The following is a 44,823-nucleotide window of genomic DNA, read 5'->3' as shown; positions in this document are numbered from 1 at the left end:
CCAGCACGCCCTGGTTGCCGCCCAGGACCGAGCCGTTGCCCGAGGTGATCGGGCCCTCGTCCTGGCCCGCGCGGTCGTGGACCACGAACGCGCCGGTGTCCTTGGAGGCGGCGTGGGCCGCGCTCAGCCCGGCCGCGATGGCGTTGCCGGAGAAGTTCACGGGCACGTCGCCGTGGCCCACGATCTGGTTGCCGCCGCCGGCCGAGCCGTTGCCCGAGGTGACGGGGGCGCTGTGGCCGCTGCGGCCGCTCTCCAGCACCCAGGCGCCGCTGTCCTCGGAGGTCGCGGCGGCGCTGCTGAGCACCCCGGCGACCGCGTTGCCCGAGGCGTTGACCGGGACGTCCAGGTCCAGCACGCCCTGGTTGCCGCCCAGGACCGAGCCGTTGCCCGAGGTGATCGGGCCGTCGTCGCCGTTGTCGTCGATGACGCGGGCGCCGGTGTCCTTGGAGGTGGCGTTGGCGGTGCTGCCGCCCAGGGCGATCGCGTTGCCCGAGACGTTCACGGGCACGTCGGCGTTGCCCACGATCTGGTTGCCGCCGCCGATGGAGCCGTTGCCCGAGGTGACGGGCGCGGAGTCGGCGAAGGAGACACCGGCGCCCAGCGCGACGAACCCGGCGGTGAGCAGGGCCGTCTTGGCGGAGGTGCGAACCCACTTGCGCATGTGGGATTTCCTTTCAGAGTACAGCGTGGAAATGAGATGGAACCGTGCGTGACCGCTCGCGCCCCGGCGTCCGTGGATCGGGCGCCGGCACGTCCTGGGCCGGACGGGGGCGCGCTCCGGTCACACCCTGATGCGTGGGTGGTGCACGCCCTGTGTCAGCTCCGCTCTGGCCGAGCGGCGGCTGACGTGAACCCCGCGGGCGGGCCGTGCCCGCGGGACTCGCGTCAGCCCCCGGTCCTCGCGGACCGGGAAGCCTGGTCCTTCACGCCCTCCTGCGGCGCCGCCCGGCGACCAGCGCCGCCAGGCCCGCTCCGAGGGCCGCGGCCCCGGCGACGGCGGTCGCCACCGCGCCGGGCCCGGTCACCGGGAGGCCGCCCGCGGCCTCCTCGGCCGCCGCGGGCGGGGCCGCGGCGGAGGGGGACGCGGCGGGCGGGGCCGCCACGGGGGCGGACTCCCCGCTCTCCCGCTCCTCCTCGGGTCCGGCCTGCCCCTCCTCGCGCTCGTCCTCTTCGGGCGGGGCGTAGCCGCCGGGGGACTCCTCCTCCGGCGCGTAGCCGTCGGGGCTCTCCTCCGGGAACGGCTCGTCGTAGCCGTCCTCCCCGTCGGACCCGTCGCAGGACGCGGTGGCGCTCCCCCCGACCGCCACCGCGTTGCCACAGGCGTTGACCGGGGCGTCGGCGTCGGCGCCGGCCTGGTTGCCGCCGAGCAGCGACCCGTCGCCGCCGGTCGTCGGGGACTCCGAGCCGCCGGAGGTCCCCGCGCCGGAGTCCGAGCAGGTCGCCCCGGCCGTTCCGAGCACGGCCACCGCGTTTCCGCAGACGTTGACCGGGGCGTCGGCGTCGGCGCCGGCCTGGTTGCCGCCGAGCAGCGACCCGTCGCCGCCGGTCGTCGAGGCGGCGGCCGGGGCGGCCGCCGCGGCGATGACGCCTGCGGCCGCGAGGGCGGCGAGTGTGGTCCTGGACATGGGTCGGATCCTTTTCCGTGGAGCGGACGTGTCGCGGGAGGTCACCGGAGCGGGGCACGGCGACGGGGCGGGGGCGCGGGGCGGCCGCGGCGCGCACGCCGGGGCCGGGCGGCGCCCGCCGCCTGGAGTGGGAGTACTAGTCGGGCGAGTACGACGGGTCGTCCGCGGCGTCGCGGACGACCAGGGCCGGGTCGCCGGGAAGGAACGCGCGCTGGGCGGCGGGGCGCAGCACGGCGCCGCGCTGCTGCAGCCAGAATCCGGCCGCGGGCGCGGGGAAGGGCGACGAGGACACGCCGGTCGCGGCCGAGTCCGAGCCGTTCCAGGCGCCGTCGGTGTCGGGGGCGGGGGCGTGCTCGACGGCACGCCCGCCCTCGGAACCGGCGACGGCGGTACCGCCGGTGGCCGCGGGGCGCTCGGCGCCCGCGTGGTCGGCCAGGGCGGCCGCGGCGCGCTCCCGGGCGCCGCGTGCGCGGGCACCGGCGCGGTCGCGCTCGTGCGCGCCCTCATCGGTGCGGGAGGCCGGGTGCTCGGGGGCGGCGCCCAGACCGCCTCCGACGATCCGCCCGAGCCCGTCGCGGACCCGGTCGGAGGTGCCGGCGGCGTCGGCGCCGAGCCCCTCGGAGACGGCCGAGGCGAGTTCCCCCTCGCCGAGGGAGGTGCGCAGCGGCTCGCCGAGCGGTTCCCCGGCGATCTCGCGGACCCCCTCGCGGACGCCCTCGCGGCCGGAGCGGACGGTGTCGGCGACCACCCGGTCCCCGACGGCGCCCTCCGCGGAGTCGACCGTGGAGCCGACCGTGGTCCCGACCTCGGAGCCGACGGACCGGACGGCCGCGTCGGCGCTGCGCACGGTGGAATCAACGGTTCCGTCCACCGCACCCGACACACCGCGCGCGGGCCGCCGCTCGGCCTTCCCGTACTCCGTCCCCGACGGCTCCGCCTCCGAAGGCGCCGCCGCCTCCTGCCCCTGCCGCGTCTCCCGCTCCTCCTGGGCGGCCTGCGCCTCGTCGACCGCCCGGCCGGCGGCCCCGCTCACCACGGGGACCTCGGCCAAGGCGTCGTCGGCGGCGTGCGCCGCGGAGGCGCCGACCAGCCACCCGCCGGCCACCAGGCCGGTGACGACCGCGAGGCGGCGCAGGGCGCGGACGCCCGGCAGGCGCAGGGCACCGGCGGGGCGGACCCGCCTGCCGCTGCCGACCTGCACCATGGAAAGCCACCTCGGGTGAAGAAGACGCACGGGTGCGCCGACCGGAGAACCCGGTCGACGGCGGGAACGTGTCCCGCAGACTGAGAGTCACGCTAGCACCACGGTGCGCTATTGGCGCAGCGAAAACAGCGAAACGGGCCGGAAAAATTCTCCGGCCCGCCTCACCGCCTCCGGAACCGCCTCCGGGGCCCCGCCTCAGCTCATGTCGATGAACCGGTCCAGCACCCGCGCGCCGAACCGCAGGGCGTCCACGGGGACGCGCTCGTCCACGCCGTGGAACATGCCGGAGAAGTTCAGCTCCGGGGGCAGGCGCAGCGGGGCGAAGCCGTAGTTGCGGATGCCGAGCCGCTGGAAGCTCTTGGCGTCGGTGCCGCCGGACAGGCAGTAGGGCACCGCGCGGGAGCCGGGGTCCTCCTCCTCAAGGGCGCGCGCCATGGCCGAGACCAGGCCGCCCTCGAAGTCGGTCTCCACGGAGGGGAGGTGGTGGATGAACTCGCGCTCGACGTCGGGGCCGAGCAGCCGGTCCACCTCGGCGAAGAACTCCTCCTCCATCCCGGGCAGGAACCGCCCGTCGACCTGGGCCCCGGCCGAGCCGGGGATGACGTTGGCCTTGTAGCCGCCCTCGAGGACGGTGGGGTTGAGCGTGTTGCGGAGGGTGGCGCCGATCATCCCGGCGATGGGGCCGAGGCGGGAGAGCACCGCCTCGGGGTCCTCCTCGTCGAAGGGGATGCCGAAGGCGTCGCACACCTCCTCCAGGAAGGTGCGCACGGTCTTGGTGAGCCGGACGGGGAACTCGTGGCGGCCGAGCCGGGCGACGGCCTCGGCGAGCTCGGTCACCGCGTTGTCGTCGTTGACCATCGACCCGTGCCCGGCGGTGCCGCGCGCCTTGAGGCGCATCCAGGCGATGCCCTTCTCGGCGGTCTCGATGAGGTAGAGGCGCCGGTTCTCCTCCACGGTGAAGCTGAAGCCGCCGACCTCGCTGATGGCCTCGGAGCAGTCGGCGAACAGCTCGGGGTGGTTGGCGACCAGCCACTGGGCGCCGTAGGTGCCCCCGGCCTCCTCGTCGGCGAGGAAGGCGAGGACCACGTCGCGCGGCGGCCGGCGCCCGGAGCGCACCCGCTCGCGGAAGACGGCCAGGGCCATGGCGTCCATGTCCTTCATGTCGACGGCGCCGCGGCCCCAGACGCACCCGTCGGCGATCTCGCCGGAGAAGGGGTCGCGGGTCCAGTCGGCGGCGTCGGCGGGCACCACGTCCAGGTGCCCGTGCACGAGCAAGGGCGCACGCGAGGAGTCCTCGCCGGGGATGCGCGCGATGACGCTGGTCCGCCCGGGGGCCGACTCCAGCACCCGCGGCTCGATGCCGACCTCGTCCAGCTTCCCGGCGACGTACTCGGCGGCCTCCCGCTCCCCCGGACCCGACATGTCCCCGTAGTTGGAGGTGTCGATGGCGATGAGCTCCCGGCAGAGGTCGACGACCTCCGCCTCGGCCCCGCTCAGGGCACCGCTGCCTTCGGTCTCGGGCATGGTGTGCACCAGCTCCTCTCGGCGACGTGTGGATCCGACCTTCCCATGCTCCACCCCGGCGGAAAACGATGTACGCCCGGGCTCAGACCTTTGCTATGGTTGACCGTGTCCGCGCGACGACGCGGACCGAGTCCGGGTGGCGGAATAGGTAGACGCGCTAGCTTGAGGTGCTAGTGCCCGTTAAGGGCATGGGGGTTCAAGTCCCCCCTCGGACACGCCAGTTCGTACATGTTGTGCGGGTCGAGGCTTCCCTCGGCCCGCACTGTGTGTTTCGGGGGCGGGTGTACATCCCTGGCCACCGTCGCCGCCCTGCAGCCTTGGCGATGGGGTGGTTCTCCGGATCCGGGTCGTCTGGATACAGGCACGTCCGGCTCGATGCTCTCTGAGGCCTCGGCAATGACGTTCTGCCTAGCCCGGGACGGCCGACTCCTACACCGCTTCCATGGCGAACGCCCCGAGCCTCTACCTCGTGGCCTCCGGCGCTCCGGCCCCCGAGGGCACAGCCGACCTGGTTGAACTCCTGCTCAACGACGGCTACCGAGTGCTCGTGCTCTCCACCCCGCGTGGAGTACCGCATGCCAGGAACCGGCAAGAGCCTCCCGCCCGCGGCCGGTGGATCCATGGCGACTCTCCGCCGACCACGCCGTCGGCTCGGCGACGGCCATGGTCGCCGCGAGGGAGGCGAGGCTTCCGAGTATCAGTAGCGTCCATGGGAGCACTCCCCCGCGGCGGCCGGGGGCCGGTCAGCGTGCCAGCTGCCCGGCGACGACGTCCCGGGCCGCCCGGCCGTAGGCCTCCGCCGACAGGTGCGGGTTCCATGCCCGCTGCAGGATGAAGCCCTGGACGACCGCGAGCAGCACGTGGGCCACGGCATCGGCGTCCACCTCCTCGGCGACGTCGCCGTCGCGCCGGCCCATCTCCACCCGGTCGCGCAGCGCCGACTCCAGCCGGGCCAGCTCACCGGCCATCCTGTCGGCCAGGTCGCGGTTGCGCAGCACCTCCCCCCAGGCCTGGACGGCGAGCCGCATCCGGTCGTCGGCGTCGTCGAGCCCGGTGATGGCGGCCGGCAGCCCGACAACGAGGTCGGGCACCGACCGGTGCTCCCGGAGCGCCTCCTGCACGACCCGCTCCACCGAGCCGATCGCCTCCAGCGAGATGGCGATGATGATCTCGTCCTTGCTGCGGAAGTACCGGTACACCGCTCCGGGTGACAGTCCGGCCTCGTCGATGACGTCCTGCATCGAGGTGCGGTGGAAGCCGTCGCGGGCGAACCGCGCGGCGGCTGCGGACAGGATGTGGCCGCGGCGGGCGGCGAGATACTCGGCGGTGACGCGGGGCATGGCCCCATAATAAAGCGAATGCTCGCTCTTGACAGCGCACCGCCCGACCGCCAGCATCTAAAAAGAAGGAACATTCGCTTTTGTTTAATGAGTCACCACCCACAGAGGAGGCTCCCCACCATGCAACGAACCCAAGTGCTGGTCGTCGGGGCGGGTCCCACGGGACTCGTCCTCGCCCTCCAGCTGCACCGTCTAGGGGTCGCGGTCCGCATCATCGACAAGCACCCCGGAGTCCTGGAGCTCACCAAGTCCGCCGCTCTCCACGCCCGCACCCTGGAACACTTCCGTGACCTGGGCGTGGCCGCCCGGGTCCTCGCCGAAGGCCGACGCGTCGACATCCTCACCCTGCGCACCGGCCACCGGGACCGCGTCAGCGTGGACTTCCGGGAATTGGCCGACACCGCATACCCCCACATGGTCGACATTCCACAGGCCCGCACCGAGCACATCCTGATCGACCGCCTCACCGCGATGGGCGTGCCGGTGGAACGCGAGACCACCTGCACCGGCATCGAGCAGACCCCCGAGGGGGTGACCGCCACGGTCACCACCCCCGACGGTGGAACCGAGACCGTCGCGGCCGCGTGGCTGGTCGGCTGCGACGGTGCCCACAGCACGGTGCGCGACCTCCTCGGCGTGGAGTTCGCCGGCGCGGCCTACGCCGACGACTGGGTGCTGTGCGACGCCGTGGTGGACTGGCCGCTGCCCCGCAACGAGATGGCCTTCTCCGCCGACACCGACGGCATCTACGGTGTGTTCCCCCTGCCGGGCGACCGCCGGTACCGGCTGGCCTACACCCAGCACCACGACCGCAACGGTGACCCGGTCGAGCCGGACCTCGCCGACGCCCAGCAGGCGATGGCCCGCACCGGCATCGAGGGCACCATCGAGTCGGTGGACCAGTTCTGGACGTTCAACCTCGCCCATCGCCAGGCCACCGGCTACCGGCGGCGCCGGGTGTTCCTCGCCGGCGACGCCGCCCACGTCCACACCCCGTTCGGCGGCCAGGGGCTGAACCTCGGCGTGGGCGACGCGATGAACCTCGGCTGGAAACTCGCCACCGTCGCCTCCGGGCACGCCCCGGTGGGGCTGCTGGACAGCTACGAGGCCGAACGACACCGCGTGGCCAAGCAGGTCGTCTCCTTCACCCACCTGGGTGCGCGGGCCATGCTGCTGCGCGGCGACCCGCGGCGCCACCTGCGCGACGCGACCATGGCCATGCTGCAGGCCGCCCCACCGGCACGGCACACGATGGCGCGACGCCTGTCCCAGCTGAGCCACGGCTACCGGGGCACCCCGGCCGTACACGGCCACGCCGCCCACCTGCACGCTGGGGACCGGCTGCCCGACCTCGAGCTGTTCGACGGCGTCGCCGACCGCACGGTCCGCCTGCACGACCTGCTGCCCCACGACCGGCACAGCCTGCTGCTCGCCGGGCACGGCGACAGCACGGCCCTCCTCGGGCGTGCCCGGGAGCTGGTCACCATGCCGGGCCACCGTCCCGACACGGTGGCGGCGCTGGTACTGACCTCGAACTGGGACGTCTCGGAGACGGCCCCGCAGCCGGGGGTACGCGCCGTACTGGACCGGGGGCGGCAGGCCGAGGAGCTGTACGGCCGTGGTCCCACCGCCTACCTGGTGCGTCCCGACCGCCACATCGGCTATGCCGGACCGCCGGACTCCCGGCGTCTCGCGGGCCGCCTGGCCGTGGTGCTCTCCCCGACCGTCACCCCGATGCCGGGAGGGCGGCGATGATCGAGCACACCGGCCGACCGCACCGGCGCGCGGTCGTGGCCGTCGACCTGCTGCAGTCCACCGCCTACGCGGTGCGCGGACAACGCACCGTACTGGTGGACGCCGGCCCGGCCGGGCACGAGCCGCGGCTGCTGCGCGGCCTGGCCCGCGCCGGTGTCGACCCTGCGGAGGTGTCGCTGATCGTGCTGACCCACTGCCACCCCGACCACGCCGGCGGCGCCGCCGAGCTCCGCCGGCGGCTGGATGTGCCCGTGGCGGTGCACGCCGCCGAGGCCGACTGGGCCAGGAACGGCACCAGCGTCTTCTACGACGCGCTGCGCCCCTTCGGGCACGTGCTTCGCCGCACGATGCGTCCGACCTTCCCGGCCTTCACCCCGGACATCGTGCTGGACGGCCGCACCGACCTTGCCCACCACGGGGCGCCGGTGACGGCGCTGCACACCCCCGGCCACACCCCGGGGTCGCTCAGCCTGCTGCACCACGGCGAGGGCGACGCCCTGGTCGGGGACCTGCTGGCCGGAAGCATGCTGCGCGGTGACCGGCCGGACGCCCCCTTCTTCGCCCAGAGCCTCACCGAGATCGAAAGCAGTGTGCGCACCGTGCTCGCCGAGGGTCCGCGCCGTCTGCTGTTCGGCCACGGCCACCCCGCCTCCGCCCGGTCGGTCCGCGACCGGCTCGCCCGCATCACCCATCGCTGACCCGGCGGGGCGTGGACAGGTCGAAGGCATGTGCCAGAGGTTCGAGTCCCCCTCGGCCACTCACCGGACTCCCATGGGGGTGACCGGAACCACGGTGCGGGTCGCGTCTGATCTCGGCCCGCACGACGTGTTCAGGGGGGAGGTAGCGTAGGCGCATCCCCGCGCAGAGGGCGTCCTTCGTCTCGCGGCGCGCAGGATCGCGGGCACCTCCGGCCGCCGCTCGTGCAGGGCGAGGATCCACGAGACGGGGAGCAGCCCCCTGAACAGTAGGCGGTACAAGGGCCCGCTCAGGTGGAGGCACCGCGACGACGTCGGCGGGCCGCGCGCGGCCCCCGGAAACCTTTTCGCGGGTGTGCCCCGACCAGCGGACACGGAGCGTCCGGAACATTGTGCGGATAACACTGGTTGACGTTCGGCATGTTATCGCTCACATTCGACGGCGAGGCACCGGGCTCATTCACCCCGCGCCGGTGCGTCGCTGATTGTTAACGCTCACATCCCCTATGTGGGGCCCAGATCCCTCGGTGCACCCATTCGGGATCCGGCCGTGCGGATCTGGGCCCCGGAGGAAGCGGCATGCCCATTCCTGAAACATTTTCGTCCCTTCGGCCGCGCGGCCGGTTTCCGCGGGCCGCCGTCGCCGCCGCGGCCGCCCTGGCGGTCGGCGGCTCCCTGGCCGCCCCGGCGTCCGCCGAGGTGGAGGCGGTAGAGGCCGCCGACGACGCCGCGTGCGCCCTCCCCTCGTCGTACGACTGGTCGTCGACCGGCCCGCTCGCGCAGCCCTCGCCGCAGTGGGTCTCCCTCAAGGACTTCACCCACGCCCCTTACAACGGACAGAACCTCGTCTACGCGACCAACCACGACTGGGGATCGTCGTGGGGATCGCTGAACTTCGACCTGTTCGACGACTGGTCCGGAATGGCCTCGGCCGGTCAGAACGGGATGCCCTTCCCGGCCGTCGCCCCGTCGCTCTTCTATTTCGCGCCCAAGGACGTCTGGGTGCTCGCCTATCAGTGGGGCGGCCCCTCCTTCTCCTATCGGACATCGGACGACCCCGCCAACGTGTACGGCTGGTCGGCGCCGCGGACGCTGTTCGACGGCAGCATCGGCGACTCCGACACGGGCCCCATCGATCAGGCGCTCATCGGCGACGACACGGACATGTACCTGTTCTTCGCCGGTGACAACGGCAGGATCTACCGCGCCGGCATGCCCATCGGCGATTTCCCGGGCAGCTTCGGCTCGACCTCGACGGTCGTCATGTCCGACGACAGGAACGACCTGTTCGAAGGGGTCCAGGTCTACAGCCTCGAAGGCCAGGACGGGTACCTCATGATCGTCGAGGCCATCGGCGCGCAGGGCGACCGGTACTTCCGCTCGTTCACGGCGGACAGCCTGGACGGCGCGTGGACGCCGCAGGCCGCCGACGAGTGGAGCCCCTTCGCGGGCAAGGCCAACAGCGGCGCCTGGTGGACCGACGACATCAGCCACGGCGAGCTGATCCGCACCGACGCCGACCAGGACATGTCCATCGACCCCTGCAACCTGCGGTTCCTCTACCAGGGACGCTCCCCCGACTCCGACGGCACCGACTACGGCCTCCTGCCCTACCGGCCCGGCCTGCTGACCCTGCAGAACTGACCCGGCAGAACCGGGCGTGATCCGCCGACCGGCCGGCGCTTCGGCGTCGGCCGGTCCGGAACCGGCGCCGTTCACCCCGCCTCCGCGGTGAAGGACAGCAGGTGCGCGGCCGTTCGCGAGGGGGCCTCCAGCATGGGGGAATGGCCGACACCCGGGATCAGCTCGATCCTGGAGCCCGGAACGGTGCGGTACTCGGCTGCGGACGAGGGACGCCACCTCCGGTCCTCCTCACCGAAGACCACGAGCAGCGGCTTGTCGAGCGCACGCAGGCGGTCGGGGAGCGCGCGCTCCTCCAGGTACGCGTCGGTCGGCTGAACGCGGTGCTCATCCCTTGGCGGAGGATGCCGTCGGTCCTCAGCCTCCACAGCAGTTGCCCGGCCACCGGGACGAACAGGAGCCGCCCGACGCCCCCGTCCGAGGCGAAGGCGTCCAACCGGGGCCCTGAGCCGATGAGCACGAGCCCGCCCACCAGGTCGCCCCGCCGCTCGGCGAGGGCCGTGGCCACCGAGCCGCCGGTGGAGTGCCCGACGACCACCGCCTCCTCCACTCCCAGCCGGTCCAGGACCTCACCCACCCGGCGCGCCTGCTCGGGGACCGAGTACCCGCCCCCGGTCGGCTTGGCCGAACGGCCGTGCCCGAGCAGGTCGACCCGGATGACGCGGTGGGACCCGGCCAGTCTCGGCACCAGCGGGTCCCACCAGCGGGCCGACCCGGCCAGCCCGTGGATCAGGACGAGCGCGGGGGCGTCCCGGGGGCCGTCCTGCCGCACCGCGTCCCCCGTGTCGGGGCCCGGCCCGCGCCGCGGCGGAGGCGGGCTACGCCGACCAGTCCCACCTGCACCGCGACGTCGTCGCGTTCACCGGGACGACCCCCGCGGCCGTCGCCGGGGAGCCGTTCCTGGCGGTGGACGACGTCGCCTGGCCCCGTTCTCACTCCCCGGCCCGCGCGCGCTTGGAGCCCGGGGTGTAGGAGACGTCGGCGACCGGGCGGAAGCGCAGGGCCGACCAGTCGGCGTCGACGGCGACCTGGGCCACGGCGTCCCAGGAGGCGGCGCCCAACGCCTCCCATCCCTGGTCGCGGCTGATGTCGGTCGGGATGCCCCCGCTCCGCTTCGGGTAACCGACCCACAGCAGGCCCCCGCGCGCGTGGGGCAGCAGTGGCGGGACCTTCGCCTCGACGTCCGCCCTGTCGCGGACGAACACGTGGATCCCGTCGTAGGCGGCGCCCTCGGCCATGGACGTGTCGATGCGCACGCCCTCGGGCGGCTGCAGCAGGCCGGGATAGCCGTCCGGCGCGCCCAGCGCAAGCAGGCGGTGCCCCGGCTTCACCCCCATCTTCTGCGCGAGCGTGCGTCCCATCGCCGGTGCCCCCTATGCCTGAACTGCTTCTCCCGCCCAGACCGTAGACCGGGGGTCCGGCGCCTCCACGGAGGCGCACCGGTGCGGGTGCTCCCCCGCCCGGTGGCGGCGGTTGGCGTCGATGACCTCGTCCAGCGATTCCCTGGTCCGCTGGAGCTCGGCGATGTGGGCGTCCAGGCGCTCCCGCTCCGCGAGCAGCACCTCCCACGCCTCGTCGGTGTGCCGCGTGCTCGGTGCGTCGACGCACGGGAGCAGCTCGGCGATGGCGCGGCTGGACAGCCCGGCCGCGAACAGCCGCCGCAGGAAGCGCACCCGGTCCACGCTTCCCTCGGCGTAGTGCCGCTGCCCGCTCGGGCTGCGCTCGCTGGTGAGCAGCCCCTGCTCCTCGTAGTAGCGCAGCGACCGGACGCTGGCGCCCGACCGCTCGGACAGTTCGCCGATCCGCATTCGCCCTCCCGTCGGCCACCGGCGCCGTGACTCCGGCCACAGCGCCCCTGCCGCGCTTGCCCCTCACATCAATGTCAGCTTTTAGCGTACCGGCATGACCGAAACGAGAACCAGCGACCGCACCGCGACCCTCTTCGACGCCTCCGCCCTCGGCGGCCTGCGCCTACCGAACCGCGTGGTCATGGCGCCGATGACGCGGGTCCGCTCCGATGGCCGCGGGCTGGCCGACGCCTCCATGGCGGCCTACTACGCCCAGCGCGCCACCGCCGGGCTGATCGTGTCCGAGGGGATCCAGCCCAACCGGGTCGGCCAGTCCAACCCGAGGACCCCCGGCCTGCACACCGATGAGCAGACGGAGTCGTGGCGGCAGGTCACCTCCGCCGTGCACGCCAACGGCGGCCGCATCTTCGCCCAGATCATGCACGGCGGCCGGATCAGCCACCCGGACACCACCGGGATGCAGCCGGTGGGGCCGTCGGCCGTCGCCGCCCGGGGCGCCGAGGTCTTCACACCCAGCGGGCCGCAGCCGGCCCCGGTCCCGCGCGCGCTCAGCACCGAGGAGGCCGCGTCCGAGGCGCTGTCCTACGCGGCGGCGGCCGAACGCGCGGTCGAGGCCGGGTTCGACGGCGTGGAGCTGCACGGCGCCAACGGCTACCTCATCGGCCAGTTCCTCGCGTCCAACGCGAACCTGCGCACCGACGTCTACGGCGGGTCGGTCGAGGGCCGGATCCGGTTCGCCGTCGAGGCCGTGACTGCGACGGCCGAGGCGGTCGGCGCCGAGCGGGTGGGCATCCGCCTCTCCCCCGGGGCGGGGATCTGGGACGCGATCGACGAGGACGTCCCCGAGCTCTACGGCGCGCTGCTCGCCGCGCTGGCGCCGCTCGGCCTGGCCTACGTCCACCTGGAGGCCACGGCCGACGAGCCGACGCTCCTGGCCCTGCGCCGCGCGTGGCCGGGAACGCTGATCATGAACCCGTCGGACCCGCAGAGCCCCGTCCCCGCGGGCCGGAAGTCGGCCGAGCACTGGCTCGACCTGGGCGCCGACCTGATCTCCTTCGGCCGCGCCTTCATCGCCAACCCCGACCTGGTCGAGCGCCTGCGCGCCGATCTGCCCTTGGAGGAGGCCGACCGGTCCTTCTACTACCAGGGCGGCGACACCGGCTACATCACCTATCCCCCGTTCCAGTACTGACCGCCGCTCCCGGACCGCCCGGGGGACCACCCCCGGGCGGCACCTGTGGCGTCTCCCCCGGAGCGAGACGGGGTGAGCACGGCGCCGGGCCGTATCCGACGGCCTTACGCCTCGATGGGAACCCGGCCCCTCCCGGCGGCGTCCGACCGGTCTCAGACGACCGCACACGAGGAGCGCCCGTGCCTTTGGACCCGATCTCCGACGACGACCGACGCACGCTCGAAGGCCTGGCCGAGCGGTGGAAGACGCGGGCCGCGAACCCCGACCGGGCGGCCGTCGAGGACGGCTTCGCCCGCCTCTACCGGGAGCAGGGCATGGAGCCGCCGCTGATCGTGTGGTTCGACTCGCCCATGGCGGGCATGGTCGCCGCCTACGCGCTGGCGTTCGGCGGCAAGGAGCTCGAACGCGCCGGCAGCCCCGCCGCCGGGGAGTGGGCCCGCCACAGCACACCCGTCCCGTTCGAGCGGATCGCGCCACCGCACCCGCTCGCCGGGGTGGTCCACGCCGGCCGCCTCCTCCCGGGAGACACCCCTGAACGGGAGCTGGCATCCCTCCACTTCGCCGCCGAGGACCTGGTCCCCAGCCCGATGTGGACGGGCCACTGGGTGATGAAGCAGGCCCAGATCCAGGCGCGGTACCCGGCCGACCCGGAGTTCTCCGACCGTCTCCGGGAGGCGGCCGTGGCCGCGCTCACCGACGCCCTCCTGCCCGCGGACCTGCGGGAGGAGGCCGGACCCGCCCTCGCCCGGACCCCTGACGACAAGGACCTGTGGGGGAAGCTCGTCAGAAGGGTGCGCCACCCGGACCACCCGGCGCGGGTGCTGACGGCGCTCCTGCTCGGGGCCGCCGAGGACCGGGACGGCTCTCCGGACGACCACCCGCTCCTGCACATCGCCCCCGCCCTCGGCCCGTGGTGGCCCTTCGACGGGGTGCTGCTGGCCACCGACCCGCCCGTGGAGGTCCACACCGGCCCCCACGGACGGCTGCACCGGGCGGACGGGCCCGCGGTGCGCTTCGCCGACGGGTTCGGCGTCCACCTGTGGCACGCGCACCAGATGCCGCCGAGCGCGATCGTGCCCGGGTGGACGGCCGAGGACATCGCCTTCGCGCCCGAAGAGGAGATCCGGCGGCGCGCGGAGGCCGAGCTCGGCCCGGACACGGTCCGGCACGACGCGGGCGACGTGCGCCGGTGCGCCGCCGAACGGCTCGGCTGGGCGCGGATGGTGGCCGACCTGGGCCTGGAGCCCGTGGCCGGGCCCACCGCCGATCCGGACGAGCCCGCGTCCTCGCTCGCCCTGTACGACCTGCCCGAGCCGCTGTTCGGCCGCCCGTCCCGGGTGGTGGTCCGGTCCGGCGGAGCCCACGACGGGGCCTGCCTCCTCGTCCCCACCGACATGGACGACCCGGTGGCCGCGGCGGCGTGGCTGACCGGCCCGCGCGAGGAGCAGTGGATGCCCGACGACGTCTCCGCCCTGGACATGGAGATGGAGGACGACATCGAGCACGTGGAGGAGGTGCACCTGATCGGCGGCCAGGAGCTGGAGCCCTTCGCCACCGAGGGCGCGGGCGGCACCTACTACCTGTGCGGCGGCGGCCCCCGGCGCCCGGTCCTGTACGCCGACTCCGAGGGCGGGTCCCGGGTGCTGGGCCGCGACCTGAAGGAGGCCCTGGAACTGCTCGCCGCCGAGGCGCTCGACGACCACCTGGAGCACGAGGACGACGAGGAGGCCGAGGAGATCGCGGCCATCGAGGAGCTCATCCGGGAGCTGAAGCTCACCCCGCCGTCCACCCCCGAGGAGTACGCGGCCCGGAAGGCCTCCGCCCGCGCGATGAGCACCGCGCTGACCCTGATCATGACCGAGGAGGGCAACGCCTACGAGTACCGGGACGGCACGGACTGAACCACCGCCCGGCTCGGCCCCCCGTACCGCCCGCCGGGGCGCGGTTGACGGCGCCCCGGCGGCATGGTGGCATCAGGTCATGCTGATGTCCTCCGATGCCCCCCTCGGGGAGCGGGCCACCGCCCTGCTCGGGGATCCGCTGCGGGCGCGGATCGTGGCCCTGCTGGCGGACGAGCAGCTGTGCACCTGCCACCTCATCGAGGAGACCGGCGCCCGGCAGCCGACCGTCAGCCACCACCTGAAGATCCTGCGCGAGGCCGGGCTGGTGGAGACGGAGCCGCGCGGGCGCTACACCTACTACCGGCTGCGCGCCGAGGCCGTCGCCGAGCTGGCCGGGGAGCTGAACACCCTCGCCGCCCGCGCCGAGGGGGCCCAGGGGCGCTACCGCCCCTGCTGAGCGCCGCCGCGCCCTCCCCCTCCCCGGGGGCCCCGGTCACACGGCCACCCCCAGCTCGGCCATCAGGGACTCGACCCGGGCGCGGATGTCGTCGCGCACCCTGCGCACCGCGTCCACCGGCTGCCCGGCCGGGTCGTCGAGCTTCCAGTCGAGGTAGCGCTTGCCGGGGAAGACCGGGCAGGCGTCGCCGCACCCCATGGTGATCACCACGTCGCGGGCCTGGACCGCGTCCGGGGTGAGGGCCGTGGGCCGCTCGGCGGTGATGTCGATGCCGAGTTCGGCCATGGCCTCCACGGCCGCCGGGTTGACCGACTCGGCCGGCTCGGAGCCCGCGGACCGCACCTCGACGCGGTCGCCCGCGAGGTGGGCCAGCAGCCCGGCCGCCATCTGGGAGCGCCCGGCGTTGTGCACGCAGACGAAGAGGACGCTGGGGGTGTCCGACACGGTGCCGCCTCTCTGTGGAGCGATGGTGACGCACGGACCGAACCCATCGATCCGTGTTGATATCAGCCTACGTCGATGTATCGTGGCCGGGCGACCCGCCCCGCCCCGTTCCCGGAGGAGAAGCCATGGCCCGCCCCGAGGCCGACGCGCCCGCGCCGCAGCACCACGCGCCCGACGCGGCGCGGCTGTCCGCGCTCGACCGCCTCCTCCCCCTGTGGATCGGCCTGGCCATGGCCGCCGGGCTGCTGCTCGGCCGCTGGGTCCCGGGCCTGCAGGGCGCCCTGGACGCGGTCAAGGTGCAGGGCATCTCGGTGCCGATCGCGATCGGCCTGCTGGTGATGATGTACCCCGTCCTGGCCAAGGTCCGCTACGACCGGCTGGACTCGGTGACGCGCGATACCCGCCTGCTCGCCTCCTCCATCGTCCTCAACTGGGTGATCGGCCCGGCGCTGATGTTCGCCCTGGCCTGGCTCCTGCTGCCGGACCTGCCCGAGTTCCGCACCGGGCTGATCATCGTCGGCCTGGCCCGCTGCATCGCCATGGTCGTCATCTGGAACGACCTGGCCTGCGGCGACCGCGAGGCCGCCGCCGTGCTCGTGGCCCTCAACTCGGTGTTCCAGGTGCTGGCCTTCGGCGTGCTCGGCTGGTTCTACCTCTCGGTGCTGCCCGGATGGCTCGGCCTGCCCACCAGCGGCATCGACGTCTCCGGCTGGGAGATCGCCGCCATGGTGGCCGTCTTCCTCGGCGTCCCGCTGCTGGCCGGGTACCTCACCCGCACCTTCAGCGAGCGCGCCAAGGGCCGCGCCTGGTACGAGGACCGGTTCCTGCCCCGCGTCGGCCCGCTGGCCCTGTACGGCCTGCTGTTCACCATCGTGGTGCTCTTCGCCCTGCAAGGCGGGGCCATTACCTCGGCCCCGCTGGACGTGGCCCGCATCGCGGTTCCGCTGCTGGTCTACTTCGTGCTGATGTGGGGCCTGTCGATGGCCTTCGGCCGCGGCGTGGGCCTGCCCTACGACCGCTCGGCCACCCTGGCCTTCACCGCCGCGGGCAACAACTTCGAGCTGGCCATCGCCGTGGCGATCGGCGTGTTCGGCGTGGCCTCGGGCCAGGCGCTGGCCGGCGTGGTCGGCCCGCTGATCGAGGTGCCCGTGCTGGTCGGCCTGGTCTACGTCTCCCTATGGGCCCGCAGGTTCTTCCCCGCCCCCGCCACGGCACCCGGATCCGCCTCCACCGGCTGAGGCCCCGCGGTGGGCCCACAGCACCCGCCCCCGGCGGCCTCCACTTGGGCCGCCTCGGCGGCGTCGGGCAGGCCCGAGCCCTGGCACACCCCCGTCTCGGGGAGAACCAGCTCCACCTGGGCCGCCGCCTCGTGGTCGCCCGCGATCGCGGCGGCGATGCTGCGGACCTGCTCGAACCCGGTCAGCGCCAGGAACGTGGGCGCGCGGCCGTAGGACTTCATCCCGGCCAGGTAGAACCCCGGCTCCGGGTGGGACAGCTCTTGCGCACCGTGCGGGTAGACGGTGCCGCAGGAGTGCACGTTGGGGTCGATGAGCGGGGCGAGTGCCACGGGCGCCTGCAGGGTGGCGTCCAACCCCAGCCGGACCTCGGACAGAAGCGACAGGTCGGGGCGGAAGCCGGTCAGCACGACGGCCTCGTCCACCGGGTCCGGCTCGCGGCCGTCCTCGGCGGTCAGGACCAGGCGGCCCCCTTCGGCACGCACACCGGTGGTGCGGAACCCCGCCTCGACCGTGATGTGCCCAGACTCCACCGCCCGGCGCGCCCTCTCCCCGAGCGCGCCTCGCGCCGCCAGCTGGTCGGCGTCGCCTCCACCGAAGGCGTCGCCCACCTCTCCCCGGCGCAGTACCCATACCGCGTGGGTCCCCGGGTCGCGCTCGGCGGCGTCGGCCAGCGCGACCAGGGCGGTCAGGGCCGAGTGCCCGCTGCCGACCACGGCCGTGCGCCGCCCCGCGTACCGCGCCCGAACGGCCGGGTCGCCCAGGTCGGGGACCCGGTAGGAGAGGCGGTCGGCCACTGCGGCCTCGCCGGGCACGGGAAGCCCGTCGGCGCCCAGCGGGCCGGGGGACGCCCACGTGCCCGAGGCGTCGACGACGGCGCGGGCGAGGACGCGCTCCTCGCGGCCGTCGGCCGTGCGCACGCGCACGGTGAAGGGCTGCTCTTCGCGGTCGGCGTCCACGACGCGGTCGCGGCCGCGGCGGCTCACCCCGACCACCTCGGTGCCGAACCGCACCCGCTCCCCCAGCGCGGCGGCGAGCGGTTCGAGGTACTCGTGGACCCAGTCGGCGCCCGTCGGGTAGGCGCCCTCGTCCGGGCGGGTCCATCCGGTCCCGGCGAGCAGCTTGTCCGCGGCCGGGGAGACCAGGTCGCGCCAGGTCGAGAAGAGCCGCACGTGCCCCCACTCGGCGACCGCGGCTCCGGCACTCCCGCCCTTCTCCAGCACGACGGCCGGCACGTCCCGTTCGGCCAGCTCCGCCGCCGCGGCCAGTCCCACCGGCCCGGCTCCGACCACGGCGACCGGGAGCCCCTCGGCATGGTCCGCCATCTCCGCCACCTTTCATCGATACCCGTCGATTGAATCGGACTTTATCGATGAGGATCGATGGACGCAACCATCGACGGTGGTCGATAATGAACCCATGGCACTGACGACCGACCCCGCGCCCCCGCCCCTGGACCCCGCCGACGCCGCGACCTACGCCTCCTGGTTCGCCTGCCTGGCCGAGCCCACCCGGGTCCGCCTGCTGCACACGGTGGCCACCCGGCCGGGCGGCGCCGGGGTCGGTGAACTCGCGGCGGAGCTGGGCATCGGCCAGCCCACCGTCTCCCACCACCTGCGCAGGCTCGCCGAGGCCGGCTTCGTCGTGCTGACCCGGGAGGGCACCTCCACCCGGGTGGCGGTCAACCCCGCCTGCTGCACCGGCCTGCCGCACGCCGCCGACGCGGTCATGGGCCTGCTCTCCGCGCGGCCCTGCTGCCCCGCCGACCTGCCCGCCGACGTGGCGGTCCGGGCGATGGAGCCCGGCGACATGGAGGACGTGCGGCGGATCTACGGCGAGGGCATCGCCACCCGCAACGCCGCCTTCGAGACCGAGGTGCCCACCGCCGAGGAGCTCGGCGCCACGTGGCTCGAAGGCCACCGCTGGGTCGCCGAGGCGGACGGGAAGGTCGCGGGGTGGGCCGCGGCGGCGCCGGCGTCGGCCCGGGCGGCCTACTCCGGGGTGGCTGAGACGTCGGTGTACGTCGGGGACGCCTTCCGCGGGCGCGGCGTCGGCAAGGCGCTCGTCCACCGCCAGGTCACCGAGGCCGACGCGGACGAGGGGCTGTGGACGCTGCAGACGTCGGTCTTCCCCGAGAACCAGGCGAGCCTGGCCCTGCACCGCTCCGCCGGGTTCCGGACCGTCGGCGTCCGGGAGCGCGTCGCCCGCCTGGACGGGCAGTGGCGCGACACCGTCCTGCTGGAGCGCCGCCACTCGGAGTACGAGTGCGCCCCCGCCTGAGCGCGGGCGCGCGCATGACGAAGGGCCGGCCCGGGCGTGCGCCCGGACCGGCCCTCACTCATCGCACGGGATCAGACCAGGTCGAACCGGTCCAGGTTCATGACCTTGTCCCAGGCGGCGACGAAGTCCTTGACGAACTTCTCCTGCGCGTCGTCGGACGCGTAGACCTCGGCGACGGCGCGCAGCTCGGAGTTGGAGCCGAACAGCAGGTCGACCCGGCTGCCGGTCCACAGCACCTCGCCGGTGGCGTCGCTGCGGCACTCGAAGGTCTCCGAGGACTCGTCGACCGGCTTCCACGTGTGGCCCAGGTCGAGCAGGTTCACGAAGAAGTCGTTGGTCAGCGTGCCCGGCTTGTCGGTGAACACGCCCATCTTCGAGTCCTGGACGTTGGCGCCCAGCACCCGCAGGCCGCCGACGAGCACGGTCATCTCCGGCGCGCTCAGCGTGAGCAGGTTGGCCCGGTCGACCAGCTGGTACTCGGCCGGAAGCGGGTGGCCCTTGCCCAGGTGGTTGCGGAACCCGTCGGAGTGCGGCTCCAGGTAGGAGAAGGACTCCACGTCCGTCTTCTCCTGGGTGGCGTCGCCGCGGCCCGGGGTGAACGGCACCTCGACGTCGAACCCGGCCGCCTTGGCGGCCTCCTCGACGCCGACGACGCCGCCGAGCACCACCAGGTCGGCGAAGGAGACGCCCTTGCCGTCGGTGCGGCCGGAGTTGAAGGCCTCCTGGATCCCCTCCAGGGTGCGCAGCACCGGGGCCAGCTTCGCCGGCTCGTTGACCTCCCAGCTCGCCTGCGGCTCCAGGCGGATGCGGCCGCCGTTGGCGCCGCCCCGCATGTCGCTGCCGCGGAAGGTGGAGGCCGACGCCCAGGCGGTGGACACCAGCTGCTGCACGGTCAGGCCGGACGCGCGGATGCGGCCCTTGAGGTCGGCGATCTCGGCGTCGCCGATCAGCCCGAACTCCGGAGCCGGGATCGGGTCCTGCCAGATCAGCTCCTCGGAGGGGACCTCCGAGCCCAGGTAGCGCACGACCGGGCCCATGTCGCGGTGGGTCAGCTTGAACCACGCGCGGGCGAAGGCGTCGGCGAACTCCTCCGGGTTCTCCATGAACCGCCGGGAGATCGGCTCATAGATCGGGTCGAAGCGCAGCGCCAGGTCGGTCGTGAGCATCGTCGGGGCGTGCTTCTTGGACGGGTCGTGCGCGTCGGGGACGGTGCCCTCGCCCGCGCCGTCCTTCGGCCGCCACTGCCAGGCGCCGCCGGGGCCCTGGTACTTCTCCCACTCGTAGCCGAAGAGGTTCTCCCAGAACCCGTTGCTCCACGTGGTGGGCGTGGTGGTCCAGGTGACCTCCAGGCCGCTGGTGATGGCGTCGCCGCCCTTGCCGGTGCCGTGGGCGTTCTTCCAGCCCAGGCCCTGGGCCTCCAGCGGGGCCGCCTCGGGCTCGGCGCCCAGGTTGCTGTCCGGGGCCGCGCCGTGGGTCTTGCCGAAGGTGTGGCCGCCGGCGATGAGGGCGACGGTCTCCTCGTCGTTCATCGCCATCCGGCCGAAGGTGTCGCGGATGTCGTGGGCGGCGGCCAGCGGGTCCGGGTTGCCGTTCGGCCCCTCCGGGTTGACGTAGATCAGGCCCATCTGGACCGCGGCCAGCGGCTTCTGCAGGTCGCGGTCGCCGCTGTAGCGCTCATCGTCCAGCCAGCCGGTCTCGGGGCCCCAGTAGACGTCGTCGTCGGGCTCCCAGGCGTCCACCCGGCCGCCGGCGAAGCCGAAGGTCTTCAGGCCCATCGACTCCAGCGCCACGTTGCCCGACAGGATCATCAGGTCGGCCCAGGAGATCTTGCGGCCGTACTTCTTCTTGACCGGCCAGAGCAGGCGGCGGGCCTTGTCCAGGTTGCCGTTGTCGGGCCAGCTGTTCAGCGGGGCGAACCGCTGCTGGCCGGTGCCGCCGCCGCCGCGGCCGTCGAAGGTCCGGTAGGTGCCGGCCGAGTGCCAGGCCATGCGGATGATCAGCGGGCCGTAGTGGCCGAAGTCGGCGGGCCACCAGTCCTGCGAGGTGGTCAGCACCTCGGCGATGTCCCGCTTGACCGCGTCCAGGTCGAGCGTCTTGAACTCGGCGGCGTAGTCGAAGCCGTCGCCCATCGGGTCGGAGACGGGCTGGTTCTTCGCCAGGATCTTGAGGTTGAGCCGGTTGGGCCACCAGCCGCGGTTGGCGTCGCCCTGCGTGGGGTAGGGGGCGCCGCCGTGCGCGACGGGACAGCCGCCGGTGGCGGCTTCGGTGCTTTCGGTCATGGTCATCCTTCCGAGGCTGGGGAGGAAGAGGTGGATCGGACGGTCGGGTCGCAGGCGGTGTGCTCCTGGCGGGCGGTCGGGCTCACGCGCCGCCCTCACCCTGGCATTCGGAGCAGACCCCCCAGTAGACGACCTCGGCCTCGTCGATCGTGAAGCCGCCGTTGTCCGAGGCGGTCAGGCACGGGGCGTGCCCGACGGCGCAGTCGACGTCGGCGATGGCGCCGCACGACCGGCACACGACGTGGTGGTGGTTGTCCCCCACCCGCGTCTCGTACCGGGCGACCGAGCCCCGGGGCTGGATGCGCCGCACCAGTCCGGCCGCGGTCAGCGCCTTGAGCACGTCGTAGACGGCCTGGTGCGAGACGGCCCCGAGGGACGCGCGCACGGCACCGATGATCGACTCGGTGTCGGCGTGCGGGTTGTCGTGCACGGCGGACAGGACCGCGACCCGGGGACCCGTCACCCGGAGCGCGGACTCGCGGAGCATGTGCTCGAAGTCCGAGGGCGTCGACATACCTCGGAGTCTCACCTCTTTTCTGGAGTAAGTCAAAAATGACTCCGCGCGGCCCGGGGTCGCCGAACCCCGGCACACCAGGCGTTCTCGCCGCTCGGACGAGAATTGGTCTATTCGACCGAGTCCAAAGACACACGCGCTTGGGCCGCACCGCGCCCGTAGGAGTGCTCCTCGGCGATGCGCAGGGCCCGCGCGTACCGCGCCCGCGCCCCGGGCCGGTCGCCCCGGGCGTCCGCGATCCGTCCCAAGAGCAGCAGCGCCTCGGCCGCCTCGCCCCACAGGCCCAGCTCCTCGGCCGCGCGCAGGTCCTCCGCCAGCGGGCCGTCAGCGCCGCGCGCCCGCGCCAGCGCCATGTGCCCCCGCAGCCGCCCCCAGCGGTCCCCGAGGGCGCCGAAGAGCTCCGCGCCGCACGCGGCGTCCGCGCCACCCCCGTCGGTCCCCTCGCACTCGGCCGCCTCGCACTCGGCCCGCAGCACCGGAACCGCCGCCTCGGCCCAGCGGTCGCCCGCCGCCGCGGCGCGGGCCCGGACCTCCTCGACGCGGGCGGCGACCTCCCCGCCGGGGGCGCCCGACATCCGCGCGCACCACAGCAGGCGCGCCCGCGTGCCGGGGTCGGCTGAGCCGCAGGTCGGGACGCGCCCGTCGAAGGCCGCCCGCCAGGCCTCGGCCAGGGCCCGCGCCGCGGGCGGGCCGCCGGGCACGGCCAGCGCGGCGTCGAGCGAGCGCCGCGCCTCCCCCACCCGGTTGCGCAGCCGCCAGAACCAGGCCAGCGCCCCGGCCAGGCGCAGCGCGCCCTCCGCGTCCCCGGCGCGCACGGCCTCCTCCAGCGCGGCGCGCTTGTTCACCGTCTCGGCGTCCAGCTCCCCCAGCGCCTCGCGCTGACCGCCCCCGCACAGCCCAGGCCCGGTCCGCTCGGCGTGCTCCACGTGGAAGGCGGTGAACCGGCGCCGCACCTCCCCGGTCTCGCCGGCCTCCTCCAGCCGGTCGGCGCAGTAGGCCGCGACCGACTCCAGCAGCCGGTACCGCCCGCCCTCGCGCACCACCAGCGACCGGTCGACCAGGCAGGACAGGACGCCGAGCACACCGGAGGCGGCCGTGGGCCCCGGAGCGCCGGGACAGACGGCGCGGGCCGCGTCCGCCGTCCAGCCGTCGCGGTGCACGGCCAGGCGGCGCAGCACCGCGCGCTCCCCGCCGTCCAGCAGCCCCCAGCTCCAGTCGATCATCGACCGCAGGGTGCGCTGCCGGGACGGCCTGCCGCGCCCGGGGCCGGTCGGCAGCGCGAAGCGGTCGTCGAGCCCGGCCGCGGCCTCGGCGGGAGTGAGCGACCGCATCCGGGCCGCGACCAGCTCGACGGCGAGCGGGATGCCGTCCAGGCGGCGGCAGACCGCGGCGACGTCCTGCGCGTTGTGCGCGGTCAGCGCGAACCCCGGGTCGGCGGCGCGGGCGCGCTCGGCGAACAGCCGCACCGCGTCCGCGTCGGGCAGCGGCGCCAGCGGGAGCACGGTCTCCCCCGGCATGCCCAGGGCCTCCTGGCTGGTCACCGCCGTCCGTACGCCGTCGGCGGACGCCACCGCCGCCACCAGGGCGGCGACCGCGTCGATGACGTGCTCGCAGTTGTCCAGGACCAGGAGGCAGCGCCGGCCGTCCAGGGCGGAGCGGCACCACTCCACCAGGTCGTCCGCGTCGTCGTCGGCGGCCCCGTCGCACAGCCCCAGGGCGGTGACCACGCGCTCGGCGACGTCGGATGCGGACGCCCTCCGGTCCAGCCCGGCCAGCTCGACCACCCACACGCCGTCCGGGAAGTCCCCGGCGGAGGACCGCGCCACCTCCAGCGCCAGGCGGGTCTTGCCCACGCCCCCGGGCCCGGTCACCGTCACCGGGACGCCGGCGTCCGGGGCGCGCAGCGCCGCGCGGACCCGCGCGGCGTCCTCCTCGCGGCCGATCAGCGCGGTGGGCGGGCACGGCAGGCCGCCCCGCGGTGCGGAGGCGGGCGAGGAGGGCGAGACCCGCCCGCGCAGCAGGCGCGCGTGCACCCCGGCGGCCTCTGGGCCCGGGTCGACGCCCAGCTCGTCCCGGAGTCTGCGCCGGAGCCCCTCATAGGCCTCCAGGGCCTCGCCCTGCCGCCCCGCCTGGTACAGGGCCAGCATGTACAGGCCGTGCAGCCGCTCCCGCAGCGGGTGCGCGCGGGCCAGCGCGCCCAGCTCGCCGGCCATCGCCGCCGCGCCACCGGACTCCGCCCGCGCCGCGGCCAGCTCCTCCACCGCCGTCAGCCGCAGCTCCTCCAGCCGGGCGGCCTCGGCCCGGGCGAAGGGCGCCTCGGCGAACTCGGCATAGGCCGGGCCGCGCCACATCCCCAGCGCCTCGGTGAGCGCCCCGCCCGCGACGGCGCGCTCGAACAGGTCGGCGTCGACCTCACCCTCCCCGACGCGGAGCCGGTACCCGGCCGGCGACAGCAGCACCCGGTCGGCGCCGACGAACTTCCTGAGCTGGGAGACCTTGGTCTGCAGCGTGTTGAGGGGGCGGCCCGGGGCGCGCCCGGGCCACAGGTCCTCCACGAGCCGGTCGGCGGGGACGGGACGCCCGCCGTGCACGAGCAGGTCGGCCAGGAGCGCCCGGACCTTCCCTTCGGGGACGGCGACCGGCCCACCGTCGCCGCCCCGGACGTCCAGCGGCCCGAGCACCCCGAATCGCATTCCTCCAACCTACTGAGTCCCGCCGGAGCCCGGCCCCGGCGTGCGCGCGGCGTGCGTGCGGCGTGCGCGGCCCTCCCCAGGGTGGTGGCCGCCGTACGCAGCGAAGAAGGGATCCCCGTGCTCCGAACCACCGCCGCCCGGACCCGCACCGGACGGGCCGGACCCGCCGCGTGGGCGGGCCTGGCCGTGCTCGCCCTGCCCACGGTCCTGCTGGGACTGGACCTGACCGTGCTCCACCTGGCCCTGCCCTCGCTGGCGGCGGACCTGCGCCCCAGCGCCGCCCAGGAACTGTGGATCGTGGACGCCTACGGCTTCATGATCGCCGGATTCCTCGTCACCATGGGCACGCTCGGCGACCGCATCGGCCGGCGGCGGCTGCTGATGATCGGGGGCGCGGCGTTCGTGGCCGCCTCCGTCCCGGCCGCCTACGCCCCCACACCCGAGACGCTGATCGCCGCCCGCGCCGCCCTGGGCGTGGCAGGGGCCACCCTCATGCCCTCCACCCTGGCGCTGATCAGCACCCTGTTCACCGACCCGCGGCAGCGCGCACTGGCGATCGGGCTGTGGGCGACGTTCTTCGCCGGGGGCATGGCCGCCGGTCCGCTGGTCGGCGGCGCGCTGCTGGAGTACTTCTGGTGGGGCGCGGCGTTCCTGCTCGCCGTCCCGGTCATCGGGGCGATGCTCGCCCTGGCCCCGCTGCTGCTGCCCGAGTACCGGGCGCCGCACGCGGGCCGCCTCGACCTCGCCAGCGTCGCCCTGTCCCTGGCCGCCGTCCTGCCGGTCGTCTACGCGGTCAAGCACGCCGCCGCGGAGGGCCTGGACGCGACGGTGCCGGCCGCCGCGGCGGCCGGCGCGGTCGTCACCGCCGTGTTCGTGCGCCGCCAGCGCCGCCTCACCGACCCGCTCCTGGACGTGTCCCTATTCCGGAACCCCGCCTTCGGCACGGCCCTGGCGATGATGCTGGCCGGGCTGGTGGGCGTGGGCGGCACGATGCTGCTGACCACGCGCCACCTGCAGATCATCGAAGGGCTGCCGCCGTTGGAGGCGGGACTGTGGTTCGGCCCGCCCGCGCTGGCGATGGTGCTCTCCTCCACCGCGGCGCCGGTGCTCACCCGGTGGGTCCGCCCGGGCTTCGTGGTCTCCGGGGTGCTCGCGCTCTCCTCCACGGGCTACCTCCTGCTCGGCACGGCCGCGCCCGGCGGCGGCCCGGTCCCGGTGGTCACCGCGTTCACCCTCGTCTACCTGGGCCTGGGGGCGATCGCGGCGCTCGGCACCGACCTGGTGGTCGGCGCCGCCCCGCCGGAGCGGGCCGGGTCGGCCGCGGCGCTGTCGGAGACCGTCCAGGAGCTGGGGCTGGCGGCGGGGATCGCCCTGATGGGCAGCCTCTCCGCCGCCGTCTACGGGGCCCGGATGGGCCCCGGCGCCCACAGCCTCTCCGACCTCGCCGCGGCCGACGGCACCCCCGAAGGCGTTCCGGAACGGGCCGAGGAGGCGTTCACCGCGGGGATGAACGCGGCGGGGTGGACCGGTGCGGCGCTGGTGCTGACCCTGGCCGCGGCGTCCGCGGTGGCGCTGCGCCGCATCGGGACCCGCCCGTGACCCTCTCAGGCCGCCGGGACCTCGATCCCATGGCGCTTCGCGAAGGCGGTCCGGCAGCCCTCCGCGCAGAACCCGTAGCGGACCCCGTCGTGCTCGAGGACCATCGCGCGTGGGCCGTCCGCCACCTGCATGCCGCACTCCGGGTCGAGCAGCCTCCCCTCGGGGAGGGCGACCCTGCCCTCCTCGAACGCGGCGCGGAAGTCCGCGGTCATGTACTCCACCACCGACTCCCCTGTGGCGGGCTTGCCGTTCAGGCCGATGCTGCCGTCGGCCACCCCGACGATGTTGACCCACAGGTCGCCGCCGACCCGCTCCCACCCGTGCGCCTCGTCCACCTTGCGGACGGCTCGGCGGATCCAGCCCATGCAGTGCCGCGCCGACTCCTCCCGCCAGTGCTCCGGGAGGGTGACGGTCACCCACACCGGCGGGGCGGCCCCGTCGGTGACCGGCCCGTCTCCGGTCGTCCAGCCGCCGAGCCCGCGGAACGCGACGTGCGTCATGCGGCGGGCCCACCGCATGGTCTCCTCGGCGGCCTCCTCCTCACCCGCTCCGGTCAGCCCCGCGACGATCTCCGCCGCGACCGTCCTGCGGTCCTCGTCCGCCAGCGCCCCCTCGGGGTGCGCGATCTCGATCAGGAACATGCCGTCCTCCCGTGGTCCTGCGGTCAGTGGCGGCCGTCTCCGCCGTCTCCGCCGTCCGTGCCGTGCTCGAAGCCCTCCGGTTCCCGGTCCAGGAACGCGGTCACCGATTCCACGCGCCCGTCCGGGGCCACCGTCAGCACGTCGGTGCCCTCGGCGAACGAGGTCCCGTCCGGCAGCCGGATCTCCCACAGCAGCCGCACCCGGCCGTTATGGGACTCCGGCTCCCTGCGGGCGACGTAGGCCACGGCGCCCATGTGCGCGTTGAACTGCGCGCCGAAGTCGACGAGCGCCTCGGGTCCGTCCATCGCGCCCACCGGCGAGCGGTAGCCCACGTCCCCGGTGAACACCCCTGGCGCGAGCGCGCGCCGACGCTCCGTGGTCTCCGCGCTCCAGAACTCCAGGTAGCGCTCGACGGCCGCGGCCGTGTCCGGTCCCCCGTCGGTCATCGCCTGCTCCTCCCCGTCGGCGCGGCGCCTGATGGCACCGCCGTTGACGAAGAGCCTGGACCGCCCGGCGCGGCCCGTCGATGACCTCGCGGGTCATTGCCGCGCCGCCGGGAATGCGCCAGGCTCGGCGCATGACGGCCACCACTGAACCGTTCGGAGAGCTCCTCCGGCGCTGGCGCACGCACCGGCGGCGGACGCAGATGGACGTGGCGCTCGCCGCCGACGTGTCCACCCGCCACTTCAGCTGCCTGGAGACGGGGCGGTCGGCCCCGAGCTCGGAGATGGTCGAGCGGCTGTGCGAGGAGCTGGAGGTGCCGCTGCGCGAGCGGAACGCGCTGCACCTGGCGGCCGGGTTCGCCCCGGCGCACGCCGAGCGCCCCTTCACCGACCTGGGCGCGGCCGCCGACGCGGTGCGCTCGGTCCTGGATGGCCAGGTCCCGAACCCGGCGGTGGCGGTGAACGTGCACTGGGACCTGCTGGCGGCCAACCCGGTGATGGCGGCGTTCCTGGCGGAGATGCCGCCGGACCTGGCCGAGCCGCGGCTCAACATGCTGCGCGCGACCCTGCACCCCCGCGGCCTCGCCCCGCGCATCCGCAACCTGGCCCAGTGGCGGGCGCACGTGCTGCGGCGGGTGCGCCGCCAGCTCGACCGCACCGCCGCCCCCGGCCTGGCCGACCTGCTGGCGGAGCTGAGCGCCTACCCCGCCCCGGCGGGCGCCTCCGCCGCGGACGGCGCCCCGGAGGCGCCCGCGCCCGGGCACCTCGACGACATCGCGGTCCCCATGCGCGTGGCCACCGACCACGGTGACCTGTCGCTCCTGTACACCGTCACCGTGTTCGGGGCGGCGCGCGACGTCACCCTGGACGAGATCGCGGTCGAGACCTTCTACCCCGCCGACCCCGCGACGGCCGAGCTGCTGCGGGCCCTCGCGGGGTCGGCGGACTGACTCACCCCTCCAGGCCCGCGACCCGGCGGCCGACCTCGCGGACCCGCCGCTCCCAGGCCGGAAGGGCGGCCTCCAGGAGGGGGCGGTCGGCCGCGCGGCCGGTCTGGGTCACCACCAGGCGCGCCCCGTGCCCGGTCCCCGCGGACAGCTCCCACCGCACCCGCCCGGCGTCGGCGCTGTCGGCGCTCCAGGCGTACTCGAACAGCTCCGGCGGCTTCGCCTCGGTGCGGCCGGACGCCGCCACCCCGGGGACGAGGAGCCCTTCCGGAACGCCGTCCCCTGCGGCGTTCCCGGCCCTATCCCCGGCGATCTCCGCCCACACCTCGTCCGCCGGGCGGGTGAGCTGGCGCTCCACGGTCAGCACCGGCCCGCCCGGCCCGTCCTCCACGCGGCCCGCACCGAGGCCGAGGGCGTCGATGCGCTCCTCCAGTGCCCCCTGCGGCGGCGTCGGCCAGTCCGGCTCCCGCCCGTCCAGCACCGTGCCCAGCATCCGCAGGCACAGGTCCCAGCCGACGGCGTAGCTCGCCGCGCCCGGCCGGTCGTCGAAGACGTGGGTGAACACCAGCCGGCACCCGTCGCCGTCCGGCTCCAGGTCGATGCGGACCAGGTCGTCGGTCTCCCGGTGCATCCCCTCCGGCGCGTGCTCGCTGAAGGAGAACCGCCGGGGCGGGTCCACCTCGACGACCGTCCCGTCCATGACGGTCCCCTCGCCGTCGTCGAAGCGCATCGCCCCGCCGGGGCGCAGCTCCAGGGCGACCACCGCGAACGGGTACCAGCGGCTCAGCCGCTCGGGCTCGGTGACCGCCCGCCACACCTCCTCGACGGGGTGGGCCAGGCGCCGCTCCATGCGCAGGGCCGGGCGGCCGTCGACGGTCGTCAGTTCGTCCGCGGTCATGGCTCCTCCTCGGGTCCGCGCCCCTCGTCGAGGTGGCGCTCCAGCGCGTCCAGGCTCTCCCGCCACGTGCGCCGGTACGGGGCCAGCCACGCGTCCATCTCGGCGAGCGGCGCGGGGTCCAGCTCGTACCACCGGCGCTGCGCCTCCCGCCGCACCCGGACCAGCCCGGCCTCGCGCAGCACCCGCAGGTGCTTGGAGGCGCCGGGCTGGCTGAGCCCCAGGGCCTCGCCGATCTCCCCGGCGAGGTGCGGGCGGCGGCGCAGCAGGTCGAGGATGCGGCGCCGCGTCGGGTCGGCCAGCGCGGTGAACGGGAGGGACATGACTTCAATATACCCGAAGGGTTATATAACTACAATGACATATAAGCTGCTCAACGGAAGTCCGCGGCGTGGTCGCGCGCCCACTGCTCGAATGTGCGGGCGGGGCGCCCCGTCGCCTGCTCGGCCGTCTCCGGCTCGCCCATCGCCTGGACCGCCCGCTCCGCCTCCTGCGCCCATTCCTGCGGGTCGGCCGCGTCTCCCCCGTAGTCGGTGAACCCGAGCAGCATGTCCGCGTTCTCGGCCGCGAAGCCGCCTTGGGCGCGGTAGTACTCCCGGGCCCGCTCGGGGCTGACCCGCTCCAAGCGGACCGGCCGCCCGACCGCCCGGGCGATGGCCCCGACCTGTTCCCGGCGGCTGACCATGTGCGGCCCTCCGAAGGTGTAGGCCTTCCCGGCATGGCCGTCCCCGGTGAGCGCGACGACGGCCACGTCCGCGACGTCCGCCTCGTGCACGGGGTTCCACGCCGCGTCGGGCTCCGGGGCGCGCACCACCCCCTCCTCCCGCACGGACGGCCCCCACAGCCACAGCTTGTTCAGCGCGAACTCGCCCGGCCGCACATGCGTCCACTCGGCCCCCGACCGCTCGACGGCCCGCTCGACCGGCAGGTGGAATCCGTGTCGAAGCCCGCGGTCACCGCCCCCGACGAGAGCACGGCGATGCGCCGGACCCCGGCCTCCACCGCGCGCCCGACCACCTCCTCGGCCGTCTCGGCCACCGGGAACAGGTACATGCGCTCGACGCCGCGCAGGGCATCGGCGAGGCCGTCCGGCCGCCGGAGGTCGCCCCGGGCGACCTCCACCCCGGCCGGAAGACCGGCCCCGCCCCCCCGGGTGAGCGCCCGCACCGGTACCCCCGCCCCGAGCAGCCCGCGCACCACCAGTCGGCCGACGTGGCCCGTCGCACCGGTCACCAGCACGGTCATCTCCGCCTCCTCAGTGTCCGCCTCGTGGGAGCCCCTTCCTATCCCGACGCCCGGCGGCCCGAAAGACCCGAACACGCTGTTCGCATACCGCTCTGACCTGGATGAACGCTGAACACACCGACAGGCGCCCGACCCACATCTCCGCAGGTCGCACGCCATCGGCGCGGAGTTATCGACTCGTTACCGCGACGGGGGCCCACCCGGGGGCGGCGCCGTCGACCCCCGCACCACCAGGCGGGTCGCCAGCTGCACGTGGTGGGAGTCCGGGCTCTGCCCCCGGGCCAGCTGCAGCACCGTGCGCATCGCCACCCGCCCCATGTCGTGCAGCGGCTGGCGCACCGAGGTCAGCGGCGGGTCGGTCCACATCGCGCCGTGGGTGTCGTCGAAGCCCACCACGCTCAGGTCGTCGGGCACCGACAGGCCCCGCACGCGGGCCTCCTGCAGGACGCCGACGGCGACCGTGTCGCTGGCCGCGAAGACCGCCGTGGGCGGGTCGGCGGCGTCCAGGAACCGGGCGGCCATCCTCCGCCCCGCCTCCACGGTGAACGCGGGCGGGTCCTCCGGCGCCGCCAGCACCGGCCCGGGGGCGGCCCCCGCCGACTCCAGGGCCTCCCGGAACCCGTGCAGCCGCTCGCGCGCGGGCACCGACCCGGCGGGGCCGCCGGCGTGCGCGATCCTCCGGTGGCCCAGGGCGAGCAGGTGCTCGGTGGCCTGCACGCCCCCGGCCCAGTTGGTGGCGCCCACGCTCACCACGTCCTCGTCCAGGGGGTTGATCGGGTCGACCACGACCAGCCCCAGGCCCAGACGGCGGCAGGCGGCGACCTCCCCGGGCGCCAGCCGCGAGGTGACCACCACCAGCCCGGACCGGCGCCGGGCCGCCAGCCGCTCGATCAGGTCCACCCCCAGCGGTGCGGGCCCGGCCGCCTCCGCGGAGGCCAGCGCACTGGTCACCACCTCGGCGTCCAGGTCCCGCCCGGCGGAGAGCAGGCCGTCCAGCACCTGCAGCGCGTACAGGCTGACCATGCTGTCGAAGACGACGTGCACCGCGGGGGCCGGGTCGGGGTCGCGCGGCCCCGTGCTCGGCGCGTAGTCCAGGTCCCGGACGGCCTCGCGCACCCGCGCCCGGGTCCGCTCACCCACCCCCGGGCGCCCGTTGAGCACCTTGGACACCGTCGCCTTGGACACCCCGGCCGCGGCCGCCACCGCCTCCAGGGTCGGACGTCCACCGTCCACCGCCCGCCTCCCGTCCACCGGCTCCATGTGCGGCCACCCTATACCGAAAAAATTTCGTTGATTCGCGTCGAAATCGAGACCACTTCAGGGCGTTGACACGGACATACCCCGTTCTTACTGTGATGCCACTCACGAAAACCGTCGGAAATTGAACGAAAATATTTCGCACTCACTGCCGCGGTCCGCACCCCCTCGGGCCCGGCGGAAGGGACGGACCCCCATGGCACCGAGCAGTGCGGGACGCACCCTGACGGCCGCAGCCGCCGTCCTCACCCTGTCCGCGGCCGCCGGCTGCGGCGGCTTCGGCGGAGGCGGCTCCGACCCCGGCGACGGCGGCGCCACCGCCTGGGCCCTGACCGGCGGATCGGAGGAGGCGTTCCGGACCTCCTTCGCGTCCTGGAACGAGGCCAACCCGGACCGCGAGATCTCCGTCGAGTGGTTCGCCAACGACGCCTACAAGGAGAAGATCCGCACCGCCGTCGGCTCCGGCAACGCCCCGACCCTGGTGTTCAACTGGTCCGGCGGCACCCTGGCCGACTACGCGCAAAGCGGCCAGGTCCAGGACCTGTCCGGGCAGGTCGACGGCGTCACCGACAAACTCCTGCCCTCGGTGGCCGCCAACGCCGAGGTCGGCGGCGAGGTCTACGCCGTGCCCAACAACCAGGCGCAGCCGGTCGTCCTCTACTACACCGAGGAGGTCCTGGCCGACGCCGGGGTCGAGCCGCCGGAGACCTTCGCGGACATGCTGGAGGCCGTCGACGCCCTGAAGGACGAGGACGTCGTGCCCATCGCCCTGGCCGGGCAGAGCGTGTGGCCCGAGCTGATGTGGATCCAGTACCTCACCGACCGCGTCGGCGGGCCCGAGGCCTTCCAGCGCATCCTCGACGGCGAGGAGGGCGCCTGGTCCGACCCGGCCGTCATCGAGGCCGCCACCGCCATCTCCGACCTGGTCGAGGCGGGCGCCTTCGGCGACGGCTTCGCCTCGGTGGACGCCGACTCCGGCGCCGACACCGCCCTGCTGCACACCGGCAAGGCCGGGATGCTGCTGCAGGGCAGCTGGGTCTACCCGAACATGGTCTCCGACGCGCCCGAGTTCGTGGAGGACGGCCTGGGCTACACCACGTTCCCAGAGGTCGAGGACGGCTCCGGCGACCCGTCGAACATCGTCGGCAACCCCGCCAACTTCTGGTCGGTCTCCTCCGACGCCTCCGAGGAGGACCGGCAGACCGCGGTCGACTACATCAACGACCAGGTCTACAGCGAGGAGAACGTGCAGTCCCTGCTGGACCTGGGCGCCGTGCCGCCGGTCACCGGCCTGGAGGAGGAGATCGCCGAACAGGACGACCCGGCCCACCTGGAGTTCACCTACGGCATGGTGCGCGACGCCGGGCACTTCCAGCTCTCCTGGGACCAGGCGCTCCCGCCCGACCAGGCCCAGGAGCTGCTGTCCAACCTCGACCTGCTCTTCCTCGGCGAGCTGACGCCCGAGGAGTTCGGCGCGGCCATGGACAGCACGCTGTGAGGGGCGGTCCCTCGCCTTGGATGGCCGCCCCGGCGCTGGTGCTCTTCGGAGTCTTCGCGCTGGTCCCGCTCGCCGGGGTGGTCGTCCTCTCCTTCATGTCCTGGGACGGGCTGGGCGCCCCGCAGTGGGCCGGGGCGGACAACTGGGTGAACGCCGCGGCGGACCCGGTGACCCGGAACGCGGTCTGGCTGACGGTCAAGCTGACCGTGTTCGGCTACCTCTTCCAGGCGCCCGTCAGCCTGCTGCTGGGGGTGTACACCGCCTCCCGCACCCGCCACCGCGAGGTGCTGGCGGTGCTGTACTTCCTCCCCCTGCTGTTCAGCTCGGCCGCGGTCGCCCTGACCTTCAAGGGCCTGCTCGACCCGAACTTCGGCTTCGGCGCCGCACTGGACCTGCCGCTGCTGGCCCGCGACTGGCTGGGCGACCCCGACCTGGCCCTGGGCGTGGTCGTGTTCGTCGTCGGCTGGTGCTTCATCCCGTTCCACGCCCTGCTCTACCAGGGCGGGGTCCGGCAGATCCCCGCCTCCCTCTACGAGGCGGCGCGGATCGACGGCGCGGGGCCGGCCTCCCAGTTCCTGCACATCACCCTCCCCCAGCTCAAGTACACGATCGTGACCTCCTCCACGCTGATGCTCGTCGGCTCCCTGACCTACTTCGACCTGGTGTTCGTGCTGACCGCGGGCGGGCCCGGCGGCGCCACCCGCATCCTCCCGCTGGACATGTACCTGACCGGGTTCCGCTCCTACGACATGGGCCAGGCGAGCGCGGTCGGCGTGGTGCTGGTCGCCGTCGGCCTGGCCCTGGCGCTCGGACTCAACCGGCTCTCCGGCGCCCACCGCATGGAGAGCCGGCAGGAGGGCGCGTGATGGCGGAACGGACCCGGCCCAACGTCCTGGGCGCCCTGGGCGGCTGGCTCTGGCTGGCCGTCACGGTGCTGCCCGTCTACTACATCGTCGTGACCAGCCTGCGCACGCAGGCCGACTACTACGAGGCCAACCCGCTGGTCCCGCCCTCCGACCCGACCCTGGCCGCCTACGGGCGCGTCCTGGACGCCGGGTTCCTCGGCTACTTCGCCAACAGCGTGGTGGTCACGGCCGGCGCGGTGGCCGCGACCCTGGCCGTGTCGCTGATGGCCGCCTACGTGGTGGTGCGCGGCCGCACCCGGTTCGCCCGCCGGGTGTTCCAGACGGCGCTGCTGGGCATCGCCATCCCCATCCAGGCCACCATCATCCCCGTCTACTACCTCATCGTGCAGCTGGGCCTCTACGACACCCTGGCCGCGCTCGTCCTGCCCTCGGCCGCCTTCGCCGTCCCGCTGACCGTGCTCATCCTGGTCAACTTCCTGCGCGACGTGCCCGAGGACCTGTTCGCCTCGATGCGGGTGGACGGCGCCGGGGAGTGGCGGATCCTCTGGAGCCTGGCCCTGCCGCTGACCCGCCCCGCCCTCATCACGGTGGGCGTCTACGACGCGCTCCAGGTGTGGAACGGCTTCCTGTTCCCGCTGGTCCTCACCCAGAGCGAGAGCACCCGGGTGCTGCCGATGACGCTGTGGGCGTTCGAGGGCGCCTTCGGGGTCGACGTGCCCGGCCTGCTGGCCGCCGTCGTGCTGTCCGTCCTGCCCGTGGCCGCCGTGTACGCCGTCGCCCGCCGCCAGCTCGTCGCCGGGCTCACGGCCGGGTTCGGCCGCTGACCCCCGTCCTTTCCCCGCCCCGAACAAGGAGAAGCATGCCCGAGCACACCCCGCCCACCGCCGAGGAGCGGGTCGAGGCCCTGGTCGCCTCCATGACCGTGCAGGAGAAGCTGGCCCAGCTCTCCTCCTACTGGCCGCGCCCGGAGGAGCGGGAGGGGCCGGAAGGGGGCGGGGACGGCGGCGTCGCCCCCATGGAGCACGCCTTCCAGCAGGGGCACCTCGGCTACGAGGAGGCCTCCGAGCACGGCCTGGGGCACCTGACCCGCGTCTTCGGCAGCGCACCGGTCTCCGTGCGCGAGGGCCGCGCCCGCCTGGCCGCCCTGCAGAAGCGGCTCACCGACGGCACGCGCACGGGCCTGCCCGCGATCGCCCACGAGGAGTGCCTGACCGGGGTGACCGCCTACGGCGCCACCGTCTACCCCACCCCCCTGGCCTGGGCCGCCGCCTTCTCCCCGGACCTGGTCCGCCGGATGGCCGGGGCGATCGCCCGCGACATGCGCGCGCTGGGCGTCCACCAGGGCCTGGCCCCCCTCATGGACGTGGCCCGCGACCCGCGCTGGGGCCGCGTGGAGGAGACCATGGGCGAGGACCCCTACCTGGTGGGCACCGTCGGCACCGCCTACGTCCGCGGCCTGGAGGAGAACGGCGTCGTCGCCACCCTCAAGCACTTCGCCGGGTACTCGGCCTCCCGCGCGGGCCGCAACCACGCCCCCGTCCCGGTCGGGCCGCGCGAGTTCGCCGACGTCATCCTCCCCCCGTTCGAGACGGCCGTGCGCGAGGGAGGCGCCCGCTCGGTGATGAACTCCTACAGCGACATCGACGGGCTGCCCGCCGCCGCCGACGAGGAGCTGCTCACCGGCGTGCTGCGGGACCGGTGGGGCTTCACCGGGACGGTCGTCTCCGACTACTGGTCGATCCCCTTCCTCGACATCACCCACCGCGTCGCCGCCGACCGGGCCGCCTCCGGCGCCCTGGCCCTGCGCGCCGGGATCGACGTCGAGCTGCCCGAGGGCGACGCCTACCCCCGGCTGGCCGAGGCGGTCGCCGCGGGGGAGCTCCCCGAGCGCCTGGTCGACCGCGCCCTGCGCCGGGTGCTGCGGCAGAAGGCCGAACTGGGGCTGCTGGACGCCGACGCGCCGCCGGTCCCCGAGGCCGACGGCGGCGGGCCCGACGCGGACCTGGACTCGGCCGCCAACCGCGCCCTGGCCCGGGAGGCCGCCGAGGCCTCGGTGGTCCTGCTGGAGAACCGGGGCGCGCTGCCGCTGGGCCCCGCCGCCGAGGGCCGGATCGCCGTCGTCGGCCCGTGCTCGGCCGAGCCCCGCACCTTCCTGGGCTGCTACTCCTTCCCCAACCACGTGCTGTCCCGGTACGCCGACCGCGGCACCGGCGTGCGCGTGGACCCCCTGGCCGACGCGGTGCGCGCCGAGTTCCCCGGCGCCGCGGTGGAGCAGGCCCACGGCGTCCCCGTCCGCGAGGAGGACCGCTCCGGCATCCCGGAGGCCGTGGAGGCCGCCGCCCGCGCCGACGTCTGCGTCGTCGCCGTGGGCGACCTGGCCGGGCTGTTCGGCACCGGCACCTCCGGCGAGGGCTGCGACGCGGCCGACCTGGAGCTGCCCGGCGTCCAGGGCGAGCTGGTGGAGGCGGTCCTGGGCACGGGCACACCGGTGGTGCTGGTCTGCGTGTCCGGCCGCCCCTACGCCCTGGGCGCCTACGCCGACCGGTGCGCCGCGCTGGTCCAGGCGTTCCTGCCCGGCGAGGAGGGCGGGGCGGCCGTCGCCGGTGTGCTGTCCGGGCGCGTCGCCCCCGGCGGGCGGCTGCCCATCGGCATCCCCCGCCACCCCGGCGGCCAGCCCGCCCCCTACCTGGTGCCGCCGCTGGGGCGGGCCAGCGAGGGCATCTCCAACCTCGACCCCTCGCCGCTCTACCCGTTCGGGCACGGCCTGTCCTACACGTCCTTCGCCTACACCGGACTGGAGCTGAGCACCGAGGAGATCCCCGCCGACGGCGAACTGGAGGCGGCGGTGACGGTCCGCAACACCGGCGGGCGCGACGGCGACGAGGTGGTGCAGCTCTACCTGTCCGATGAGACGGCGCAGGTCACCCGGCCCGAACGGGAGCTGGTCGGCTACCTGCGGGTGGCGGTCCCCGCGGGCGCGTCCCGCCGGGTCCGGTTCCGGCTGCACGCCGACCGCACCTCCTTCACCGGCCGCGACGGCCGCCGGATCGTCGAACCGGGCGCGTTCACCCTGGCGGCCGGGGGCTCCAGCGAGGACCTGCCGCTGCGCGCCCGCTTCACCGTCACCGGAGGGGTGCGGCGCCTGGACGGCGCCCGCGTGCTGACCACCCCGGCCGAGGCCGACCCGCCCCGGTGAGCGCCGGTCCGCCCGGGGTACGCTCCCCGCCATGCCCCTCGACATCCCGCACCACCGGCTGACCGCAGGCCCGTACGAGGCCGTCGTATCCGAGCTCGGCGCCGCCCTGCGCGGCGTCCGGTACGGCGGCCGCGACCTGCTGTTCGACCGGTCGCAGACCGTCCCCTTCCCCCGCTACGCGGGGGCCGTCCTCGCGCCCTGGCCCAACCGGATCGCCGGTGCCCGCTACCGCTTCGGCGGGCACGACCACGTCCTGCCGGTCGACGAGCCGGAGCGCGGCACCGCCCTGCACGGCCTGGCGCTGTGGAACCGCTGGCGGGTGGAGGAGCGCGGGGAGGACGCCCTCACCCTCGCCGAGACCCTCTGGCCGCGCCCCGGCTACCCCTTCACCCTGGAGCTGCGCGCCCGCTACGCCCTCGGGCCGGACGGGCTCTCGCTCACCCTGACCGCCGCCAACGCCGGGCACGGACCGGCCCCGGCCGGGCTGTCCGCGCACCCCTACTTCACCGCCGGGGGCGGCACCTGCGACGACTGGACCCTGCACCTGCCCTGCCCGGAGGTGCTCACCGTCGACGAGCGGCTGATCCCCACCGGCCGCAAGCCCGCCGCCGACCTGGGCCTCGACTTCACCACGCCGCGCCCCATCGGGGACGCCGCGATCGACCACGCCTTCACCGGCGCCGCCGCGGCCCCCTCCCCGGCCGCCGTCCTGACCGGGCCCGACGGGCGCGGGGTGCGGGTGGGCTGGTCGGCCGGGTGCGGATGGGTGCAGGTGTACACGCTGGCCCTGCCTGATGGTCCCGACCACCGGAGGGCCGTCGCCATCGAGCCGATGACCTGCGCGCCGGACGCGTTCAACAGCGGCGACGGCCTGTCCGTGCTGGAGCCGGGAGAGCGGCTCTCCATGGAGCTGACCGTCGCCGCCGTCGGCGGGGAGTGAGACCGCACCGCGCCCCCGCCGGAGGGGGGAAGAGCTGGCGGGGGCGCGGCGGTTCCGGTCAGCCCACCGACGGGTGGGCGTTGGCCAGCAGCTCCTGGAACTGGGCGGAGAACCAGTGGCCGGCCAGCGGGGCGTCCGGCAGGGCGCCGGACGGGTTGTTCCCGTTGCGCGGGTTCCCCTCATAAGTGGGGTCGCACATCCGGTCGAAGCCCTTGCCCTCGTCGTTGGGGATCTCCTCGCTGGAGCCGTCCGACTCGCCGGGCGGCTTCACCCAGACGTAGGCGTCGATCCCCGGCTCGGGCTCGGCGGCGGGCCGGTGGCCCAGCCCCGCGCCGGACTGGTTGCACCAGTTCCCGACGTGGATCCTGCGGTCGACGCGGCTGTCCTCGACGAAGGTGTTCAGGTCGGTCGAGGAGCTGGGGCCCGAGGGCCGCTCCGGGCCGCCCCACCCGCTGCGGGAGGTGTCGATCAGCATCCCGGTGTCGGCGCTGAACCCGGCGGAGACCGCCTCCTCGCGCAGCCCCTGGGCGAAGGTCAGCTCGTCGACGTACTGGTTCCAGTCGATCCAGTCCGACTGGCGGATCTGCTGCCCGCCGACCGTGTCGCCCACGTCGAAGTGCGGTTCGGTCAGCGCCGAGTAGTTGGCGGTGTTGGTGACGAACCCGTGCACGTCGTCCGGCGAGGCGCCGTGGGAGTTCGCGGTCTCGTAGAACAGGTCCATCGCCGGTCCGAGGTTGGTGTCCCAGCCGATCCAACCGTGGTGCCCGGCGTCGACGTAGTTGTAGACGTTGGGGATGTCGCCCAGCGTGTCGAGGGCGTAGGCCACGCCCTCCACATAGTTGCCGTTCTCGAGCATGGTGTTGCACGCCTCGGTCGCGCCCTCTGCGCTGCCCACGTTGGTGACCAGGTTCGGCAGCGAGTCGGGCTCGATGGTGGCGACGATGCGCAGGTCGGCGTACTTCTCGTCGGAGAGGATCTCGGCGATCGGGTCGATGTACTCCTGCTTGTACCGGCCGATCTCCTCGGGGCCCAGCTCACCGTTGGAGGCCAGTGCGGCGCAGTCCCGGCCGGGCAGGTTGTAGATGACGGTCTGGATCACCATCGGCCGGTCCCCGGAGCTCTGCTCCAGGGCCTCGTCGAGGTGGTCGCGCAGGCCCATGTCGCCGGTGGTGGGGCTGTCGTTGCCCTCGATGGCGCCGATGCGGTCCATCCAGAAGGCGGTGGACTCGTCGGCCACGGCATCGCCGCCGGGTTCGGAGGCGGCGTTCTCGGACCACACGGGGTTGACGTAGGTGTCGGCGCCCGCGAAGGGGTTGTCGACGCGCTCCCCCGGCTCGGGGTCCGGATCCGGGTCGGGGTCCGGGCCGGGGTCGGCGGTGCCGTCGCACTCCACACCGTTCAGCGTGAAGGTCCCGGGCACCGCGTTGTCGCCGCTGTAGTTCCCGTTGAACCCGAACTGCGCCGTGGCGTCGGTGCCCAGGGTCGCGTTGTGCCCCGCCCCCGTCACCTCCACGTGCGCCCCGTCCTGGGAGAAGTCGCCGTTCCAGCCGTTGGTGACCTGCTGGTCGCCCGCGAAGTCCCACTCCAGCGTCCAGGCGTCGAGTGGGTCGCCCAGGTTGGTCACCGCCACCTCGGCGGTGAACCCGGAGCCCCAGTCGTTGGCCACCGTGTAGTCCACCGTGCAGCCCGCGGCGGCCTGCGCCGGGGAGCCGACGGCGAACGCGGCCGCGCCCAGGGCGAGCGCCGAGGCGCCGGCCGCGGCCCGTCCCGGCCACCGCCGGTGGCGGCGGTGGGTCTGTGCTCTCATCGATCCTCCTCTGGGGGTGGCCCGCCGCGCGGTGTCGGTGCGGCGGGCCGGGGGGTGGGGGTGCTGGGACCGGCGCCCGGCGGGCCGGGCGCCGCCCCTTCCGGACCGGGGCGGGCGCCGCCGTCAGGCGGTGGCGCAGGCGGTGTCCCCGATCCGGAAGTCATCGGGTGCGGGTGCGGAGGGCCCCGTGGCCTGGACGCCGACGGCCGACGAGGCACCGGGTTCCAGTGCGCGCGCCCAGTCGGGGGCGGACGCGGTGACGGTGCCCCCGTCCTGGGAGACCCGGGCGCCCCACCCGTTGGCGACCCGCACGCCCTCCGGGGCCGTCCAGGTCAGCGTCCAGTCCTCCAGGGCCGTGGAGCCGTCGTTGGTCAGCACGGCCTCCGCGGTGAAGCCGGCGTCCCAGGCGTCGGTGACCCGGTAGTCGACGGTGCACGCGGCGCCGTCCGGCGGACCGCCGCCGTCCCCGCCTCCGCCCCCGCCGCCGGGCGGCAGCAGGTAGGGCTCCAGGTAGGCGTACTTGTCCTGGTCGACGGTGGTCCAGTCGTCCTGGAGGATGCCGCCGGTGTCCCCGGAATTGGGGTTCCAGGACCAGTAGGTGAAGTCGACCCCGGTCGGCCCTTCGCCGAGGTAGGACATGAGCTCGCCCAGCCAGACCCCGTCGCGCGGGTCCTGCAGGGTGGTGCCGAACTCGCCGAGCAGCAGCGGGGCGGCCCCGTCGTGCTCGATGTGCCCGAAGAAGGCGTCCCACAGCCCGGGCATGTTGTCCGGGAACGCGGGGTCGTCGAACCAGTCCTGGTCGGCGACCGAGGTGGCGTACTCGTGCGCGGAGTAGACGAGCTTGTCCGGGTCGCTCAGGCGCACCGGGTGCTCCGGGACGCCGGAGAGGTTGCCGCCCCACCAGCCGCACTCGGGCGCCGGGGTGCCGGGGACGCAGTCCACGCCCTCGACGATGACCAGCCAGTCCGGGTTGGCCTCCAGGACGGCCTCGCCCGCGCGCTCGGCGGCCAGGCGCCAGTCCCGCTCGGGGTCTCCGCACCCCCAGCACGCCCCCTGCCCGTCCGCGGTGGAGTGCGGTTCGTTGTGCAGGTCGGCGCCGATGACGGTGGGGTCGCCCGCGTACCGCTCGGCGAGCATCGTCCAATCGTCGATCCACTCGCTCTCCGGCCGGTCGGGCGTGTACCAGAGCGGCGACTGGGAGTCCGCCGCGGGGCGGTGCCGGTCGAGCACGACCCGCATGCCGTGCGCGTCCGCCTCCTCCACGACGCGGTCGATGATCTCCAGTCCGGACAGGCCCTCCAGGCCGGGGTTGAGTTCGAAATCGATGCCGGAGGGCTCGGCGCCCGGGTCGAGCGCCTCGTTGGAGTAGGGCAGGCGGATGGTGTTGAAGCCCAGCCCGGCCATCTGGGCGACCATGTCCTCCAGGTTCCGGGCCCAGAGCCCGTGCGGGGCGTAGGTCTCGGTCTCCGAGCCGAACCAGTTGACACCGGTCATCCGGACCGGTTCACCGGAGGCGTCCACGAGCTGGGCGCCTTCCGCGCTCCAGGGGCCTTCACCGGTGCCCGCCGGAGCCGCCGGGGCGGGGTCCGCCCCGGCGGAGGGGGCCGCCGCCACCGGGGCCGCGGCGAGGACGGCGGCGAGGGCGAGTGCCGTGAGTCGGCGTCGCACGGGGTCTCCTCCTTTCCGTCGGCCGCCGTCAGCCGAACAGCTCGTCGTGGACGGCGAACGCCGTGGCGATCTCGGTCTGGGACCAGAACCGGTGGTAGGTGAAGGAGGGAGCGGGCCCGTCCGGGTCCTCCAGGTAGGCCTCGACCTTCGGCCACTGCGGGTCGTCCCGGTAGAAGGACCGGATCGAGGTGAAGGTGGCCCCGGGCCCCACCGGGTCGCCGTTGGCCATCTCGCCCGACCAGCCCTGCGGGATGTACACCTCGTCGTCGAAGCGCGCGTAGTCGGCCCGGGTCTCCTCGACGGCGATGCCGAGGTCGTCCCGGTGCTCCAGCAGGGCGTCGAGCAGCCCTTCGGCGGCGGTGCGCGCGGCGGAGTCGCCCGACCCGGCGGCGTAGTGCATCAGCGTCTTGGCCAGCCCGGCGGCCACGCCGACGTCCTGCCCGTGCGAGGCGACCTCCACGTGCAGGTCCGGGTTCCCGGTCGGCGAACCGGTCCAGTCGTCGGGGCGGCCGGACCACTCCAGGTCGGACGGGACCGCGAACTCCCCGCCGGTCCCGATCTCGGTGTTCTCCAGCGCCCAGGGGACCCAGGCGTCGAGGATCTCCCCGGCGCGCTCGTCGCCGGTGGTGCTGTAGAGCTGGGCGATCCGCTCCATGTTCCACACCTGGAAGCCGAACCAGTTGTTCGACGGCGGGTCGTGCCACACCGGCTGCCAGTCGTAGTACATGCCGTAGAACCGGGCCGCGTCCTCGGGCGGGTCGGCGTACCGCCCGGCCCAGCTGTTGGTGGCGCCCCCGGCGATGCCGCCCTCGGCCGACTGGAGCCACTGCACGAACTCCAGCTGGCGGTCCATGCTGGTGGCCCAGTCCTCCGCGGCCGTCGGCGACGCGGGGGTGAGCGCCTCGGTCTCCGACAGGGCGTAGGCGGCCATGGGGTTCTGGTAGCCCTGGTGGGCCGAGCTGCCGCCGATCCGCCACGCCCACGGGTACTGGGCGCTCTCCATGGCGCCGCCCCAGGAGTAGTACCAGGACATCAGGTAGTGGGCGCTGTTCTTGCCCTGCCCGCCGGGGCACTCGTGCTCCCCGGCGCAGTCGCCGATCCGCTTGAAGTACTTGTCGTACATGGCGTAGCGCAGGTAGTCGCCCATGCGGGCGGCGTCGTCGACCACCCCGGCCACGGCGCCGGCGTTGCCCTGCTCCTCGGCCCACGTCTGCGCCAGGTGCGCCACCTGGACCGCGCGGGCGTCGGCGTCGGGGGCGTTGGTGTAGCGCCACTGCTGCGAGTACTGCTGGTCGTCGGTGAACAGGTCGAGGAACCCGTTCTCGCCGCCGTGCGCATAGGTCTCGCACGAGGGGTGCGGGACGGTCTCCCACACCGACTCCTGCGACCCGCGCTGGAAGGTGTTGATGTAGCCGGGCGCGTCGTCGGACCCGTCGCCGCAGAACCCGTACCCGTAGGTGTTGTCCACGTCGAGCAGCCAGTGCATGCCGTAGACCTCGTCCGTGCCGTAGGTGCCGCTCAGCTCCTCGGCCAGCGGGTCCTCGCCGGTGGGCACGCTCTGGTCCAGCGCGGACGGGTACCCCTGGGGCTCGTCCTGCTCGGGGATGTAGGTCGCCGGGGAGGACGGGTCGTAGGCGGCGTTGGTGGGCTGGTCCTCAGTGCCCGGGACGATGTGCTCCTCCAGCGACGCCCACGCGTCGGTGAAGGGCTCCCAGTCGCCGGTCGCCCTGCCGTAGGCGGCCTCCAGCCACAGGTAGTAGCTGAACGCCTCGGAGGTGGTGGCGTGCCCGTGGTCCGGCGCCTCCACGATGAGGGTCTCCACCGAGTGGTAGGGCACCAGCAGCCCGTCGAACGCGCGGAAGTACCCGCTGTCGGGGTCCTTGATCTTGTCGTACTGCTCCAGGAACGCCGCGTCGTAGTCGGAGGCCGACCCCTCGATCTCGGTGACCTCGACCTCGGCGGAGCCGTACCCCTCGGCCGACGCGGTGAGCACGGCCGAGGCCGGGTCGCCGCCGTTGTCCGCGGAGGCGACCGTCACCTCCTGCGGCTCGTCCCAGTCGTCGGGCCCGAAGGAGAGGGAGGCGCCGCCGGCGACGGTGATGTCCTCGCTGCCCCCGGTGCGGGCCACCTCCACCTGGACGCCGTCCTCGGGGGCGGTGGACAGTTCGAGTTCGAAGGAGGCGGTCCCGCCCTGGCGGACGCTGACCGAGGAGGGCCGCGCGGTGACCTCCGGCTCGGCCAGCACCTGCACCGCGACCGGGGCCGAGGTGGTCGCCGCCCCCTGGTCGTCGACCGCGGTGGCGGTCAGCGAGTACCGGCCCGGCTCGGCGCCGGACCAGTCCGCCGTGTAGGGGGCCGTGTCGTCGGCGCCGATCTCGGTGCCGTCGGCCTGGAAGACGACGCGCTCGACCTCCCCGTCGGCGTCGGAGGCCTCGGCGGCCAGGGCGATCGGGTCGTCGGCGAGCAGCGCGGCGCCGTCCTCGGGGGCGGTCAGCGCGACCTCGGGCGGGGTGTTGTCGCCCTCGCCGTCGCACGGGGTGCCGTTGAGGGTGAACCCGGTGGGCGCGCCGTTGGCGCCGGTGAGGGAGGCCTGGAACCCGAACGAGGCGGCCTCGCCGGGGTCCAGGTCGGGGTTCCAACCCGGGTGGGAGACGGTGACCTCGTCCCCCTCCTGGGAGAAGGCGCCGTTCCAGCCGTTGGTGATCTGCTGGCCGTCGGGGAAGGTCCAGCCGAGCGACCAGCCGGAGACGGGCTCGTCGCCGTTGACCACGGTGACGGCGGCGGTGAAGCCGCCGCCCCACTCGTCGGCGACCTCGTAGTCGACCGAGCAGGAGGCGGCGGCGTGGACGGGGGCGGCGGGGGCGAGCACCGCGGCGAGCGCGGCGGTCAGCGCGCCCGCGAGCAGGCGCAGGGGTCGGTGCCGGGGGCTCATGGGGGATACCTCCAGGGGATGCTCCTCTCCCGGCGCGGGGTGCGGCAGGGGGGCGCGGGCGCGCGGGGGAGCGGGAGGGGCGGAGGGCGGGCGTCGGGTCAGGGACGGCGGCACTGCCGGGGGGGGGGAGCTCCCAAGCGGCGGCGCCACCGCTTGGGAGCGCTCCCACACCCCGAACGGTAGGCATCCGGTGCGCCCGCTGGGAACCCCCCGTCCCGGCACCGGAGGAAAGCGCATACCCCGCTTCCCGGGCCGCCCGTCCGCCTCTGGCGAGTTCAGCGGGCGCACCGGTCTTCTGGGCCCCACCCCCCGGCCGGGTAGCGGGTGGTCGGGGCGCGGGAAAGGAGGCAGCGACGGCCAGA

The 44,823-nt window shown here is 74.5% G+C and carries 36 protein-coding genes, 1 tRNA gene and 2 pseudogenes; 16 read left to right on the top strand and 23 right to left on the bottom strand.

The genetic code is table 11. From position 1 onward, the window contains the following. The 4 genes and pseudogenes from O4U47_RS24700 to O4U47_RS24685 form a co-directional block, all read right to left on the bottom strand. Positions 1 to 661, bottom strand: a pseudogene (locus tag O4U47_RS24700) (hypothetical protein); the annotation flags it as partial. A 262-nt stretch (positions 662 to 923) separates the two neighbouring features. Next, positions 924 to 1,625: a chaplin family protein gene (locus tag O4U47_RS24695; RefSeq protein WP_270680357.1), complete on the bottom strand. Its 702-nt coding sequence runs from the start codon at positions 1,623 to 1,625 to the stop codon at positions 924 to 926. 136 nt (positions 1,626 to 1,761) lie between these two features. Continuing rightward, the gene (locus O4U47_RS24690; protein ID WP_270680356.1) at positions 1,762 to 2,829 is read right to left on the bottom strand and encodes a hypothetical protein; all 1,068 of its coding nucleotides are present in this window, start codon (positions 2,827 to 2,829) and stop codon (positions 1,762 to 1,764) included. Between the two features lie 195 nt (positions 2,830 to 3,024). Further along, complete coding sequence (locus O4U47_RS24685; protein WP_270680355.1) at positions 3,025 to 4,353, bottom strand: M20/M25/M40 family metallo-hydrolase; 1,329 nt, start codon at positions 4,351 to 4,353, stop codon at positions 3,025 to 3,027. Positions 4,354 to 4,483: 130 nt separating this feature from the next. On the opposite strand from O4U47_RS24685, the gene O4U47_RS24680 reads away from it, so the two are divergent. Beyond that, positions 4,484 to 4,568 (top strand) — tRNA-Leu (locus O4U47_RS24680). Positions 4,569 to 5,096: 528 nt separating this feature from the next. On the opposite strand, the gene O4U47_RS24675 is transcribed toward O4U47_RS24680, so the two are convergent. Further along, positions 5,097 to 5,693 carry a TetR/AcrR family transcriptional regulator gene (locus tag O4U47_RS24675; protein WP_270680354.1) on the bottom strand — a complete coding sequence of 199 codons (597 nt, stop codon included), beginning with the start codon at positions 5,691 to 5,693 and terminating at the stop codon, positions 5,097 to 5,099. A gap of 120 nt (positions 5,694 to 5,813) precedes the next feature. On the opposite strand from O4U47_RS24675, the gene O4U47_RS24670 reads away from it, so the two are divergent. From O4U47_RS24670 to O4U47_RS24660, 3 genes are all read left to right on the top strand, one after another. Beyond that, positions 5,814 to 7,448 carry an FAD-dependent monooxygenase gene (locus tag O4U47_RS24670; protein ID WP_270680353.1) on the top strand — a complete coding sequence of 545 codons (1,635 nt, stop codon included), beginning with the start codon at positions 5,814 to 5,816 and terminating at the stop codon, positions 7,446 to 7,448. Then, positions 7,445 to 8,146, top strand: coding sequence for an MBL fold metallo-hydrolase (locus tag O4U47_RS24665; RefSeq protein ID WP_270680352.1), 702 nt, complete (start codon positions 7,445 to 7,447; stop codon positions 8,144 to 8,146). Before O4U47_RS24670 ends, O4U47_RS24665 begins: the two co-directional genes overlap by 4 nt. Positions 8,147 to 8,722: 576 nt before the next feature. Continuing rightward, complete coding sequence (locus O4U47_RS24660) at positions 8,723 to 9,787, top strand: non-reducing end alpha-L-arabinofuranosidase family hydrolase (protein ID WP_270680351.1); 1,065 nt, start codon at positions 8,723 to 8,725, stop codon at positions 9,785 to 9,787. Between the two features lie 71 nt (positions 9,788 to 9,858). Here the strand turns inward: O4U47_RS24660 and O4U47_RS24655 are convergent. The 3 genes and pseudogenes from O4U47_RS24655 to O4U47_RS24645 all read right to left on the bottom strand — a co-directional run bounded on the left by O4U47_RS24655 (position 9,859) and on the right by O4U47_RS24645 (position 11,592). Beyond that, a pseudogene (locus O4U47_RS24655) lies at positions 9,859 to 10,472 on the bottom strand (alpha/beta fold hydrolase). Between the two features lie 244 nt (positions 10,473 to 10,716). Further along, complete coding sequence (locus O4U47_RS24650; RefSeq protein WP_270680349.1) at positions 10,717 to 11,145, bottom strand: hypothetical protein; 429 nt, start codon at positions 11,143 to 11,145, stop codon at positions 10,717 to 10,719. A 12-nt stretch (positions 11,146 to 11,157) separates the two neighbouring features. Next, positions 11,158 to 11,592, bottom strand: a complete 435-nt coding sequence (locus O4U47_RS24645) for a MerR family transcriptional regulator (RefSeq protein ID WP_270680348.1) — start codon at positions 11,590 to 11,592, stop codon at positions 11,158 to 11,160. 94 nt (positions 11,593 to 11,686) lie between these two features. On the opposite strand from O4U47_RS24645, the gene O4U47_RS24640 reads away from it, so the two are divergent. The 3 genes from O4U47_RS24640 to O4U47_RS24630 all read left to right on the top strand — a co-directional run bounded on the left by O4U47_RS24640 (position 11,687) and on the right by O4U47_RS24630 (position 15,082). Beyond that, positions 11,687 to 12,784, top strand: coding sequence for an alkene reductase (locus O4U47_RS24640; protein WP_270680347.1), 1,098 nt, complete (start codon positions 11,687 to 11,689; stop codon positions 12,782 to 12,784). A 179-nt stretch (positions 12,785 to 12,963) separates the two neighbouring features. After that, complete coding sequence (locus tag O4U47_RS24635; protein ID WP_270680346.1) at positions 12,964 to 14,685, top strand: DUF6745 domain-containing protein; 1,722 nt, start codon at positions 12,964 to 12,966, stop codon at positions 14,683 to 14,685. Between the two features lie 79 nt (positions 14,686 to 14,764). Further along, positions 14,765 to 15,082, top strand: a complete 318-nt coding sequence (locus O4U47_RS24630; RefSeq protein WP_270680345.1) for an ArsR/SmtB family transcription factor — start codon at positions 14,765 to 14,767, stop codon at positions 15,080 to 15,082. A 36-nt stretch (positions 15,083 to 15,118) separates the two neighbouring features. Here the strand turns inward: O4U47_RS24630 and O4U47_RS24625 are convergent, their stop codons facing one another. After that, on the bottom strand, positions 15,119 to 15,526 hold the full coding sequence (locus O4U47_RS24625; protein ID WP_270680344.1) for an arsenate reductase ArsC: 408 nt from the start codon (positions 15,524 to 15,526) through the stop codon (positions 15,119 to 15,121). Between the two features lie 125 nt (positions 15,527 to 15,651). Between O4U47_RS24625 and arsB the strand changes: the two genes are divergently transcribed. After that, the gene (gene arsB, locus O4U47_RS24620; protein ID WP_270680343.1) at positions 15,652 to 16,764 is read left to right on the top strand and encodes an ACR3 family arsenite efflux transporter; all 1,113 of its coding nucleotides are present in this window, start codon (positions 15,652 to 15,654) and stop codon (positions 16,762 to 16,764) included. Here arsB and O4U47_RS24615 read toward each other — a convergent pair. After that, positions 16,692 to 18,086: an NAD(P)-binding domain-containing protein gene (locus O4U47_RS24615; protein ID WP_270680342.1), complete on the bottom strand. Its 1,395-nt coding sequence runs from the start codon at positions 18,084 to 18,086 to the stop codon at positions 16,692 to 16,694. The genes arsB and O4U47_RS24615 overlap by 73 nt on opposite strands. A gap of 94 nt (positions 18,087 to 18,180) precedes the next feature. On the opposite strand from O4U47_RS24615, the gene O4U47_RS24610 reads away from it, so the two are divergent. Continuing rightward, positions 18,181 to 19,041 (top strand): helix-turn-helix domain-containing GNAT family N-acetyltransferase, encoded by an 861-nt coding sequence (locus tag O4U47_RS24610; RefSeq protein ID WP_270680341.1) that lies wholly within the window; start codon positions 18,181 to 18,183, stop codon positions 19,039 to 19,041. A gap of 71 nt (positions 19,042 to 19,112) precedes the next feature. On the opposite strand, the gene katG is transcribed toward O4U47_RS24610, so the two are convergent. From katG to O4U47_RS24595, 3 genes are all read right to left on the bottom strand, one after another. Next, complete coding sequence (gene katG, locus O4U47_RS24605) at positions 19,113 to 21,320, bottom strand: catalase/peroxidase HPI (protein ID WP_270680340.1); 2,208 nt, start codon at positions 21,318 to 21,320, stop codon at positions 19,113 to 19,115. 82 nt (positions 21,321 to 21,402) lie between these two features. Further along, complete coding sequence (locus tag O4U47_RS24600) at positions 21,403 to 21,834, bottom strand: Fur family transcriptional regulator (protein ID WP_270680339.1); 432 nt, start codon at positions 21,832 to 21,834, stop codon at positions 21,403 to 21,405. A gap of 110 nt (positions 21,835 to 21,944) precedes the next feature. Then, positions 21,945 to 24,527, bottom strand: a complete 2,583-nt coding sequence (locus O4U47_RS24595) for a BTAD domain-containing putative transcriptional regulator (RefSeq protein ID WP_270680338.1) — start codon at positions 24,525 to 24,527, stop codon at positions 21,945 to 21,947. A 111-nt stretch (positions 24,528 to 24,638) separates the two neighbouring features. Here O4U47_RS24595 and O4U47_RS24590 point away from each other — a divergent pair, with 111 nt between their 5' ends. Beyond that, positions 24,639 to 26,126 carry an MFS transporter gene (locus tag O4U47_RS24590; RefSeq protein ID WP_408639023.1) on the top strand — a complete coding sequence of 496 codons (1,488 nt, stop codon included), beginning with the start codon at positions 24,639 to 24,641 and terminating at the stop codon, positions 26,124 to 26,126. A gap of 5 nt (positions 26,127 to 26,131) precedes the next feature. Here O4U47_RS24590 and O4U47_RS24585 read toward each other — a convergent pair whose 3' ends face one another. Together O4U47_RS24585 and O4U47_RS24580 are read right to left on the bottom strand one after the other, a co-directional pair. Next, the gene (locus O4U47_RS24585) at positions 26,132 to 26,767 is read right to left on the bottom strand and encodes a hypothetical protein (protein WP_270680336.1); all 636 of its coding nucleotides are present in this window, start codon (positions 26,765 to 26,767) and stop codon (positions 26,132 to 26,134) included. A 23-nt stretch (positions 26,768 to 26,790) separates the two neighbouring features. Continuing rightward, positions 26,791 to 27,213, bottom strand: a complete 423-nt coding sequence (locus O4U47_RS24580) for a hypothetical protein (RefSeq protein ID WP_270680335.1) — start codon at positions 27,211 to 27,213, stop codon at positions 26,791 to 26,793. Between the two features lie 131 nt (positions 27,214 to 27,344). Here O4U47_RS24580 and O4U47_RS24575 point away from each other — a divergent pair, with 131 nt between their 5' ends. Further along, positions 27,345 to 28,160 carry a helix-turn-helix domain-containing protein gene (locus O4U47_RS24575; RefSeq protein ID WP_270680334.1) on the top strand — a complete coding sequence of 272 codons (816 nt, stop codon included), beginning with the start codon at positions 27,345 to 27,347 and terminating at the stop codon, positions 28,158 to 28,160. 1 nt (position 28,161) lies between these two features. Here the strand turns inward: O4U47_RS24575 and O4U47_RS24570 are convergent, their stop codons facing one another. The 5 genes from O4U47_RS24570 to O4U47_RS24550 all read right to left on the bottom strand — a co-directional run bounded on the left by O4U47_RS24570 (position 28,162) and on the right by O4U47_RS24550 (position 31,557). Then, positions 28,162 to 29,055 carry an SRPBCC family protein gene (locus tag O4U47_RS24570; protein WP_270680333.1) on the bottom strand — a complete coding sequence of 298 codons (894 nt, stop codon included), beginning with the start codon at positions 29,053 to 29,055 and terminating at the stop codon, positions 28,162 to 28,164. Continuing rightward, positions 29,052 to 29,375 carry an ArsR/SmtB family transcription factor gene (locus O4U47_RS24565; RefSeq protein ID WP_270680332.1) on the bottom strand — a complete coding sequence of 108 codons (324 nt, stop codon included), beginning with the start codon at positions 29,373 to 29,375 and terminating at the stop codon, positions 29,052 to 29,054. Before O4U47_RS24565 ends, O4U47_RS24570 begins: the two co-directional genes overlap by 4 nt. Before the next feature lie 50 nt (positions 29,376 to 29,425). Beyond that, positions 29,426 to 29,932, bottom strand: coding sequence for a Rossmann-fold NAD(P)-binding domain-containing protein (locus O4U47_RS24560; protein WP_270680331.1), 507 nt, complete (start codon positions 29,930 to 29,932; stop codon positions 29,426 to 29,428). Then, positions 29,908 to 30,297 (bottom strand): SDR family oxidoreductase, encoded by a 390-nt coding sequence (locus tag O4U47_RS24555; RefSeq protein ID WP_270680330.1) that lies wholly within the window; start codon positions 30,295 to 30,297, stop codon positions 29,908 to 29,910. The genes O4U47_RS24560 and O4U47_RS24555 overlap by 25 nt, the downstream gene beginning before the upstream one ends. Positions 30,298 to 30,477: 180 nt before the next feature. Then, complete coding sequence (locus tag O4U47_RS24550) at positions 30,478 to 31,557, bottom strand: LacI family DNA-binding transcriptional regulator (protein ID WP_270680329.1); 1,080 nt, start codon at positions 31,555 to 31,557, stop codon at positions 30,478 to 30,480. Between the two features lie 193 nt (positions 31,558 to 31,750). Here O4U47_RS24550 and O4U47_RS24545 point away from each other — a divergent pair, with 193 nt between their 5' ends. The 5 genes from O4U47_RS24545 to O4U47_RS24525 are packed head-to-tail and all read left to right on the top strand — an operon-like array spanning position 31,751 to position 38,054. Beyond that, positions 31,751 to 33,052, top strand: a complete 1,302-nt coding sequence (locus O4U47_RS24545; protein ID WP_270680328.1) for an extracellular solute-binding protein — start codon at positions 31,751 to 31,753, stop codon at positions 33,050 to 33,052. Positions 33,053 to 33,072: 20 nt separating this feature from the next. Next, entirely contained in the window at positions 33,073 to 33,918 is an 846-nt protein-coding gene (locus O4U47_RS24540) for a carbohydrate ABC transporter permease (RefSeq protein WP_270680327.1), read from the top strand. Beyond that, positions 33,918 to 34,742: a carbohydrate ABC transporter permease gene (locus O4U47_RS24535; RefSeq protein ID WP_270680326.1), complete on the top strand. Its 825-nt coding sequence runs from the start codon at positions 33,918 to 33,920 to the stop codon at positions 34,740 to 34,742. The genes O4U47_RS24540 and O4U47_RS24535 overlap by 1 nt, the downstream gene beginning before the upstream one ends. 35 nt (positions 34,743 to 34,777) lie before the next feature. Continuing rightward, positions 34,778 to 37,114, top strand: coding sequence for a glycoside hydrolase family 3 N-terminal domain-containing protein (locus tag O4U47_RS24530; protein ID WP_333563671.1), 2,337 nt, complete (start codon positions 34,778 to 34,780; stop codon positions 37,112 to 37,114). Between the two features lie 31 nt (positions 37,115 to 37,145). Further along, on the top strand, positions 37,146 to 38,054 hold the full coding sequence (locus tag O4U47_RS24525; protein WP_270680325.1) for an aldose 1-epimerase family protein: 909 nt from the start codon (positions 37,146 to 37,148) through the stop codon (positions 38,052 to 38,054). A 58-nt stretch (positions 38,055 to 38,112) separates the two neighbouring features. Here O4U47_RS24525 and O4U47_RS24520 read toward each other — a convergent pair whose 3' ends face one another. The 3 genes from O4U47_RS24520 to O4U47_RS24510 all read right to left on the bottom strand — a co-directional run bounded on the left by O4U47_RS24520 (position 38,113) and on the right by O4U47_RS24510 (position 44,461). After that, positions 38,113 to 39,861 carry a glycoside hydrolase family 6 protein gene (locus O4U47_RS24520; RefSeq protein WP_270680324.1) on the bottom strand — a complete coding sequence of 583 codons (1,749 nt, stop codon included), beginning with the start codon at positions 39,859 to 39,861 and terminating at the stop codon, positions 38,113 to 38,115. 123 nt (positions 39,862 to 39,984) lie between these two features. Then, the gene (locus tag O4U47_RS24515; protein ID WP_270680323.1) at positions 39,985 to 41,529 is read right to left on the bottom strand and encodes a cellulase family glycosylhydrolase; all 1,545 of its coding nucleotides are present in this window, start codon (positions 41,527 to 41,529) and stop codon (positions 39,985 to 39,987) included. Positions 41,530 to 41,557: 28 nt separating this feature from the next. Further along, a complete protein-coding gene (locus O4U47_RS24510) occupies positions 41,558 to 44,461 on the bottom strand; it encodes a glycoside hydrolase family 48 protein (RefSeq protein WP_270680322.1) in 2,904 nt (967 codons plus the stop codon). Between the last annotated feature and the right edge of the window lie 362 nt (positions 44,462 to 44,823).

The organism is Nocardiopsis suaedae, from assembly GCF_027706745.1.
Classification (GTDB): Bacteria; Actinomycetota; Actinomycetes; order Streptosporangiales; family Streptosporangiaceae; genus Nocardiopsis_A; species Nocardiopsis_A suaedae.
This window is presented reverse-complemented; position numbering and strand designations above follow the sequence as displayed.

Excerpts from the sequence above, each read along its gene's own strand:
- O4U47_RS24595 (WP_270680338.1), bottom strand. The coding sequence starts at position 24,527 with ATGCGATTCGGGGTGCTCGGGCCGCTGGACGTCCGGGGCGGCGACGGT.
- O4U47_RS24565 (WP_270680332.1), bottom strand. The coding sequence starts at position 29,375 with ATGTCCCTCCCGTTCACCGCGCTGGCCGACCCGACGCGGCGCCGCATC.
- O4U47_RS24630 (WP_270680345.1), top strand. The coding sequence starts at position 14,765 with ATGCTGATGTCCTCCGATGCCCCCCTCGGGGAGCGGGCCACCGCCCTG.
- O4U47_RS24555 (WP_270680330.1), bottom strand. The coding sequence starts at position 30,297 with ATGACCGTGCTGGTGACCGGTGCGACGGGCCACGTCGGCCGACTGGTG.
- O4U47_RS24530 (WP_333563671.1), top strand. The coding sequence starts at position 34,778 with ATGCCCGAGCACACCCCGCCCACCGCCGAGGAGCGGGTCGAGGCCCTG.
- O4U47_RS24695 (WP_270680357.1), bottom strand. The coding sequence starts at position 1,625 with ATGTCCAGGACCACACTCGCCGCCCTCGCGGCCGCAGGCGTCATCGCC.
- O4U47_RS24545 (WP_270680328.1), top strand. The coding sequence starts at position 31,751 with ATGGCACCGAGCAGTGCGGGACGCACCCTGACGGCCGCAGCCGCCGTC.
- O4U47_RS24615 (WP_270680342.1), bottom strand. The coding sequence starts at position 18,086 with ATGGCGGACCATGCCGAGGGGCTCCCGGTCGCCGTGGTCGGAGCCGGG.
- O4U47_RS24670 (WP_270680353.1), top strand. The coding sequence starts at position 5,814 with ATGCAACGAACCCAAGTGCTGGTCGTCGGGGCGGGTCCCACGGGACTC.
- arsB (WP_270680343.1), top strand. The coding sequence starts at position 15,652 with ATGGCCCGCCCCGAGGCCGACGCGCCCGCGCCGCAGCACCACGCGCCC.
- O4U47_RS24550 (WP_270680329.1), bottom strand. The coding sequence starts at position 31,557 with ATGGAGCCGGTGGACGGGAGGCGGGCGGTGGACGGTGGACGTCCGACC.
- O4U47_RS24685 (WP_270680355.1), bottom strand. The coding sequence starts at position 4,353 with ATGCCCGAGACCGAAGGCAGCGGTGCCCTGAGCGGGGCCGAGGCGGAG.
- O4U47_RS24520 (WP_270680324.1), bottom strand. The coding sequence starts at position 39,861 with ATGAGAGCACAGACCCACCGCCGCCACCGGCGGTGGCCGGGACGGGCC.
- O4U47_RS24585 (WP_270680336.1), bottom strand. The coding sequence starts at position 26,767 with ATGTTCCTGATCGAGATCGCGCACCCCGAGGGGGCGCTGGCGGACGAG.
- O4U47_RS24690 (WP_270680356.1), bottom strand. The coding sequence starts at position 2,829 with ATGGTGCAGGTCGGCAGCGGCAGGCGGGTCCGCCCCGCCGGTGCCCTG.
- O4U47_RS24610 (WP_270680341.1), top strand. The coding sequence starts at position 18,181 with ATGGCACTGACGACCGACCCCGCGCCCCCGCCCCTGGACCCCGCCGAC.
- katG (WP_270680340.1), bottom strand. The coding sequence starts at position 21,320 with ATGACCGAAAGCACCGAAGCCGCCACCGGCGGCTGTCCCGTCGCGCAC.
- O4U47_RS24570 (WP_270680333.1), bottom strand. The coding sequence starts at position 29,055 with ATGACCGCGGACGAACTGACGACCGTCGACGGCCGCCCGGCCCTGCGC.
- O4U47_RS24640 (WP_270680347.1), top strand. The coding sequence starts at position 11,687 with ATGACCGAAACGAGAACCAGCGACCGCACCGCGACCCTCTTCGACGCC.
- O4U47_RS24575 (WP_270680334.1), top strand. The coding sequence starts at position 27,345 with ATGACGGCCACCACTGAACCGTTCGGAGAGCTCCTCCGGCGCTGGCGC.
- O4U47_RS24650 (WP_270680349.1), bottom strand. The coding sequence starts at position 11,145 with ATGGGACGCACGCTCGCGCAGAAGATGGGGGTGAAGCCGGGGCACCGC.
- O4U47_RS24580 (WP_270680335.1), bottom strand. The coding sequence starts at position 27,213 with ATGACCGACGGGGGACCGGACACGGCCGCGGCCGTCGAGCGCTACCTG.
- O4U47_RS24535 (WP_270680326.1), top strand. The coding sequence starts at position 33,918 with ATGGCGGAACGGACCCGGCCCAACGTCCTGGGCGCCCTGGGCGGCTGG.
- O4U47_RS24645 (WP_270680348.1), bottom strand. The coding sequence starts at position 11,592 with ATGCGGATCGGCGAACTGTCCGAGCGGTCGGGCGCCAGCGTCCGGTCG.
- O4U47_RS24540 (WP_270680327.1), top strand. The coding sequence starts at position 33,073 with ATGGCCGCCCCGGCGCTGGTGCTCTTCGGAGTCTTCGCGCTGGTCCCG.
- O4U47_RS24525 (WP_270680325.1), top strand. The coding sequence starts at position 37,146 with ATGCCCCTCGACATCCCGCACCACCGGCTGACCGCAGGCCCGTACGAG.
- O4U47_RS24675 (WP_270680354.1), bottom strand. The coding sequence starts at position 5,693 with ATGCCCCGCGTCACCGCCGAGTATCTCGCCGCCCGCCGCGGCCACATC.
- O4U47_RS24665 (WP_270680352.1), top strand. The coding sequence starts at position 7,445 with ATGATCGAGCACACCGGCCGACCGCACCGGCGCGCGGTCGTGGCCGTC.
- O4U47_RS24660 (WP_270680351.1), top strand. The coding sequence starts at position 8,723 with ATGCCCATTCCTGAAACATTTTCGTCCCTTCGGCCGCGCGGCCGGTTT.
- O4U47_RS24600 (WP_270680339.1), bottom strand. The coding sequence starts at position 21,834 with ATGTCGACGCCCTCGGACTTCGAGCACATGCTCCGCGAGTCCGCGCTC.
- O4U47_RS24510 (WP_270680322.1), bottom strand. The coding sequence starts at position 44,461 with ATGAGCCCCCGGCACCGACCCCTGCGCCTGCTCGCGGGCGCGCTGACC.